The organism is Vibrio sp. (assembly GCF_038138445.1).
Taxonomy (GTDB): Bacteria; Pseudomonadota; Gammaproteobacteria; order Enterobacterales; family Vibrionaceae; genus Vibrio.
Genome location: NZ_JAYQDQ010000020.1, coordinates 1 through 53,127 on the forward strand (window position 1 = coordinate 1; position 53,127 = coordinate 53,127).

Annotated in this window: 49 protein-coding genes and 1 riboswitch; of the genes, 31 read left to right on the forward strand and 18 right to left on the reverse strand. The window is 42.7% G+C overall.

Annotation, left to right across the window (positions count from 1 at the left end; all coding sequences use genetic code 11):
• Both AAFM34_RS07715 and AAFM34_RS07720 read left to right on the forward strand, forming a co-directional pair.
• On the forward strand, positions 1–700 hold a 700-nt coding region (locus tag AAFM34_RS07715; RefSeq protein ID WP_341661580.1), incomplete at its 5' end, for a LysR family transcriptional regulator.
• Between the two features lie 237 nt (positions 701–937).
• The gene (locus AAFM34_RS07720) at positions 938–2,023 is read left to right on the forward strand and encodes a hypothetical protein (protein ID WP_341661582.1); all 1,086 of its coding nucleotides are present in this window, start codon (positions 938–940) and stop codon (positions 2,021–2,023) included.
• 60 nt (positions 2,024–2,083) lie between these two features.
• Here AAFM34_RS07720 and AAFM34_RS07725 read toward each other — a convergent pair whose 3' ends face one another.
• The 5 genes from AAFM34_RS07725 to torD all read right to left on the reverse strand — a co-directional run bounded on the left by AAFM34_RS07725 (position 2,084) and on the right by torD (position 6,090).
• Positions 2,084–2,395 (reverse strand): DUF2007 domain-containing protein, encoded by a 312-nt coding sequence (locus AAFM34_RS07725; protein WP_341661583.1) that lies wholly within the window; start codon positions 2,393–2,395, stop codon positions 2,084–2,086.
• A gap of 2 nt (positions 2,396–2,397) precedes the next feature.
• Positions 2,398–3,087 (reverse strand): TVP38/TMEM64 family protein, encoded by a 690-nt coding sequence (locus AAFM34_RS07730; protein ID WP_341661585.1) that lies wholly within the window; start codon positions 3,085–3,087, stop codon positions 2,398–2,400.
• A 122-nt stretch (positions 3,088–3,209) separates the two neighbouring features.
• Positions 3,210–3,803, reverse strand: coding sequence for a TfoX/Sxy family DNA transformation protein (locus AAFM34_RS07735; protein ID WP_341661587.1), 594 nt, complete (start codon positions 3,801–3,803; stop codon positions 3,210–3,212).
• Positions 3,804–3,993: 190 nt separating this feature from the next.
• Positions 3,994–4,080: riboswitch (cyclic di-GMP riboswitch) on the reverse strand.
• A 139-nt stretch (positions 4,081–4,219) separates the two neighbouring features.
• Positions 4,220–5,227 (reverse strand): HTH-type transcriptional repressor PurR, encoded by a 1,008-nt coding sequence (gene purR / locus AAFM34_RS07740; RefSeq protein WP_341661589.1) that lies wholly within the window; start codon positions 5,225–5,227, stop codon positions 4,220–4,222.
• A 215-nt stretch (positions 5,228–5,442) separates the two neighbouring features.
• The gene (gene torD, locus AAFM34_RS07745; RefSeq protein ID WP_341661591.1) at positions 5,443–6,090 is read right to left on the reverse strand and encodes a molecular chaperone TorD; all 648 of its coding nucleotides are present in this window, start codon (positions 6,088–6,090) and stop codon (positions 5,443–5,445) included.
• Between the two features lie 364 nt (positions 6,091–6,454).
• Here torD and torR point away from each other — a divergent pair, with 364 nt between their 5' ends.
• Positions 6,455–7,168, forward strand: a complete 714-nt coding sequence (gene torR, locus AAFM34_RS07750; protein ID WP_341661593.1) for a two-component system response regulator TorR — start codon at positions 6,455–6,457, stop codon at positions 7,166–7,168.
• Positions 7,169–7,211: 43 nt separating this feature from the next.
• Here the strand turns inward: torR and elyC are convergent, their stop codons facing one another.
• On the reverse strand, positions 7,212–8,030 hold the full coding sequence (gene elyC, locus AAFM34_RS07755) for an envelope biogenesis factor ElyC (protein WP_341661596.1): 819 nt from the start codon (positions 8,028–8,030) through the stop codon (positions 7,212–7,214).
• A gap of 114 nt (positions 8,031–8,144) precedes the next feature.
• Here elyC and cmoM point away from each other — a divergent pair, with 114 nt between their 5' ends.
• The 4 genes from cmoM to mukB are packed head-to-tail and all read left to right on the forward strand — an operon-like array spanning position 8,145 to position 15,423.
• Positions 8,145–8,939 (forward strand): tRNA uridine 5-oxyacetic acid(34) methyltransferase CmoM, encoded by a 795-nt coding sequence (gene cmoM, locus AAFM34_RS07760; protein WP_341661598.1) that lies wholly within the window; start codon positions 8,145–8,147, stop codon positions 8,937–8,939.
• A complete protein-coding gene (gene mukF, locus AAFM34_RS07765) occupies positions 8,932–10,269 on the forward strand; it encodes a chromosome partition protein MukF (RefSeq protein ID WP_341661601.1) in 1,338 nt (445 codons plus the stop codon). The genes cmoM and mukF overlap by 8 nt, the downstream gene beginning before the upstream one ends.
• A complete protein-coding gene (gene mukE / locus AAFM34_RS07770) occupies positions 10,250–10,972 on the forward strand; it encodes a chromosome partition protein MukE (protein ID WP_341661603.1) in 723 nt (240 codons plus the stop codon). The genes mukF and mukE overlap by 20 nt, the downstream gene beginning before the upstream one ends.
• Complete coding sequence (gene mukB / locus AAFM34_RS07775; RefSeq protein WP_341661605.1) at positions 10,969–15,423, forward strand: chromosome partition protein MukB; 4,455 nt, start codon at positions 10,969–10,971, stop codon at positions 15,421–15,423. Before mukE ends, mukB begins: the two co-directional genes overlap by 4 nt.
• 70 nt (positions 15,424–15,493) lie before the next feature.
• On the opposite strand, the gene AAFM34_RS07780 is transcribed toward mukB, so the two are convergent.
• The 6 genes from AAFM34_RS07780 to AAFM34_RS07805 all read right to left on the reverse strand — a co-directional run bounded on the left by AAFM34_RS07780 (position 15,494) and on the right by AAFM34_RS07805 (position 21,783).
• Complete coding sequence (locus AAFM34_RS07780) at positions 15,494–16,474, reverse strand: alpha-L-glutamate ligase-like protein (protein ID WP_341661607.1); 981 nt, start codon at positions 16,472–16,474, stop codon at positions 15,494–15,496.
• A gap of 3 nt (positions 16,475–16,477) precedes the next feature.
• On the reverse strand, positions 16,478–17,983 hold the full coding sequence (locus AAFM34_RS07785; RefSeq protein WP_341661610.1) for an inactive transglutaminase family protein: 1,506 nt from the start codon (positions 17,981–17,983) through the stop codon (positions 16,478–16,480).
• Positions 17,984–17,994: 11 nt separating this feature from the next.
• On the reverse strand, positions 17,995–18,738 hold the full coding sequence (locus AAFM34_RS07790; RefSeq protein WP_341661611.1) for an ATP-dependent zinc protease: 744 nt from the start codon (positions 18,736–18,738) through the stop codon (positions 17,995–17,997).
• Between the two features lie 210 nt (positions 18,739–18,948).
• A complete protein-coding gene (cmoB, locus tag AAFM34_RS07795; protein ID WP_341661613.1) occupies positions 18,949–19,923 on the reverse strand; it encodes a tRNA 5-methoxyuridine(34)/uridine 5-oxyacetic acid(34) synthase CmoB in 975 nt (324 codons plus the stop codon).
• A gap of 65 nt (positions 19,924–19,988) precedes the next feature.
• Positions 19,989–20,726 carry a carboxy-S-adenosyl-L-methionine synthase CmoA gene (gene cmoA / locus AAFM34_RS07800; RefSeq protein WP_341661615.1) on the reverse strand — a complete coding sequence of 246 codons (738 nt, stop codon included), beginning with the start codon at positions 20,724–20,726 and terminating at the stop codon, positions 19,989–19,991.
• Positions 20,727–20,916: 190 nt separating this feature from the next.
• Positions 20,917–21,783, reverse strand: a complete 867-nt coding sequence (locus AAFM34_RS07805) for a DUF72 domain-containing protein (protein WP_341661617.1) — start codon at positions 21,781–21,783, stop codon at positions 20,917–20,919.
• Positions 21,784–22,045: 262 nt separating this feature from the next.
• Between AAFM34_RS07805 and aspS the strand changes: the two genes are divergently transcribed.
• Complete coding sequence (gene aspS / locus AAFM34_RS07810) at positions 22,046–23,824, forward strand: aspartate--tRNA ligase (protein ID WP_341661619.1); 1,779 nt, start codon at positions 22,046–22,048, stop codon at positions 23,822–23,824.
• 61 nt (positions 23,825–23,885) lie between these two features.
• On the opposite strand, the gene AAFM34_RS07815 is transcribed toward aspS, so the two are convergent.
• Entirely contained in the window at positions 23,886–24,578 is a 693-nt protein-coding gene (locus tag AAFM34_RS07815) for a pseudouridine synthase (RefSeq protein WP_341661621.1), read from the reverse strand.
• A gap of 287 nt (positions 24,579–24,865) precedes the next feature.
• Here AAFM34_RS07815 and AAFM34_RS07820 point away from each other — a divergent pair, with 287 nt between their 5' ends.
• On the forward strand, positions 24,866–27,091 hold the full coding sequence (locus AAFM34_RS07820; RefSeq protein WP_341661623.1) for an NADP-dependent isocitrate dehydrogenase: 2,226 nt from the start codon (positions 24,866–24,868) through the stop codon (positions 27,089–27,091).
• Positions 27,092–27,182: 91 nt separating this feature from the next.
• Here AAFM34_RS07820 and cspD read toward each other — a convergent pair whose 3' ends face one another.
• Positions 27,183–27,404, reverse strand: coding sequence for a cold shock domain-containing protein CspD (cspD, locus tag AAFM34_RS07825; protein ID WP_114787146.1), 222 nt, complete (start codon positions 27,402–27,404; stop codon positions 27,183–27,185).
• 467 nt (positions 27,405–27,871) lie between these two features.
• Here cspD and clpS point away from each other — a divergent pair, with 467 nt between their 5' ends.
• Positions 27,872–28,192, forward strand: a complete 321-nt coding sequence (gene clpS / locus AAFM34_RS07830; RefSeq protein WP_114787147.1) for an ATP-dependent Clp protease adapter ClpS — start codon at positions 27,872–27,874, stop codon at positions 28,190–28,192.
• A gap of 41 nt (positions 28,193–28,233) precedes the next feature.
• Positions 28,234–30,507 (forward strand): ATP-dependent Clp protease ATP-binding subunit ClpA, encoded by a 2,274-nt coding sequence (clpA, locus tag AAFM34_RS07835; RefSeq protein ID WP_341661626.1) that lies wholly within the window; start codon positions 28,234–28,236, stop codon positions 30,505–30,507.
• A 98-nt stretch (positions 30,508–30,605) separates the two neighbouring features.
• Here clpA and AAFM34_RS07840 read toward each other — a convergent pair whose 3' ends face one another.
• On the reverse strand, positions 30,606–31,427 hold the full coding sequence (locus AAFM34_RS07840; RefSeq protein WP_341661628.1) for an NAD-dependent epimerase/dehydratase family protein: 822 nt from the start codon (positions 31,425–31,427) through the stop codon (positions 30,606–30,608).
• Between the two features lie 245 nt (positions 31,428–31,672).
• On the opposite strand from AAFM34_RS07840, the gene AAFM34_RS07845 reads away from it, so the two are divergent.
• Complete coding sequence (locus AAFM34_RS07845; protein ID WP_341661630.1) at positions 31,673–32,359, forward strand: transporter substrate-binding domain-containing protein; 687 nt, start codon at positions 31,673–31,675, stop codon at positions 32,357–32,359.
• Between the two features lies 1 nt (position 32,360).
• Here the strand turns inward: AAFM34_RS07845 and AAFM34_RS07850 are convergent, their stop codons facing one another.
• Positions 32,361–32,603, reverse strand: coding sequence for a TIGR02647 family protein (locus AAFM34_RS07850; protein ID WP_341661632.1), 243 nt, complete (start codon positions 32,601–32,603; stop codon positions 32,361–32,363).
• A gap of 289 nt (positions 32,604–32,892) precedes the next feature.
• On the opposite strand from AAFM34_RS07850, the gene focA reads away from it, so the two are divergent.
• Positions 32,893–33,735: a formate transporter FocA gene (focA, locus tag AAFM34_RS07855; RefSeq protein ID WP_341661671.1), complete on the forward strand. Its 843-nt coding sequence runs from the start codon at positions 32,893–32,895 to the stop codon at positions 33,733–33,735.
• A gap of 130 nt (positions 33,736–33,865) precedes the next feature.
• On the opposite strand, the gene AAFM34_RS07860 is transcribed toward focA, so the two are convergent.
• Positions 33,866–34,660: an ABC transporter permease gene (locus tag AAFM34_RS07860; protein WP_341661634.1), complete on the reverse strand. Its 795-nt coding sequence runs from the start codon at positions 34,658–34,660 to the stop codon at positions 33,866–33,868.
• Between the two features lie 423 nt (positions 34,661–35,083).
• Between AAFM34_RS07860 and torE the strand changes: the two genes are divergently transcribed.
• The 3 genes from torE to torA are packed head-to-tail and all read left to right on the forward strand — an operon-like array spanning position 35,084 to position 38,983.
• Complete coding sequence (gene torE / locus AAFM34_RS07865; protein WP_341661636.1) at positions 35,084–35,263, forward strand: trimethylamine N-oxide reductase system protein TorE; 180 nt, start codon at positions 35,084–35,086, stop codon at positions 35,261–35,263.
• Positions 35,264–35,311: 48 nt separating this feature from the next.
• The gene (torC, locus tag AAFM34_RS07870) at positions 35,312–36,496 is read left to right on the forward strand and encodes a pentaheme c-type cytochrome TorC (protein WP_341661638.1); all 1,185 of its coding nucleotides are present in this window, start codon (positions 35,312–35,314) and stop codon (positions 36,494–36,496) included.
• A gap of 24 nt (positions 36,497–36,520) precedes the next feature.
• A complete protein-coding gene (gene torA / locus AAFM34_RS07875) occupies positions 36,521–38,983 on the forward strand; it encodes a trimethylamine-N-oxide reductase TorA (protein ID WP_341661640.1) in 2,463 nt (820 codons plus the stop codon).
• A 45-nt stretch (positions 38,984–39,028) separates the two neighbouring features.
• Here torA and AAFM34_RS07880 read toward each other — a convergent pair whose 3' ends face one another.
• Positions 39,029–39,739, reverse strand: a complete 711-nt coding sequence (locus AAFM34_RS07880; protein WP_341661642.1) for a transporter substrate-binding domain-containing protein — start codon at positions 39,737–39,739, stop codon at positions 39,029–39,031.
• A 197-nt stretch (positions 39,740–39,936) separates the two neighbouring features.
• Between AAFM34_RS07880 and AAFM34_RS07885 the strand changes: the two genes are divergently transcribed.
• From AAFM34_RS07885 to ybgF, 15 genes are all read left to right on the forward strand, one after another.
• Positions 39,937–41,673, forward strand: a complete 1,737-nt coding sequence (locus AAFM34_RS07885; protein WP_341661644.1) for an alpha-galactosidase — start codon at positions 39,937–39,939, stop codon at positions 41,671–41,673.
• Between the two features lie 74 nt (positions 41,674–41,747).
• Positions 41,748–42,269, forward strand: a complete 522-nt coding sequence (gene ruvC, locus AAFM34_RS07890; RefSeq protein ID WP_114787156.1) for a crossover junction endodeoxyribonuclease RuvC — start codon at positions 41,748–41,750, stop codon at positions 42,267–42,269.
• An 86-nt stretch (positions 42,270–42,355) separates the two neighbouring features.
• Positions 42,356–42,973, forward strand: a complete 618-nt coding sequence (ruvA, locus tag AAFM34_RS07895; RefSeq protein ID WP_341661647.1) for a Holliday junction branch migration protein RuvA — start codon at positions 42,356–42,358, stop codon at positions 42,971–42,973.
• A gap of 20 nt (positions 42,974–42,993) precedes the next feature.
• Positions 42,994–43,998, forward strand: a complete 1,005-nt coding sequence (gene ruvB / locus AAFM34_RS07900) for a Holliday junction branch migration DNA helicase RuvB (protein ID WP_341661649.1) — start codon at positions 42,994–42,996, stop codon at positions 43,996–43,998.
• 456 nt (positions 43,999–44,454) lie between these two features.
• On the forward strand, positions 44,455–46,041 hold the full coding sequence (gene cydA, locus AAFM34_RS07905; protein WP_341661651.1) for a cytochrome ubiquinol oxidase subunit I: 1,587 nt from the start codon (positions 44,455–44,457) through the stop codon (positions 46,039–46,041).
• Between the two features lie 17 nt (positions 46,042–46,058).
• Complete coding sequence (gene cydB, locus AAFM34_RS07910; RefSeq protein ID WP_341661654.1) at positions 46,059–47,195, forward strand: cytochrome d ubiquinol oxidase subunit II; 1,137 nt, start codon at positions 46,059–46,061, stop codon at positions 47,193–47,195.
• Between the two features lie 12 nt (positions 47,196–47,207).
• Entirely contained in the window at positions 47,208–47,315 is a 108-nt protein-coding gene (gene cydX / locus AAFM34_RS07915; RefSeq protein WP_000270285.1) for a cytochrome bd-I oxidase subunit CydX, read from the forward strand.
• Entirely contained in the window at positions 47,308–47,610 is a 303-nt protein-coding gene (gene ybgE / locus AAFM34_RS07920; protein ID WP_341661657.1) for a cyd operon protein YbgE, read from the forward strand. Before cydX ends, ybgE begins: the two co-directional genes overlap by 8 nt.
• A gap of 152 nt (positions 47,611–47,762) precedes the next feature.
• A complete protein-coding gene (gene ybgC, locus AAFM34_RS07925) occupies positions 47,763–48,182 on the forward strand; it encodes a tol-pal system-associated acyl-CoA thioesterase (RefSeq protein WP_341661659.1) in 420 nt (139 codons plus the stop codon).
• On the forward strand, positions 48,172–48,870 hold the full coding sequence (gene tolQ, locus AAFM34_RS07930) for a protein TolQ (protein ID WP_341661661.1): 699 nt from the start codon (positions 48,172–48,174) through the stop codon (positions 48,868–48,870). Before ybgC ends, tolQ begins: the two co-directional genes overlap by 11 nt.
• Positions 48,871–48,874: 4 nt before the next feature.
• Positions 48,875–49,318 (forward strand): ExbD/TolR family protein, encoded by a 444-nt coding sequence (locus AAFM34_RS07935; protein WP_341661663.1) that lies wholly within the window; start codon positions 48,875–48,877, stop codon positions 49,316–49,318.
• A gap of 13 nt (positions 49,319–49,331) precedes the next feature.
• Positions 49,332–50,318, forward strand: coding sequence for a cell envelope integrity protein TolA (tolA, locus tag AAFM34_RS07940; protein ID WP_341661665.1), 987 nt, complete (start codon positions 49,332–49,334; stop codon positions 50,316–50,318).
• 33 nt (positions 50,319–50,351) lie between these two features.
• Positions 50,352–51,692 (forward strand): Tol-Pal system beta propeller repeat protein TolB, encoded by a 1,341-nt coding sequence (gene tolB / locus AAFM34_RS07945; protein ID WP_341661673.1) that lies wholly within the window; start codon positions 50,352–50,354, stop codon positions 51,690–51,692.
• A 36-nt stretch (positions 51,693–51,728) separates the two neighbouring features.
• A complete protein-coding gene (gene pal, locus AAFM34_RS07950) occupies positions 51,729–52,268 on the forward strand; it encodes a peptidoglycan-associated lipoprotein Pal (RefSeq protein WP_160926733.1) in 540 nt (179 codons plus the stop codon).
• Between the two features lie 15 nt (positions 52,269–52,283).
• Positions 52,284–53,054, forward strand: a complete 771-nt coding sequence (gene ybgF, locus AAFM34_RS07955) for a tol-pal system protein YbgF (protein ID WP_341661669.1) — start codon at positions 52,284–52,286, stop codon at positions 53,052–53,054.
• The last annotated feature ends 73 nt before the right edge of the window (positions 53,055–53,127 follow it).

Sequence of the window (53,127 nt, forward strand, 5' to 3'; positions counted from 1 at the left end):
AGCTCTTAAAAGATGGCTATGCACTGGCGGATTTATGAGGGGATCCCTCAGGACTCAGCATGGAAAAATCCTTTTAGAGCATGCTAAAAAGATGCTAAGTATGAATGAAAGCTTATTTGAGCAATTGAAAAGCGTAAACTTAGGTCGACGCCTTAATATAGCAGTAGAAGATGTATTTTGTCCGCGGGTGATTGAATGTGTTTTGAAGGAATTTGAAACTCTTGACTATCGTGAGCTTTCATTCACTAGCTTTAGCCTTGAACATAGCCCTCCAGTAGAAGAATATGATCTTATATTTACAACCGAAAGACTACCTAAAGGTCGTGGAACATCTCATCATCTAGACACAGTTAGTTATAGTATTGTCCGCTCTAGAAGTTGTTCTAGCACTCCAACAAGAGTCGTTTTTTCAAGTACTTTGACCAAATCTTATGTGAGAAGTATATTGATGGATCACCAAATCCCGTTAGATAACATTATCTATTGGCATACGACCAGCTCATCAACACTTCTGAATAGTGAGCTTGAACTTCCAGGAACTGTGGTTATTTGCCCCGACTGGTCTGTGACAAGCGATGGTTATGTAAAAACGCCCTTATCTCAGTTGATCAATATGTATGTATGGAGTGGCGACGACAGTGTCACAAAAATTCACTCATCAGAACTACCCATAAGAGTGCGTCAAATGTGTACACAATAATGTGTATAAGTCGAGCATGGTGCTAATAGATTACTATTATGTTCGCTGTTACTTAATGAAATTATAGATATAAATTCTCTATAGAGATCTTAATTCAAAATCTAGATTTAAGAATTATATTTCTTATCATCTATTATTATTTTGAAATGAAAAATAAATAAATGTTTAATTAATAAATGTTAGGGCGCACAGTTTTATCTTAAATATGTCTATATTATTTTCCATTTGAACCTCACTATGGGTATAAAAATGGAAGTTAACTCAAAATATTCCTTTCAAAATAATGATATGGGAAATGAAAGTAGGCAATCAGGACGATTGACTCCAGATATTGCTCGAGTATTTAATTGTTGCATAGATACTCGAGATCAAAATAGTGCTGATGATTGTTTAACTAATGCAGCCTCTGTCTCGCTCGAGCGCACCAAACCAGCTAAAACGATTCAAGTATTCACTCATAATAATGCAAATAGACAAATGAGCAAATTGATGTGTGACTCGATAGTGAATAACAGTACATCTGATATAATTTTTATATCAACTGAGGAGATGAAAAATCTCTCGGGTGCTATGAGAAGTTCCCTTAGTCAGTCACAGTATGTGATTGTTTATAATAGTGCCCAAAAAATGCTGACGGTGACTAAGCCTAAAGAGTTGCTATCTTTGATTACTAACCCTGCTTCAACAGCTCAGATAACACTGGTTAAAAAAGGCGTAACAGCACCTATTATTATCGATCGATTTACCTATAGGGATATGTTTAATAACCCGAATAAAGGCGGAACTATCACTATACAAAGCATTGGTGATATGAAAATAGCTATGGTAAATATTCACCTTGATTCACGAGACCAAGATGAAAGAAAAAAAGAAATAAATGACTTGTTATGCAAAATTAACAACAAACATACCGACATAGATCATATTATTATCGCTGGTGATTTTAATACTCGAAATAGAAAGCTACAGGGCCGTTTAATCAGAGCACTACAAGATGAAGCAAGTTTTAGATCTGAGTTGGGAGTACCTCTTAAATATGAAATTACACTGCCCGTTATATCTCCGCAGGAGAATACATACAAGTGGGAGGCCGGCTTGAACGTTGAAGCTAAGCCAGGCTCTAAAAGACAGAGAAATGGTGAAATGCAAACTGGCTATCTTGATGGTGTTGTCATTCTTACGCCAAAAAACGATGTCAAGAATAAGGCACTAGTTAACTGTAAAATTGTGCCGGAAGGTAATTCGATTGTCGGTCCCTCATTTGGCAGTGATCATCGCTCAGTTACTGCGAAGTTTGCAATAGAGCAAATGCGTTTGTCCTAGAACAGTATAGCGAGAACGTATAAAGCGCCTTTAAGGCGCTTTAAAAGCAAACAGGTCCGATCAATCTTGATTGGCCTCACCGCATTTCCAACACAACCCAAATTGCTCTTCATTAAGCTCCCCACACTGGTTACATTGCCATCTAATACTTGATGGGGTTTGTTGCTCGTATTGTTGGATTATATACCTCGCTTGCTCGCATTGACTGATATCTAGCAGCCAAATAAATGGGCATGTATTGTCATCGAAAGGGATTTCTCCTTGCAGTCCTACAATGCCATCTCCAATGATTCGGCAATTTATGCGTTGTGACTTTAGAAGTTCACAGACAATGTGAACTTCTGGGGTTGTTGGTGCTGAGTAAATCTTCAAAACTAACTTCCATTTTGGGCTTGTGTTGCTCCCTTAAATTTGCTCATCACCCATTTAGTTACAACAGGGAATAAACCTAGCAATGCGAACGATAGCAATACTGGTGCAGATACTATGCCAGATAAACTTTCTATTTGTGCCAACTGTGTACCCGCATTAAGGTAAACAGCGGTACCGGGTAACATGCCCAATTGGCTGACTAGGTAAAAGCGAGCCGTAGATATTGGTGTTAGCCCCATTAGAAGATTTATTAGGAAGAAAGGAAATACAGGTATTAGGCGAAGCGAAAATAAATAGAATGCCCCATCTCTAGCCATTCCGTCATTGATCGCTTTTAACTTGTCGCCAAACTTGGTTTGAACCCAATCTCGAAGTAGAAAACGACTGCTGAGAAAGGCGAGAGTGGCACCTATGGTGCTAGCAAAAGAAACAAGTAAAAGACTGGTCCAAAAGCCGAATAAAGCAGCACCAAGAAGCGTCACTACGGCAGCGCCTGGTATGGAAAAAGCAGTGATGGCAACGTAGGCTAGAAAATAACTAATTGCGGCTAATACAAAGTTGTTACTGATAAATTCAGATAGTGAGGCTTGCTGAGCTTTAGCGTTTTCTAAAGTGAGATATTGGCCAAAGTTGATGCCAAGAAAAACAATCAATCCGACTAGTAGAACTCCTAACACAAGTTTTTTATTCATAAAGACTTCCTAGGTGTGGGTAAAGGCATATGAAGATAAGAACAGTTGAAGAGCAGTAAAATTTCAAAAAGAAAATAAAAAAGCCAACCTCACTGGTTGGCTTAGTTTAAATTTTGTCGCGATTAGCTATTAAGAAGATTTTCTAACTCTGCTCTTCGAGTTGGGGGAATAACTGACCAATGTTTACCTTTTATTGCTCCCTCTAAAGCCCAGAGTAACTCGATTGAAACTTCCGCTGAATGCGTTGCTTGGATCGCCTTAAACGCCTTTACTGAGCCTGCTTGCTCCAAGTTTTCAACGCTATCAATTCCGGCTTTCTTTAACATGCGTTCTGTTGCAAGTCGAAGGTTAGGTAAATCTTTAAGCCGAGTTGGCCTAGCTTTAGCTTGGGAGGTCTTTTCTTTCTTAGCTACTTCCAAAGATCTATAGGCCAAAGAAAGCGCTCGCTCTTCACAAGATGCGATGTCATCAGTCAAAGCAAAGTATTTAGTTACGACGGGGAACCCACGTTTTTTATAAACGTAAGGAGCTAGGCCCTCAGTTTGGAATTGATTGGCTAGTTTATCATCGGCGCGGATGTGTAGCTTATCGTTAACGACTAATGCGAACATTGTGTCGTCTGCGAAGATGCCGAATCCGCCGAACATCGAGCGCGATTTTATCTGACCAAGCTGATCAAAAAGTCGCATCGATTCTTTAAGTATTGGTTTATCCATGCTGTTTTATCTCGGTGTATATATTATTATACGCCACCAAATTCAGGTCCGAGAGATTAGCAAAATAATGCAGGTAAAATGTTAAAAAAGGTGCCATACATTCGTTAGAACAAATACGTTTGGTTACCGAAATTTCAAATCACCAGTCCATGTATTGTTTTAAACAGTATGATTGTTTGCATTTTTGCCCATCGGCAACTCCGCTACCTTTCAGTTCCCTGAGTCAGGCCGGAAGCTTTGCGTCCCACTCTTTCGAGATGGTTTGCCCTGTTCGTGGCATTAGTCGAACACTTTAAGAATAAATAAGATTTGAGGTAAGTATCACATCACGATTGGATAAGTGTGACACCGCTCCAAATATTTTGTGTCAAAATGATAGGTTCGGCTAATAGTTTAACTTATCAGCCGATTTGTCTTCATTCACTTAAATCGTAAACCGTATCACGAATAACGATCTCTGGATGCATTTCGAAAACACGCTTTTCATGCTCTTTGTCTTTGATGCGCTCCAAAAGAATTTCAAACGCGTTTTTACCTACGCGACGTTTAGGTTGATGCACAGTAGTAAGTGGTGGAGAGAAGTATTCAGCGAGCTCTATATTGTCATAGCCAATAACTGAAATTTGCTCAGGTATTTGAATTCCTTTTTGCTGCAATCTGCTCATAAGGCCCAAAGCCATAGTGTCATTGAAACAAAAGACTGCGGTTGGTTTATCATCCATAGCGACAATTTTATCTGCTGCTAGTACAGCGGTATCGCATTCAAAGTTACCTTCGAGAATCCAATCTTCATTAATGTTTAGGTTAGCTTCCCCCATTGCTCGGCGAAACCCTTGTATACGTTCTTGGCACGCTGCTTTTTCAAAATGTCCGCTAAGGCAAGCAATATCTTTATGGCCTTTATCGATAAGGAACTTGGTTGCTAGATAGCCGCCTTCTTCGGAGTTATCGATTATTTTGTCAGCTTGAGAGCTTTCAGGGCCCCAGTCCATAACGACTTTAGGAATATCCTTTTGGCGGTCAAGCATTTCGCTGAGTTCTTCCGTTAAGTCGGAACACATTACCAGAATACCATCAACACGTTTTTCGGCGAGCATGCGTATGTAGTCACGTTGCTTTTCATATATCCCACCTGTATTACACAGTATGAGAGTGTAACCTTGGCGGTAGCAATAACTCTCGACACCATCGATCACTTCGGAAAAGAAAAGATTAGTAGACTGAGTGACGAGCATACCAATAGTGCGAGTACTGTTGCATTTTAGGCTTCTCGCAACAGCGCTTGGCGCATAGTTTAATTCAGTAACTGCCTCCATCACTTTCTCTTGTGTCGCTTCTGCAACAAAGCGAGTTTTATTTATTACGTGAGAAACTGTGGTTGTAGACACGCCAGCTAAGCGTGCCACGTCTTTTATAGTGGCCATAAGGTTCTGTCCTGTCGATGACTGCCGTGAACTTGCATCCAAAATGGTGTAAGTGGGCAGTAAGTATCAGAAACACAAAAACCGCCCTATTTAGCGGTTTATCTCTAGTTCTGTCAGTTTTTATCGTTTTCGCTCTCGATTTTATATCGCAAAGACTTCAAGGGCAAACAAAAACCCAATTCGTAGAGGGCCTACCATCACATATTTGTGCCTAACTACTCACCTTTTAGATAGCAATAGTCCTGCTTGATAAAGGCAAGCAGGATTTCTGTCACGGATGCATAAAAGCCAAAGTCATCAATTTTTTTACACCTATCGACAAATGAGGGTATCCAAGTTAGAAGGTGCCTATTAATAAATTGTGCTTGTTCTTGCATCGATGCTTCCAACTCTTTCGACTGCTTTAACTGGTTGGAACAAATAATGAGGTGGCCAAGAAAGTCTAACTCTACGGCAATGTGATCAGCGGGTTCATTAATGACTTTATTCACCTCAATTTGGTGTTGGAGCATTAAGTTTTCCATTTCTGTAGCAGGTTGATCATTGAGCAGTCCTGAATGACCAATATAGATAGATGCGTAGGGTAGTGCAGAATCTTTGTCAGATTTTAGAAACAGATTACAAAAATCAGCAGCAAGCTCAAGTTGAGCGTTGCTCCTGTCAAGCAGACGATTAAGTGCGTTAACTAATCTATTTACATGAGGCCTTAAATGCTGGTTTTCTCCCAGTCCTGCAAGAAAAGAGCGAATTTGGGGGGAATGGTACTCTTCAAGTACTTCAGCAGAAAGTTCTTTGGCGAGTAAACTTGATAACCACCAATAGATTTCAGCACGTTTCTCATTGAAGTCTTTGATGTCTTGCATTAGATAATATTCTCCAGAATTTAAATAAGCTGATCGCTTAGTTGCTACTTCTCAGTATTGGTATGTACTAATGTCGCTCGAAGGGTAATTGGTTAACAGAGTACAAATAAACAGGAATCACTCTGTTACTTCTTTTTGTAATTATCCATAAACCTGAAAATGGAGCGTAAGCGATGAGCTAAAAAACACGATGCTCACTCGTTGTTAAGGGTAAATCATAGATAAAATATCAATTTTGGTTCGTTTAGGTTGTTTTAAATCAAAAAAAGAGATTGTTTGTACCTATAACTGGCGTAAGTACTAGAATTGTAACAGATTATGAATAGAATACGAGCTAACAAGTTAGGTGTATGTAGTGGTGTAAATGGGTTATCACGTATTAATCGTCGAAGATGACGCAGTGACTCGTAGTAAATTAGTTGGCTACTTTCAGCATGAAGGCTATCAAGTATCTGAAGCTGAAGATGGTGAAGAAATGCGTGAGGCTATAAAAAAAAGTACTATTGACTTGGTGTTACTGGATATTAATTTACCAGGTGAAGATGGACTTTTACTGACCCGCGAACTTCGAAGCCAGTCAGATATAGGAATCATTTTAGTGACTGGGCGGACCGATAACATAGATAAGATCGTAGGGCTGGAAATGGGAGCTGACGACTATGTAACCAAACCTTTTGAATTGAGAGAGTTGGTTGTTCGAGTCAAGAATTTACTCTGGCGCATAGGCTTAGCTCGCCAATTGGGCAGTGAAGCAAAGCAAGCTATAGATAACAACAAGGTTGTTCGCTTTTCACACTGGACATTCGATGTATCAAGGCGAGCGTTAAGCAAAGAAGGTAAGCCAGTTAAATTGACTAAGGCAGAATATGAACTGCTAGTCGCGTTATCTTCCTACCCTAATCAGGTATTGAGCCGTAAAAAAATTCTCAATATGATCAGCCATAGAGTTGACGCGCCTAATGATCGTACTATCGATGTCCTTATTAGACGTATGAGAGCTAAAATGGAATGTGACCCCAAAAACCCTCAACTCTTTGTGACAGTTCATGGTGAAGGTTATATGTTTGCAGGAGACTAACTAAAAAGGGTATACCGAGAGAAACTCGGTATACTAAAGTATGCTATGCATCGCCATCTGAGACAGGGTTATCAGATGCAATTCCTGCCTTGTGGTCACTATTTGAAGCCCAATCACGCAGCGTTTGCCATATCAACCCAAGCGTTTCATGCCAATAAACTTCGGTTTGTTCAAGGTATACTGCTTTGGGTGCATATTTAGACCAAGCAAGGTCGATATTACGTTGAGCAAGATAGTTGGTTGGTGCAGGGTAGGGCTTTAATCCTGCAGAGTAAAACTCGTTTAGCGCTCTTTTCATATGGCTTGCTGAAGTGACAATCACGAGTTTTTTTAGTTTGACAAAGGCTGCAGCTTGCCGAGCCTCTTCCCACGTATCTCTCGCTGTTTCCAGCAAAATAATATCAGATTTGGCAACGCCTAAGGCTAGCGCTACTTTTGCCATCATCCGGGCATTGCTCACTTCTGACCCCCCTGCATACCCAGATAAAATTAATTTTGAACCAGGGTACATTCTCATGACCCTTATTCCTTCGGAAAGCCGCATTAAGCCGGTTCGGCTGAGCTCGGAGGTCGGAGGGATTTTATCGTCTACCACATGCCCACTGCCAAGAACCATAACGTAATCTATGGTTTCATCCACTGGAAAAAATGCTGTGTATTGACGTTCGAGAGGGAGAAGAAGCCTCGATGTAATAGGCTGAAAAGAGATTAGAAAAATACCTAAAAAGGAAAAGAGAACGACAAAACACCCCGTTTTTTGTTTTCGAGTAAACATAATGAGTATCAGGCCGATGATTCCAATGATCAGCATGGCTGGTAGAGGCATTAACAGTGATGACACCACTTTTTTAAGCTCAAACATACTTAAATAGTCCGAAAAAACACCAATTGGTTTTAATTTAAGAGAATCTTTCTTTATATCTGCTTTCTATGTGACAGAATAGCAGTATGACACGACATAATAACTTAACCCACTGTGACTGAAGATCGCAATTTCGACGATATCGCGCACAAATTTGCAAAAAATATCTACGGGTCCGATAAAGGTGAAATACGCCAAGTGATTGTTTGGGAAGAACTTGAACAATTACTTGCTGCAGTTAATGGTAGCAGGAAAAGCCTCCATGTGCTCGATGCTGGAGGAGGATTAGCGCAAATTTCTCAAAAGCTAGCGAAACTCGGACATCAAATCACTTTGTGTGATCTATCTTCGGAAATGTTGCAACTAGCTCGTCAGGATATTGAAAAAAACGGATTGCTTAAGCAGTATCGCTTGGTCCATTCACCCGTGCAGAGCATTGCTAAACATCTCAAAGAACCTATTGATGTTTTGATGTTCCATGCTGTGATGGAATGGTTAGTAGACCCAAAAGCAGCGCTGCAATACTTACTGAGAGAAGTTAAACCTGGTGGAGCTGCCTCTATCATGTTCTACAACCATCATGGACTGGTTTATAAAAATGTTGTGTGCGGCAATATCCCACACGTATTGGATGGTATGCCGCATCGAAAGAGGTTTAAGTTACAGCCACAGAAAGGGCTCAAGCCTGAGGACGTTTATCAGTGGATAGAGGAATCTGGTTTTGAGATTTGTGGTAAAGCCGGTATCCGCTGTTTTAGTGATTATATTGGAAACAGAGAATACATGGGAGATTTCCAACCACAAGATGTAGTGGCACTTGAAAGAAAGTTATGTCGTCAGGAGCCTTATCTATCAATGGGTCGCTACATACACGTATGGGCAAAAAAGAACAGGAACAATAATGGGTGAGATACTTGCCAGTACTGCTGAACAGCCAATTGATGAATTGGTTGGATGGGTAAAGCAGCACGACTTCTCATTAAACTTGACGACCGAGCGTTTAGCTTTCCTGATTGCAATCGCTGTGTTGAGTAATGAAAGATTTGACGAAGAGTTGGGTGAAGGTGAATTGCATGATGCTTTCGCAATTGTAACCCGTCTCTTTGAATCCACCGGTGAGGCGACAGCATTTAGAGCCAACAATGCGATTAATGACATGGTACAGCAGAGGTTAATGAGTCGTTTTACTAGCGAAATTAACGATGGCGCCAGTATTTATCGATTATCACCATTGGCGGTTGGAATTACTGACTACTATCTTCGCCATCGAGAGTTTTCTAAGCTGCGGCTTTCAATCCAGCTCTCTATGGTGGCTGATGAAATGTCAAAAGCGATTGAATCGGCACAAAAGGGTGGCACACCAGCTCATTGGAAGAAGAACGTATTTGGCGTCTTAAAATACTCTGTGGGTGAAATCTTTGATCAAATTGATCTCAACCAGCGAGTTATGGATGAGCAACAGCAGGCAGTCAAAATTCAAATTGCTGAGCTGCTCAATAAAGACTGGCGCGAAGCCATAAATAATTGTGAAGCTTTACTTTCCGAAACATCGAATACTTTGCGCGAGCTCCAAGATACGTTGCAGGCGGCCAGTGATGAACTGCAAACACAGATCCTAGACATTCAAGAGATTGTTTATGGGCAGGAATCGTTGCAGTTTATTGAAGAAGCACTATTTGGATTACAAATGAAGCTGGACCGAATAACCAGCTGGGGGCAACAAGCGATTGATTTGTGGATTGGCTATGACAGGCATGTGCATAAATTTATCAGGACTGCGATTGATATGGATAAAAATCGTGCCTTTAGCACGCGTTTGCGTCAATCAATCAAAGACTATGATGAATCCCCTTGGTTTCTTACTCATGCAGATGCCGAAAGGTTGGTTGACCTTAGGGACGAAGCCCTAGTACTAAGAGATGATGAAGTCACAGGCCAGGTTCCATTGGAAGTGGAATATGAAGAGTATCAGAAAGTAAATAATGATCTGTCTGAACGTATCAGTAGTATGCTAAAAGTTCACAAAGAGCAGGGTACACCAATCCACTTAGGTGATGTTTTACGAGAGTATTTAGCTCAGCATCCAAGAACCCATCATTTTGATTTAGCGCGTATTGTGATTGACCAAGCGGTACGGCTCGGGTATTCCGAGTCTGATTATCAGGCTGTTCAGCCTGATTGGCACGCGATTAACCAATATGGTGCAAAGGTACAAGCAAATGTTATCGACAGATACTAATGATTACATGCCAGAGAAACTGGCTAAAGCGATTTCAAATCCTTTATTTCCTATGTTAGATAGCATGTTGCGATCTGGCAGACATATATCAACAGATGATCTCGACAATCACGCCTTGTTGTCTGATTTTGAAGTTGAATTATCTTCGTTCTATCAGCGTTACAACACTGAGCTTATCAAAGCACCTGAAGGTTTTTTCTATCTTCGTCCTCGCTCCACTTCGCTTATCAACCGAAGCGTCTTGTCTGAGTTAGACATGTTGGTTGGCAAGGTGCTGTGTTTCTTATATCTAAGCCCTGAGCGATTGGCTCACGAAGGTATTTTTACTAACCAAGAGCTGTATGAAGAGCTGCTAGCTTTATCTGATGAAAAGAAACTCATGAAGCTAGTGACTAACAGAGCGACAGGCTCAGATCTGGATAAAGAGAAGCTGTTTGACAAGGTACGTACTTCTCTTCGTCGTCTAAGGCGCCTTGGTATGATCATCAATATTGGTGAAACAGGCAAATTCAGTATTAGTGAATCTGTTTTTCGCTTTGGTGCTGATGTCCGTGTGGGTGATGATATTCGTGAAGCCCAACTGCGTTTGATCCGAGATGGTGAAGCCGTGGTCCATACCAAAGAACCAAGTCAAGTGAGTTTGTTAACAGAAAAAAATGATGAGTCGTATCAATCGGACAATGTAGAAGAAGGTGATGCATGATTGAAAGAGGTAAATATCAATCTCTGACCATGGTCAATTGGAACGGCTTTTTTGCCAGAACATTTGATATCGACGGTTTGGTAACCACTTTGTCAGGTGGTAATGGGGCGGGTAAATCAACCACAATGGCTGCTTTTATTACCGCGCTCATTCCGGATCAAACTTTACTGCATTTTCGAAACACAACAGAAGCAGGCAGCAGCCAATCTTCTCGAGATAAGGGACTGTATGGCAAACTGCAGCCTGGAGCCTGCTACGCTGCTTTGGATGTGGTTAACTCACGTAATCAACGTTTACTTTTTGCTGTTAAGTTGCAGCAAGTGGCTGGCCGAGATAAGAAAGTTGATATCAAACCTTTTGTGATTCAAGGACTACCCAGTCACGTCAAGCCAACCGACATCTTGATTGAAAGTGTTTCCGATACCCAAGCTCGGGTGCGTCAAATTAATGAGATCAAGCAATGTATCGCTGACTACGAAGGTGTTCAGCTTAAAGTATTTAACTCGATTGTTGACTATCACGCTCAGATGTTCGAGTTTGGTGTTATCCCTAAAAAATTGCGCAACTCCGGTGACCGTTCGAAATTCTATCGATTGATTGAAGCGTCACTCTATGGTGGTATTTCTAGCGCAATTACACGCTCGCTGCGTGACTACTTGTTACCTCAAAATGGCGGGGTTAAAAAAGCCTTCCAAGATATGGAGTCGGCGCTTCGTGAAAATCGCATGACACTTGAGGCAATTAAAACAACTCAAACTGACCGTGATTTATTTAAGCACCTTATCACAGAATCAACTAACTATGTTGCCGCTGACTATATGCGTCATGCTAACGAGCGCCGCAGTAAATTAGAGCAAACACTCTCATTTCGTACAGAGCTTTTCGGTTCTCGAGAAACTTTAGTTGAGCAAAATAATTTACTTAACAGAGTCCAGCAAGAACTTGAACTTTTAGTTGAGACTGAATCTGGCTTAGAGCAAGACTATCAGGCAGCTTCTGATCATCTTCAACTGGTACAAAATGCACTTCGTCAGCAAGAGAAAATTGAGCGCTATCAAGAAGACTTGCTAGAGCTCAGTGAGCGTCTTGAAGAACAGATGATGGTGGTCGAGGAGGCTCAGGAACGTGTTCTTATCATCGAAGAACAAGCTTCAATTGCTGAAGAAGAAGTTGATAGCCTAAAGACCCAGCTTGCCGATTACCAACAAGCATTAGATGTTCAGCAGACACGAGCGCTCCAATATCAGCAAGCAGTGCAGGCTTTGGAAAAAGCTAAGTCGTTACTTGATGATGATGAGCTGACCGCAGATAGCGCTCATGCTGTAGTATCTCACCTCAAAGATCAAGAATCTGAAAACACCTCTTCTTTACTTGCTGTCAAACACAAGCTCGATATGTCATCTGCTGCGGTTGAGCAATTTGAATTAGCTCTGCAACTGGTCAGAAAAATCTTAGGTTCTGATGTAGAACGTAAAGATGCTTCTATGCTCGCTAAGCAGCTCATTAATCAAGCCAGAGATGCAGAACAAATCGTTAGTAATGAACAGCAATGGTACGCGCAGCATCGAGATTTAGAACGTCGGCTTAGTCAGCAACGACAGGCTAAGGAAGTGCTTGATACCTATCATAAACAGCACCATATCCAACTTATGGATGAATCCACGCTCGAGCAAGAACGTGAGGCAAAGTTGGCTCAAGTTGAGTCATTGGAACTTGAGTTGGAAACGCTACGCGAGAGTCGTACTGACAAGCGTCGTAGCGAGCAAGACTTGTCCATAGAGATTCAACGCCTCGAGGAGATTGCACCACCTTGGATTGCTGCCCATGATGCTTTAGAAAATATCAAAGAGCAAAGTGGCGCAGACTTATACGACAAGCAAGCTGTTATGTCGCATATGCAAATTGTGCTAGAGCAAGAAAAGCGTCAGACATTAGAGAAAGAGAAGCTGGGTGACCGCCGAGCTCAATTGGATAGTGAGATAGAAAGGCTAGCATCGCCAGGTGGCTCAAATGATCCGCGTCTGAAAGGGCTAGCGGATACACTAGGCGGTGTATTGTTATCAGAAATCTATGATGACATTACCATAGATGATGCACCTTATTTTAGTGCCATGTATGGCCCTTCACGACATGCGATTGTTGTGTCAGATCTGACGGATATTGAAGCAAAACTAGTTGAGTTAGATGATTGTCCTGAAGATCTTTATATCATCGAAGGTGATATAGACGCTTTTGATGACAGCTCTTTTGATGCAGAGGAGTTACAAGGCGCAGTATGTGTTCGCATGAACGATCGACAAATGCGTTATTCACGTTTTCCTGAAATTCCTTTATTTGGTCGAGCCGCTCGAGAGCAGCGTTTAGAACTATTGCGTGATGAACGAGAGGAAGTAGTCGAACAACATGCGAAAGCTGCATTTGACTCACAGAAATTGCAGCGTTTATATCAAACGTTTAACCAATTTGTGGCGCAGCATATTCAAGTAGCCTTTGAATCTGATCCAGAACAAGCTTTGGCTTTAGCTCGTGATAAGCGTAACCAAATTGTACGAGATTTGACAGATTTGGACGCGAAGGAGCAACAGCATAGAGCTCAGTTAGTATCGAGTAAACAAGCACTCACTTTGCTTGATAAGTTGGCACCTGTCATGGTGTTAATAGAAGATGAGTCTCTGGCATCTCGTTTTGAAGACCTTGAGGAGAAAATGACCCAACTGGTCGACGCCAAGAGCTTTTTGACAAGCCATGCCAAGTCTCTCGCTGAACTGCAAAAAATCTCATCTGCTCTTGAAGTTGATCCGGAAGAATTTGATGCTCTTGAAGCTGAGTATCGAGCACAAGACTCTCAGTTACAGGAGCTCAAAAAGCGCATTTTCGCTGTATCTGATCTTGTTGAGCGTCGTCATCATTTTGCCTATTCAGACTCCATCGAATTACTCGATAAAAGCAGTGAATTAAGTGAACAACTTAAGACTAAACTTGTGCAGGCAGAGCGGCAACGTACACGTTCCCGTGATGAGTTAAAGCAGTCACAGGGTCAAATGAACCAGTACCATCAAGTACTGGCATCGTTAAAAAGTTCTCATCAAGCCAAGCAAGAAACGGTACAAGAGTTTAAGCAAGAGCTTCAGGAGTTTGGTGTTCATGCAGACGAAGGTGCCAAGGAGCGTGCTATTCGTCGCCGTGATGAGTTGCAAGAACGTATGCACACCTCACGCAGCCGTAAGAGTGAACTGGAACGGACGATTACCTCAACTGAATTAGAAATGAAGGGGCTAGCAAAACGTCTCAAGAAAGTACAAAAGGACTATGTTGAGATTCGAACTTTCGTTGTGGCAGCAAAGGCTGGCTGGTGCTCAGTATTGCGTTTAGCTCGTGAAAATGATGTAGAGCGTCGATTGCATAAGCGTGAACTGGCCTATTTGTCGGCAGATGAACTTCGCTCTATGTCGGATAAATCACTTGGTGCTTTGCGTCTTGCTGTTGCTGATAATGAAGACTTACGTGATGCGCTTCGTTTGTCTGAAGATAACGCACGTCCAGAGCGTAAGGTGCTCTTTTATATCGCTGTTTATCAGCATTTACGAGAGCGTATTCGTCAAGACATCATTCGAACAGACGATCCAGTTGAAGCCATTGAAGAAATGGAAGTTGAGTTGGCACGATTAAGTGAAGAGTTAAGTCAGCGAGAAAATCGCTTAGCTATCAGCTCTGAATCGGTCGCGAGTATTATTAAAAAAACCATTCAGCGTGAGCAAAACCGTATTCGAATGCTCAACCAAGGGCTATCAAACATCGCGTTTGGACAAGTCAAAGGCGTACGTCTGAATGTGAAAATTCGTGAGAGCCACGAGGTTTTACTTAACGGTCTAGCGCAGCAGCAAGAGCAGCACAAGGACCTGTTTGAAACAACTCGACATACATTTTCTGAGGCAATGGCAAAGTTATTTCAGCGCGTTAACCCTCATATTGATATGGGGCAACGCAGCCCGCAAGTATTAGGCGAGGAGCTGCTAGATTACCGCAATTATCTAGAATTGAGTGTTGAAGTGTGCCGTGGTTCTGACGGTTGGTTACAAGCTGAATCCGGTGCTCTTTCTACTGGTGAAGCTATAGGTACGGGCCAATCTATCTTGCTTATGGTTGTTCAAAGCTGGGAAGAAGAATCAAGGCGTTTGCGAAGCAAAGATATTGTTCCATGTCGTTTACTATTCTTGGATGAAGCAGCGCGTTTGGACGCTAAATCTATTTCCACATTATTTGAGCTGTGTGATCGTTTGGATATGCAGTTGCTTATTGCTGCCCCAGAAAACATCAGCCCAGAAAAAGGGACGACCTATAAACTGGTTCGTAAGGTGTTCAAAGATCACGAGCATGTTCATGTCGTTGGTTTGCGTGGTTTCGCTCAACCCGATCAGGGGGAAGAAGCTGAAGAAGCGCTCGTGGAGTAAGGGTTCTATCCGAGTCAAAAAAAGCTGCTCAGTAGAGCAGCTTTTTTCGTTTTGCGCTTTATAAACTTAACTAGAACTGTGCGGCTGAGCCAAATTGTTTGGCTGCGTAGGCGACTCTCTCGCTAGCATCTGGGTAGACTCTAGGTGCCCCCAAGTTTTCTATATGGTGTAAGCGCGGGAGTAGACCAGCACCATTTGCAATTTGAATTGCGAGCCCAGGCCGAGCATTGAGTTCAAGAACCATTGGGCCTTCTTCTTTATCAAGCACCATATCCGTCCCCATATAACCAAGCCCCGTCATTTCCCAAGCACTAGATGCAAGAGTCAATAAACGTTCCCAATGTGGTACTTGTAACGTCGAAAGATCTTTATTTGTATCAGGATGGTGAGTGATAGGTTGATCGAATTGAACAGCTCTAATCGCTTTGCCTGTGGCAATATCAATTCCCACACCAACGGCACCTTGGTGAAGGTTTGCTTTGCCATCAGACGCTGCGGTCGAACATCTCATCATGGCCATCACTGGGTAGCCTTTAAATACGATGATACGAACATCTGGCACACCTTCGTAGCTAAAACCATTAAAACAGTCATCGAACTTAATCAGGTTTTCAACAACCGCAACATCGTTTTTTCCACCAAGTGAGAATAGACCAGCTAATGCGTTACTTATATGCCTTTCAACATCTTGTTTGTTGATAGAGGCACCAGAGGGCTTAGTGTAGACTCCATTTTGGTGAGACGTGACGACTAAGATACCTTTACCACCACTTCCCTGAGCTGGTTTAATAACAAAACCAGGCCAATCTTTAACCATGTTGTGGATGTGCTTAACTTCCGCTTGATGGCTGATCACACCGATCAGCTCAGGTGTTGTGGCCCCGTGCTGCTGGGCAATGATTTTAGTCTTAAGTTTGTCATCGACCAAAGGGTATTTAGAGCGATCATTGTACCGACCTATATAGCTATGGTTGCGTTGGTTCATCCCCATAATACCATTGGAGCGTAACTTATTAGGTGACGTAAACTGCGACGTTAATCGTGACAGCATAGTTTAGTCCTCCGCTAATGGTTTAAAGCGCCTTAGCTCGGTCAGGCGATACCCTGTGTATGTTCCAAGTAGCAAGATACCGGCTAATACAATCAGCTGAAGACCAATAAAGTTAAACGTCAGATGCTGAATGTATGAATTGGTCATAGCAAGGTACACAAGAGTCGCTGTGGCAAGCGAACCACCACCTTGTAGAATCACTTCCTTAGCGCCTTCTTCTTCCCAAAGAATCGACATGCGTTCAATGGTCCAAGATAGAATTATCATCGGGAAGAAGGTAATCGAGAGACCTTCGGTTAAACCAATCTTAAATGCGACAACCGTAAATACGGAAATAATCATAATTACGGTGATAATAACGGCGGATATTCGGGCAACAAGCAATAAGTTCAGTCTTGAAAGGTAGCTGCGTATAATTAGCCCTGTTCCGACGATCAATAAAAACCCGACGATCCCTGTCAGCAGTTGGGTTTGTACGAAAGCCACTGCAATCAAGACAGGCATGAAAGTCCCCGATGTTTTAAGGCCAATAATCACGCGCAGGAATACAACAATCAGTGCACCGATCGGAATAAGCATGATGGTCTTAAACATAGCTTGTTCTTCAAGCGGCAGACTGTGTATCGAGAAGTTAAGTAGGCCATCCGCTTCGACTTTATCCAATGTTGCTTGCTTTGGAGACACGTCTTGAGCAATCATCGAAAAATGAACTTGACTATTTTGCCCGCCGACGATGTCTAGCAGTGATACGTTGGACTCATCCCAGACCAATATGTTTTTATCAATGGGTTGAGTGGCATTTTTGGGATTGAATAGCACCCATTCACTACCATCCCACACTTGATTCACCAACTCGATAGTTTGACGACGGCGGCCATCTTCTAGCTCAATTACCCCAACGATTTTGCTTGGTATATTGGCATAGGCGAGGACTTTGTCGACGGCTGACACCTTGGACATTTTGTTAAGTAGCAGCCCTGCATTTTGACTATCTGAGTCATTAAGTATTTTAATAAGCTCTCGGGTGAAAGTGATATCGTCAGCTGAACTCTTGTTGGCCCGTTCTATAATTGATATTGCGGCTGCTTCTGTCGGGCCATCAAAGGTTGGTGAAATGATTTTTTTTGTAGGTGCTTGTGTTTTTACTTTTGCCTGAGGGTCAACAAGAAATTGAGCTTTATAGTAAATGGTTTGTGCACCTGCAGCTTGTCGTATCGACCATTCAGCACGGCGACCTAATTCAGACTTTACGTAAGATACACCATAACCAGATGATGAGGACGATTCGTTAATTAAAGTAAAGCCATTTTGTGTGTGAGGAATGGCCAACGAGGCTTTGACTGGTTTAGATTGAGCGTTAAATTCAACACGAGCTTCTATATCCCATATCTGGCGAGTTTCACCTGGAGTCCAAGGGACACCATATGTCTGGTGACGAAACATACTCAGAGCAATACCTGCCACTATGAGTAAGGCGACAGATATGTAAAAGGGGACTTTAGACGTCATAAGCTACCTTATTATTTTTGTTCAAATTCCGTTTGAATGTATTTTTTACTTACATCCACCACTGCAATGTCTCGGATGAAATCCCGACCTAGTAACACAGGATGGATCATTTGGGAGCGATCTGCCAAAGTAAACTGTGTCTTTTCGTGAATCTTGCCCAATCTAACCCACAATTCGACAACTGGGCGCTTTTCTAGTTGACAATTGGTTGCCTGACGTATCTTTGCAAAACGAATGATAGGGGCTTCAATCCAGTTACTCTCATCTAGTGGGGTTTTACCATCGGAGAGATGAAAACGTATCCAGTTTTTACCATTACGCTCAAACTCTTCAACATCGACGGCGTTGAGTGATGATGTGTATGAGCCAGTATCGATACGAGCATCAAATTTTTGTTCTACAGCACCTATGGTTACCTTTTCAATTTCGCCGAGCGTTAGTGCTTGTGTCGAGTGTGATTGAGCTTTTGTCGATGCTGATTTTATATTCTCTGTAGGGGGCTTGCCCGCTTGGCTTCTGGATTGCTGTCTAAACATACGTAATTCAGAGCTTAGTGAGTCAACTTTCGCCGTTAGACTGGAAATCTGGTTATCTTTATCTGTCATTTGCGCTTGAATTTGGTCAAATCTTTGCGCGGAATTGGTTTCAGAAGCATGAATAGCAGCCAAGGTTTCTTGGTGATATTGTTCGCTGTTGGTAAGAGTACAACCGGAAACAAGTGTTATAGCAATCACCGGAGCCAATTTGGTTAACATTGAAAATCCTAATAATTAGGTTGAAGTTTTTAATGATTAAAAGGTTAAGCCGCTTAGTTTCGCAGAATTAAACCATCACAATTGCACTGCAACGAGTTGTTAATTTTCTTATATGAAAGACTTACATTTATTAGACGATTCTAAATCTTTTTGATGTTTAGATTAAGGGGGAGACAGACTCAAAAGGTTAAGAGTCTGTCAAAAATTGTCTTAGAAAGGTTTTTTCGCGACAAGAGTAGCGCGACGAGGTGCTGGATGACCCTCTCTAGTTTTACTTGGGTCGTTGGGATCGAGATAATCAGGGAGCGAATTATGTGTCATCCATGAGGTAGTTCGCTGCTCGTCAGTCGTCGTAATATTCTCTTCAGCAATAATGACATCTTCAAAGCCGACTTGTTCCAACCAAACTTTGAGAGCTTTCGCTGAAGGGAAGAAGTATACATTACGCATTTGTGCGTAGCGGTCTGTTGGGACGAGCACAGAGGTTTCATCACCTTCAATAACCAGAGTTTCAAGTACCAACTCTCCTCCGGCAACAAGCTGGTCTTTGAGCTGGATGAGGTGATCAAGCGGTGAACGACGGTGGTAGAGAACACCCATGCTAAACACAGTATCGAAGGCCTCTAATTTGGGGAGCTGCTCGATTCCTAGTGGCAAAAGGTGAGCTCCCTGATGATCCCCCATGAGTTTGCGTATCGCCTCAAATTGGATCAGGAACAAATGAGAAGGGTCGATTCCTACGCATAGTCGGGCGCCTTCTCCGAGCATTCGCCACATATGATAGCCATTACCACAGCCCACATCGAGAACGTTGCGATTTTCTAATGGTGAGATATGAGGTAGAACCCGGTCCCACTTCCAGTCGCTTCGCCATTCCGTATCAATGTGAATATCATGTAGGTGATACGGGCCTTTACGCCATGGATGGAAAGTGCGCAGTAGATTTTCTAGCTTCTTAAGTTCACCTGTATCTAAAGGAGTATCATTAGACAGAGTGACTGAATTTTTTATATCGATTTGGTCAGGGGACCCAACTGGGATTTTATTAAGAGCCTTGAGCCAGCGACCAAAGTCACCATGCTCTGAATTCTGCCAATCTGTGAGCTGTTGTGGTAGGACATTAAGCCAAGGCTGAAGGCGAGTATCGGTTGCAATTAACTTATAGAAATTGGCAAAGTTAAACATAGTATTTCACTGATAATAGAGTTGAGTATGTTTGTGTAAATGTAAGGAGTAGATGCAATGTTTGACTATTTTATCGCAAACATTGAACCAAAATTAAAACACTGAAACCAAACATCGAAGCTACTAAAGCCAATCTTTGCGAAACGCTCTTTATGTGTGTTTTTGGAATCAGGGCGCATGATGTTTTCTATCGCACTGCGCTTTTGGCTAATTTCGAGTTCGCTGTAGCCATTGGCACGTTTAAAGTCGTGATGTAAGTCGACAAGGAGCTCATTGGATACAGTATCTTCAAAGACAAATTTCTCTGAAATAATCAATATTCCACCAGGGCGTAAACCCTTGTATATATTTTCCAGTAACGCATAGCGATCTTCAGCTGATAAAAACTGAAGCGTAAAGTTAAGTACGACTACTGAGGCATTATCGATTTCAATATCGCGAATATCGGCTTCTATGACATTTACAGGAGTATCACTGCGGTACGCGTTGATATGGAGTTTGCAGCGCTCAACCATTGCTGAAGAGTTGTCGACTGCAATAATTTGGCAGCCTTCCTGAGTGATGTTTCGACGCATGGATAACGTCGCTGCACCTAGTGAGCAGCCCAAATCATAAATATTCGAATAAGGTTTGACAAAGCGCTCTGCTAACATACCGATTGCTGAGATAATATTGCTATAGCCGGGTACAGAACGCTGAATCATATCAGGGAATACTTCGGCGACACGTTCATCAAAGGTAAAGTCCCCAATTTTATCGATTGGTGTCGAAAATATAGTATCAGGGTTACTCTTAGGGTTCATAACAGCTTCTCTCAACTAAAGGCTATCAGCCTTACCGTCCTATAGATTTAAAAAACGGCACATTTTATGTGAATTTTCGTCTCCTGTCATGTTTCAAGCGCTTTACGTCATGACTAGCTGACTTCAACACAAGCTAGATTATTGTCGAGTTAAGCAATTTTTTACTAATAACAGTGTATTGAGTCTACGGCTAAAACATTTGTATCTGTTTGTTTTCTCTATGGGCAGGGAAACTATTTAGGTCTGGCAGCGCTACTTGCTCTTGTAGTTGTCGATAAAGGTTTGCTGCCAGCTCAGGCGCAACGATATTATCTGCGGTGTGGATCATCAAATAAGGTTGTTTACCTTGGTTTACCCAGTCTGCAAGTTTTGATAGCCAAGGGACAAAAAAGTCATAGTTACTGCTTTCTAGTGGATGACCAATGAACCTGACCATAGGGTTGCTAGCTGTAGCGAGTGCGTGAACCGGAACCTTAGGCTTTTTCTTTTGTGCATCGATAATGGCGTCGTTATCGGGTTTTGCGGCAAACACAGGCCGACTATCCATTATGATTCGATCGTATTCTTGTTCTATGAGCCAAGCGTTAAGTGAGCGTTCCGCATCGCCTTTCAAGAAAAAAGCAGGATGTCTGACTTCTATGCCAATGGGAAATTCTTTAGGAAATAGGGCACAAAATTGTTTAAGTTGGCTCAAATGTTCGGGGCCAAAGGCCGCTGGCAACTGAACTGTCCATTGTCCAATTCGATGATGTAATGGTTCCATGATGGATATAAAATCACACAATTCCTCTTTGCAACCGCGCAACATCTGCTGATGTGTGATGTTTTTGGGTAACTTAAAGGTAAAGCGGAACTCATCATGTGTTGATGCGTGCCAGTTACGGATTGTTGCGGCATTAGGTGTCGCGTAAAACGTGGTATTGCCTTCTACCGTATGAAAGACGCTGGCGTATTTTTCTAATCGCTCATTGGGCTTTGTGCCACTGCCGTAAAAAGTTTGCTGCCAATTATTATGAGACCACATAGTGAGTCCGAGCCTGACTGGATAAGCATTCATATCTGTATTTCGAATAATGATTGATTAGAATTTTGCCGAATCACCCTGAATAAGGCTATAATCAGCGCCAATTTTTCGTATTGCTATTGTTTTAGCCCTCTATTGGTGTAAAAAGCACCAATAGATGATAAATCGCAATAAGTTGTGCGTTGAGTAGTCGATTTTAAGACACTTTCAGCGTATAAATGGAGCTTTGCACTGTCGGTAAAGTTATCACCGATGGGTAGTAATTAACATACTAAAAGAGATTGGGAAATTCATTATGCGTACCCATTACTGTGGTCACTTGAACAAGTCCCTCGCAGGACAAACTGTAGAACTTTGCGGTTGGGTTAATCGTCGCCGCGATTTAGGTGGACTAATTTTCATTGATATGCGAGATCGTGAAGGCATTGTTCAGGTAGTGGTGGATCCAGATATGGCAGATGCGTATGAAGTGGCCAATACACTTCGTAATGAGTTCTGTATCAATCTTACCGGTGAAGTTCGAGTCCGTCCGGATAGTCAGGTCAACAAAGACATGGCGACTGGGGAAGTCGAAGTTATTGCTAAAGGTTTAGAAATTATAAACCGCGCCGATGTTCTTCCTTTAGACTTCAATCAGAAAAATACAGAAGAGCAACGCCTTAAGTACCGTTACTTAGACTTACGTCGTCCAGAAATGAGTGACCGTATTAAGCTGCGAGCAAAAGCGTCTAGCTTCGTGCGTCGATTCTTAGATGAAAATGGTTTTCTTGACATTGAAACACCAGTACTCACCAAAGCGACCCCTGAAGGTGCTCGTGACTATTTAGTTCCAAGTCGTGTTCATAAAGGCAGCTTTTACGCGCTACCTCAATCTCCGCAGCTTTTTAAACAGTTGCTAATGATGTCTGGTTTTGATCGTTATTATCAGATCGTAAAGTGCTTCCGTGATGAAGACTTGCGTGCCGATCGCCAGCCAGAGTTTACTCAGATTGATATTGAAACCTCATTTATGACGGCAAATGAGGTTAGAGCCACGACAGAGAAAATGGTTCGTGATATGTGGCAGGAGCTGCTTGATGTTGATTTGGGTGATTTCCCAGTAATGCCTTTTGCTGAGGCAATGCGTCGCTTTGGTTCAGATAAGCCTGATTTGCGTAACCCGTTAGAGCTAGTTGACGTTGCTGACCTAGTTAAAGATGTTGAATTCAAAGTTTTCTCTGGTCCAGCTAATGATGAGAAAGGCCGTGTTGCTGTTATCCGAGTTCCAGGCGGTGCTTCGTTAACTCGTAAGCAAATTGACGGTTATGGTGAGTTTGTTGGAATCTATGGTGCCAAGGGCCTAGCGTGGATGAAGGTGAATGATCGCGCTGGAGGTATGGATGGTATTCAGTCACCTGTTGCTAAATTCTTGAACGAAGAAGTGATTGAAGGCATTTTAGATCGTACCCAAGCTCAATCTGGCGATATTATTTTATTTGGTGCAGACAAAGCGAACACAGTATCGGAAGCGATGGGAGCACTTCGCCTTAAATTGGGTAAAGACCTAGAACTTACCGATGAGTCAGCGTGGGCACCATTATGGGTTGTGGACTTCCCTATGTTTGAGGAAGACGATGAGGGTAACCTTCATGCCATGCATCACCCATTCACATCACCGCTGGGCGTCAATGCTCAGGAACTGAAAGCGAACCCTGCATCCGCTAACTCTAATGCTTACGACATGGTGATTAACGGCTATGAAGTGGGTGGTGGCTCTGTGCGGATTCATAACGCTGAAATGCAGGCGGCAGTATTTGATATTTTGGGTATTGAAGCTGAAGAGCAGCAGCAGAAGTTTGGTTTCTTACTGGATGCGCTTAAGTTTGGTACTCCGCCACATGCAGGTTTAGCTTTTGGCCTTGACCGCTTGGTCATGCTTTTGTGCGGAACTGAGAACATCCGTGATGTGATTGCATTTCCAAAGACAACGGCGGCAGCTTGTTTGTTAACTGATGCTCCAAGTCTGGCTAACCCTTCTGCATTGGAAGAGCTAGCGATTGCGGTGACGGTTGCCAAAGAGAAAAACGACGCTTAGTAAATACATTCCAATAGTTTTTACTGTAACAAATAAAAAGGCGCTTCGATGAAGCGCCTTTTTATATATGTACCTTTTTCCATTCCCCGGGCTTTAGATCGCCAAGGCTAAATTCTCCCATTGAATAGCGAATAAGGCGTAAAGTAGGATGGCCAATATGGGCTGTCATTCTTCTTACTTGGCGATTACGACCTTCAATTATGGTGATCGCTAGCCATGTAGTGGGGATATTGGCCCGAAAACGAACTGGAGGATTACGAGGCCAAACATCGGGCTGCGGGATGACTTCTATTTGTGCTGGAAGTGTCATTCCGTCTTTGAGTTCTACACCTTTACGCAGTTTGTCTAAGTCTTTTTCTTCAGGCTCGCCATCTACTTGTACCCAATAGGTTTTGGTAGATTTTGATTTCGGTTGGGTAAGCTTGGCTTGCAGTATGCCATCATTTGTTAGCACCATTAGTCCTTCACTGTCACGATCTAATCGACCCGCTGCGTATACCTCTTTGACTGAGATATAGTCGGCAAGTGTCTTCCTCCCTTGACCATCAGTAAATTGGCTAAGAGTATCAAAAGGCTTGTTAAAGAGAATAACCGTGCGATTTTTAGGAGTAACTGGTGGAGGATTACGTTTGGTTTTATTCTTGATAGAAGCTGAGTGTGGTTTGGTTTGCCAGTCTCTCTTTGAGTGTTTAAAACCCGATTTACCAGGGTGACGATTGGTTTTAGAAGACTCACGTTGAGAGCGTGATGACATGTTAACTACCTTGCAAAATTGTGAATGAAGTGTGGGTGAAAATTTTAAACTTAGCTGTTTTAAGCTATCATGTGCGCGCCCGAAGACAGGATTGAAACCGCAAAACGATAGACTATCGTGCCAATTTTGTTTAATTATAACGTATTGTTCTCACGGATCTTACGCTAAAACTAGACGTAAGGAAAAGACAAAAGAGACAACAAAGCCGTTTGTAAGTGACTTACATACGGATACATCAACCAAAGCCGTCTACTGACGCGCTTTGCAAGAACGGATAGGGAAATTTCATGCCTACAGAAAAACCTACAATTATTTACACTATCACAGACGAAGCACCAGCTTTAGCAACGTATTCATTATTGCCTATTATTCAGTCGTTTACTGCTTCTTCTGGTATTGAAGTTGAGACTCGTGATATCTCTCTTGCCGGTCGTATTCTTGCAAACTTTCCTAAGTATTTAACAGAGCAACAGCGTATTAACGATGCGTTGACTGAGCTTGGTGAACTGGCTAAAACGCCAGAGGCGAATATCATTAAACTGCCTAACATTTCCGCTTCTATCCCGCAGTTGCAAGCAGCAATCAAAGAGTTACAAGCGAAAGGTTACAGCTTGCCTAATTACCCAGAAGAGCCAAGTACGCAAGAAGAAAAAGACATTAAGGCGACGTACGACAAGATTAAAGGTAGTGCCGTAAACCCTGTGCTTCGTGAAGGTAATTCAGATCGCCGTGCACCTTTATCTGTCAAGAACTACGCGAAGAAAAACCCACATTCAATGGGTGCTTGGGCAAAAGACTCAAAGTCCCACGTTTCTAGTATGTCTGGGAACGATTTCTTTGGCAGTGAAAAGTCTCATACGGTGAATGGTGCAACGCAAGTTAAGATCGAATTTTCCTCTACGGATGGCCAGGTCAAAGAGCTGAAAGCACCTTTCGCGATACAAGATAAAGAAATTATCGATTGCTCTGTAATGAACAAGAAAGCTCTGGTTGAGTTTTTCGAAGCAGAAATCGAAGATGCCAAAAAACAGGGTGTTCTACTATCGTTGCACATGAAAGCAACTATGATGAAAGTATCTGATCCCGTTATTTTTGGTCATGCGGTTCGCGTATATTATAAAGAGGTATTTGCCAAATACGGTGACGTCTTTGAGCAATTGGGCGTTGACGTTAACAACGGTATTGGTGATGTTTATGCGAAAATAGCGTCCCTTCCAGTCGATCAAAAAGCAGAAATTGAAGCTGCACTTCAAGACGTTTATCGCACCCAGCCTCCGCTGGCTATGGTTGATTCTGACCGAGGAATCACTAACTTACATGTTCCTAGTGATATCATTGTTGATGCTTCCATGCCAGCTATGCTTCGTTCGTCTGGACAAATGTGGGGGCCAGATGGAAAGCAAAGCGATACTAAAGCTATGATCCCTGATCGCAGCTACGCAAGTATTTATCAAGCGGTTATCGATTTCTGTAAGGAAAATGGTGCCTTTGACCCAACCACAATGGGTAGTGTGCCTAATGTTGGCTTAATGGCTCAAAAAGCAGAAGAATACGGCTCGCATGATAAAACATTTATTCTTGACCAAGCAGGTACTATAAAAGTTGTTGATTCTGCGGGGACGGTTTTACTTGAACAAGCAGTGGAAGAAGGTGATATTTTCCGCATGTGTCAGGTAAAAGATGCGCCTATTCAAGATTGGGTAAAACTGGCGGTTACTCGCGCTCGTGCGACAGGATCACCAGCAGTATTCTGGCTAGATGAAAATCGAGCGCATGATGCTCAACTTATCAAGAAGGTGAACGCCTATCTACCGCAGCATGATATTTCTGGTCTGGACATCAAAATATTAGCGCCACTTGAAGCGTGTAAGTTTTCTCTGGAGCGCATTAAACTTGGCTTAGATACTATTTCTGTAACAGGTAACGTTCTACGTGATTACTTGACCGATCTATTCCCTATATTGGAACTAGGCACGTCGGCTAAAATGTTGTCTATTGTACCATTGATGAATGGCGGCGGCTTATTTGAAACGGGAGCTGGAGGTTCAGCGCCTAAGCATGTACAACAAGTTGAGAAAGAAAACCACTTAAGATGGGATTCATTGGGAGAGTTCTTAGCATTAGCAGCTTCTTTGGAGCACCTCAGTACAGTGACGGGCAATGCCAAAGCCAAGGTACTTGCGGACGCTCTCGATCTAGCAACGGGCGAGTTCCTGGATAATAATAAGTCACCATCGAGAAAAGTGGGTGAGTTAGACAACCGTGGTAGCCATTATTATCTTGCTACTTACTGGGCACAGGCGCTTGCTAAACAAACTTCTGACTCCTCATTAGCAGAAGAATTTACCCCAATAGCACAAGCTTTATCTTCAAAAGAAAGCGAGATTGTCGCTGAGTTAAATGGTGCTCAGGGCAAAGCGGGTGAATTGGGTGGCTATTATGCGCCAGAGTTTGATAAAGCTTCAAAACTCATGCGTCCAAGCAATACATTAAATACCATTATTAATGGCTAATATTGTTTTGTAAACATGAAACCGCCGAATTTATCGGCGGTTTTTTTGTATTTGGTACCTTAAGTACCAGATGGTGAAATCTAGCAGCGAATTATTTTACGGCTTGGGCTTCGACGGGAACCACTGAGCTTGCGTGGTATCCTTTTGGCCCTTCCTCCACTTCAAATGTTACTTGTTGGCCTGCTTTCAGTGTACGATACCCATCCATTTTGATAGTCGAATAATGGGCGAATACATCTCCATCTTCTCCTTCTGGACAGATAAAACCAAATCCTTTGGCGTTGTTAAACCATTTTACTGTACCTGTAGCCATGCTATACATCCCTCATGCATATTGTTAATAACGTTGTGTGATTACACGAACAATCCGTGTGTAAACATTACAGTGAATAACCATTCAGCCGCTGCTAAATTTCCAGTCACTATGAGACCAATGTAGTCAATGCTTGGGAGCAGTCAATAGCGAAAATTGCTTGGACTGTGCATATTTGTAAACAAGTCACCTTTATTGTCTCCATTATTGCAACTATTTTCACACTGCGACCAGCACTTTATAATAGAGATAGTGGTTTTTGGTTTCTTTTTAATCAATTAGATAGATAATTCAGCCAGATAGAAATCTTTTATTTGCAGCGATACAATTGCTGCATTAGTCTCTAAGTAAGGGCGTAAAATTTGCTTGGCTCAATTTGGCCTTACTATAGGAGCTAGATCTATATACTAAACGCATTGAAGTGTTAAAATTACATACAAGGGACGTTGTTTTAAACACGAAGAGTCATGAGCAAGCAATTTGAATGGGTTTCTCCAGACCATGATTTACTGGAGATAGAAAAGACCAAAGTGTCGCCGCCATCGCGATACAACGTCGTGTTGAATAACGATGACTACACGCCGATGGACTTTGTAATTGAAATCCTAGAGCGATTTTTTTCGATGGATATAGACAGGGCGACACAAGTAATGCTCAAAGTGCATTACGAAGGTAAAGCGATTTGTGGCACGTATACTGCAGAAGTCGCAGAAACAAAAGTAGCGCAAGTTACAATGTATTCTCAGGAAAACGAGCATCCCTTGCTTTGTACAATGGAGCAAGTGTAGAGCTTAACCAAGCAATTTAAGTTGCTGCTAAGGAGGTACTTATGTTGAATAAAGAGTTAGAGTCGAGTCTGAACGGCGCATTCTCTCGTGCCAGAGACAAACGACATGAGTTCATGACTGTCGAGCACCTCCTGCTAGCATTGTTAGAAAATGATGCAGCCAGAGAGGCTTTGCTGGCCTGTCAGGCGGATATTGACTCACTAAGGAATGAGTTAGATATCTTTATCGATCAAACAACACCACTCATACCAGAGAATGATGAAACAAGAGAAACCCAGCCTACATTGAGTTTTCAGCGTGTTTTGCAACGTGCGGTATTCCATGTACAGTCATCTGGGCGTAGCGAAGTGACCGGAGCCAATGTTCTCGTTGCTATTTTTAGTGAGCAAGAATCTCACGCGGCTTATTTGATGAAGAAGAACGACATTAGTCGCCTTGATATCGTCAACTTTATTTCTCATGGCATCACTAAAGCGTCTAGCTCAAGTGACGATTCATCCTCATCTGATTCGTATAGTAGTAACGAAAGTTCTGAGGAGTCGGGCTCTGAAGAACGTCTAGAAAGCTTTGCATCTAACCTCAATTTGCTGGCTAAGCAAGGCCAGATTGATCCTCTAATTGGCCGAGACAAAGAGCTTGAGAGAACCATTCAAGTTTTATGTCGTCGTCGTAAAAATAACCCTCTATTAGTCGGTGAGGCTGGTGTTGGTAAAACGGCGATTGCTGAAGGACTGGCATGGAGAATTGTCGAAGGGCAAGTTCCTGAAATCATAAAACAAAGCGTTATTTATTCTCTAGATATTGGCTCACTGCTTGCCGGTACCAAGTATCGAGGTGATTTCGAGAAACGTTTTAAAGCAATTCTAAAGCAGTTAGAAAAAGAAGATGATGCCATACTATTTATCGATGAAATTCATACAATCATCGGGGCGGGAGCTGCTTCAGGTGGCCAGGTAGATGCCGCTAACTTGATAAAACCTTTGCTGAGTAGTGGAAAACTTCGTTGTATTGGCTCAACAACTTATCAAGAATACAGTAATATTTTCGACAAAGAGCGAGCTCTTTCACGTCGTTTCCAAAAAATAGATATTGTTGAACCATCACTCGATGATACGACGAAAATCTTGATGGGGCTCAAGCCTAAATACGAAGCACACCATGAGGTTCGTTACACCAATAAGGCGCTTCGTGCCGCGGTAGAGCTTTCTGCAAAATACATTAATGAACGTCATCTACCTGACAAAGCCATTGATGTGATTGATGAGGCAGGTGCGCGTCATCGTCTAGCACCAGCAAGTCGTCGTAAAAAAACGGTTGGCGTTGCTGATATTGAAGCCATGGTTGCCAAAATGGCTCGAATTCCAGAGAAGTCAGTATCCTCTTCGGATAAAGAGATTCTGCAAAATCTTGATGACAAGATGAAAATGCTGGTCTTTGGTCAAGATGATGCCATTGATGTGTTGAGTGAGGCGATTAAGTTAACTCGTGCAGGTCTTGGTGCCGATAACAAACCAGTAGGGTCTTTCTTGTTCGCTGGGCCAACAGGGGTTGGTAAAACGGAAGTAACATTACAACTGTCTAAGTTAATGGGAATAGAGCTACTGCGCTTTGACATGTCTGAGTACGGTGAAAGGCACTCTGTTAGCCGATTAATTGGTGCACCTCCTGGTTATGTTGGTTACGATCAAGGTGGTTTATTGACGGATGCCGTTATCAAACATCCACACTCTGTTGTGCTACTAGATGAAATAGAAAAAGCACATCCGGATATTTTCAATCTCTTGTTACAGGTGATGGATAACGGTACGCTAACGGATAACAATGGCCGTAAAGCGGACTTCCGAAATGTGATTTTAGTAATGACAACCAATGCGGGTGTTCAGGAAACCGTTAAAAAATCGATTGGTCTTATCCAACAAGATCATAGTCATGATGCGATGTCAGAGATTAAAAAGGTCTTTACACCTGAGTTTCGTAACCGCTTGGACAATGTGATTTGGTTTAACAACTTAGATGAGAATGTCATTCATCAAGTGGTTGATAAGTTCATTGTTGAACTGCAAGCTCAGCTAGATGCAAGAGGTGTATCGCTTGAAGTTTCAGACAAAGCTCGCCATTGGCTAGCGCTTAAAGGTTATGATAAAGCGATGGGAGCAAGACCAATGGGTCGGGTTATCCAAGAACAGCTCAAAAAACCACTTGCGAATGAACTCTTGTTCGGTGCTTTAGTCGATGGTGGGACAGTGAAGGTCGACTTGAGAAAAGATCAGCTTAAATTTAAGTATATGAGCCAAAAAGAAGTCGCCGTTCATTAACATTACCAACAGTAAGATAAAGCCAGAGTGTTTGAACGCTCTGGCTTTTTTATCTCACTAGCAAAATCCTTTTCTTTTACAAAGCAACGAGTATGTTCTCAAACAAGTTCTAACGTGTGTTTATAGTGGAACTTATACCCTAATTCTTCTATGTGGGCTGAGGTGATACGCTTATCATCTTGATGGACGATAGGAGGTAATCGGTCCTTAGATTGAACGCTATCAAGAGCGGCTTGGTAAAACTCTGCCTTACTTACTGTGTTGGGTGTTGTGGCATTGACAACGGCGTTTGATGATAATGGAACCATGAAGCTGATCACGCCAATAGCATCAGTAAGGTGCAACATATTTGCCGGTGCACTTGAGCTAACTTGTCTCATTTTACCCACAAAGCGACTAGGGTGGCGCTCTGGACCCACAAGACCACTACACCGAATAATTGCGTATTTTATGCCTGAATCTATGACATGTTGCTCTGCTTGGAGCATAACTTTTGACTTTGGAGCGAAATCGCTGCTGTGTGAGGCGATAGATAGAGAGGCATCATCCTCGTCCATGGGCTTTGCAAGATCAGGATAAACGCCAGTCGAGCTAACCATAATAACTTTTTCTACATGTGCTGATTGGCATGCTTTAACCAGTTTATCCCAGCATTGAGTGTATTTTTTGCTCTCACCCGACCTAAATCCAGGCGGAAAGCAGCCAATTACAAGATGAGGTTGAACCTTTTTAATACTATCGGTGATAGTGTTTACATCATTCTTTAGGTCCAATAATACGCCTGTGAGTTGTAAACTGTTGATTTCGGTGACGCCAACTTCAGTAGTGCGACTAACCGTTACACTGTGGCCAATGGTTTGTAGGTAGTGAGCGAGTGGTTTACCAAGCCACCCACCACCAATAATTAATATGTCTTTCATACTTGTCTCGTCATAGTTTCGGCCCAGTTTGATTACTATCTAAGAGATCCAATAAATAATCAACCATAGTTTTATAGGCTCTACGTCTCATGGATGAGACATCGCTTCGCTGTGGCTAAACATCATTAACTCTATTATTAATAGATGTATAACTGGGTACACATTGTTGGGATTGGATGAAGTGGCTTTTGCTGTGTTGGTTTTGGTTCATACCTGTTCTAGTCTCGGCTAGCAACAAAGTATATATGACGTCTTTAGATTGGCCTCCTTACTCGGGGGAGAGTTTACGTGAAAATGGCTATTCTATTGCCATTGCTCGTGAGGCTTTCTCTGCTATGGGCTATGACCTAATCGTAGATTTCGAGCCTTGGGTGAGGGCGGTTTCATTAGCCACGAAATCAGAAAAATACATCGGATATTTCCCCGAGTATTTCTTTGATACCCAAGATTTTGTTTTTTCGGATTCTATTGGTAGCGGGCCACTGGGCTTAGTCGAAAATTCAAATTTCCCAGTAACATGGAGTAAATTAGTCGACCTAAAAACACTTCGTATCGGTGTCGTTCAAGGGTACGTCAATACTAAAGAGTTCGATGATATGGTTGCGAATGGAGAGCTCGATGTAGAGGCATCGAGTAATGATACTAAGAATATTCATAAGGTAGCGAAAAGACGTTTAGATGCTGCCGTAATAGATTCGAATGTGCTAGAGCATTTGATCAGTGAGGACTCTCAGGAAGCTTTCTTACGACAGAATTTGCAAATGAATACTAGGCTATTGGACAACAAACAAATCTATGTTGCTTTTCGTAACGAACCGAAAGGAATTGATCTGAAGACGATTTTCAATCAAGGCTTAGAAAAGATTGATATCGAGTCGATTATTCATCGGTTGAGCAAGCCAACCGATGCTGAGGGTAACATGGCTCAGTGAGCTAGATGATTTCGCTGGAGAGTACTCGGAGTACTTTATCTGCATGTTCCGCAACCTCAATGCCTTCGTCAGTGAGATAACCTCCGTCAGGTAGTGTACATAGCCCCTTATCAAAAAGTCTGCCCACTGCTGCCTGTATTTCGTCTGTTGCATCCTGATGTACTTTTATCCCTGTTGCTGCACTTCGAATATCGAATTGAAGTAGTAAGTTTAGTTCAGCCATTTTGTCTGCTGTGTATTTCATATTCGTCTTCTCCATATAGGCCACATAACAACCTTAATCTTTGTGCAGATGTCCGGCAATGGGGTATAGAAAGAAATGTTATCTGCCGCCTAATATTACAAACTCAACAAAGCAAGCATCAGAGGTATGTTGAGCGTGAGAAAATATTAATTCGCACTATGTTTTACCTTACCAGTAGGCGAGAATGGCATAAGCTAACATCTTGATATGAAAATTAGCTCTTGAAAATTGTGGCAATAACAGTGATCATCCGCGGCCATAAAACCACACAATATAAAATGTTTTTATGATGAATTTGAACCACTTTGATTCTTTGCTACCTCCACAAATGGCTGAACGCGCGGCGGAAATTGGTGTTGGTAAAGTAACCAAAGATCCTATTAAGTCTTTTCTTCTCGCCATTTCAGCCGGTATTCATATTGGCATCGCTTTTATCTTTTATACCGTAGTCACAACAGGAGCAGCTGATCTTCCATGGGGGATCACCAGACTCATTGGTGGATTAGCATTTAGCTTAGGTTTGATACTTGTTGTAGTAACAGGCGGAGAGCTGTTTACCAGCTCAGTTTTGACCCTAGTCGCTCGCGCCAGTGGCAAAATCAGCTGGAAAATGTTGTTTAAAAATTGGCTGATTGTTTATAGCGGTAACCTTGTAGGGGCCTTGCTTTTAGTTATATGCATGTTGCTCACCAAGCAATACATGTTTGATGGTGGCCAAGTTGGGCTCAATGCTATGGCCATTTCTCAGCATAAACTCCATCATGATTTTATATCAGCAGTTGCTTTAGGCATTATGTGCAATGTCTTAGTCTGTATCGCGGTTTGGATGACATTTAGTGGACGCACATTAACTGACAAAATTGCTGTGATGATATTGCCTGTTGCTATGTTTGTTTCTTCGGGATTTGAACATTGCATCGCAAATATGTTTCAGGTACCGATGGCAATCGGCATCAAATTCTTTGCACCTTCTGAGTTTTGGCAAATGACAGGAGTAAATCCGTCTGATTATGCTGACTTGAATATGGTGAATTTTGTCATGAATAATTTAATACCTGTCACTTTAGGCAATATCATAGGCGGAGGCATTTTTGTTGGCGTCTGGTACTGGGTGATTTATCTTAAAGACTAAGGCAGTGTTTAATTGTAAAGTGATATTTGAGTTTTTGTTACATAATCGAGGCGTATTGCTTTACTTAGAAACTTATCCTGAAAGCTATGACACGGTTATCCACAGATTCTGTGGATAACCTCGAGACTTATCATTGAGGTCTAAAAACAACTAATATTTTCCCTTCTTTGTTGATGCAGTTGCGAATGGTTAGGGTCAGCGTGAGACTCAAAGATATCGACAACACGACAAATATAGCGATCATAATCAAAAGCTGATATTTGATCGCGATAATAGGACTTGCCCCTCCCAAGATCTGTCCTGTCATCATCCCAGGTAATGTCACTAAGCCTGTCGTTGTCATTGAAGCTAGAGTTGGAGCTAATGACTTTTTCATAGCGTCACTGACAAAAGATTGTGTTGCAAATCGAGCGGAAGCTCCTAGTGCTATCGCTGCTTCGTATTCTCCTCTGCGTGAATCTATGGCTGTAAATAGGTTTTGTAACGCAACAATATTGCCGCTTAGTGAATTACCCAGCAACATTCCTGCTAGAGGTATTATGTATTGAGCATTAAAGAGGGGAACTGGCTTGATAATCACTACGCATAATACTGCCAGGATTGGTACTAAGCTGATAAGCAAACTGGTTGTTACTGGGTAGAGCAATTTTTTATAGGGTAAGTTGGCTTTACTGATGATAGCGCTTGCGCCTATTAAGGTCATAATAAGTAGCCATACTGTGTTTATTAATGCGTTGTTAATGTTAAACAAATACTCTAAATAGACCCCTACCATGAGTAGCTGGATTGTCATTCTGACAATACTAATGATGATATCTCGCTCAATATTGAGTCTGAAGTAACGGTTGATAGAAAGAGGGATTGCTAGGGTTGAAAAGAATAGAAGTAGGAGTGACCAAGGAATATCTATAACACCACTATTCATTTAAAACTCCTTACCTTAATTGGTATCCGTCACTGGAAGTGATGGCCAACTTAGATAGTTATTAGCGAAGATATTATCATCACTTTAGCTCCAAACTCTAGCGCAAAATCCTATCAAAGATAACTTGGTATTCAAACAGAAATAGCTTATTACAGCAATAATATCAGCCCCCTTACACTTAAACTATCAAAGTGTTTAACTCATTAATATCTCATCATAAATTCATTTATCTCTACATACCCTTGTTTAATAAGACACATATCTGGATGAGATCAATAAAGTGTCAATTATAGCATTATATGCAGGTTGAACTTCTTGAACCACACAAAAAGTATGGTCTAATATTTTTATCAATGGTTGAGAAATAGCAACATCATGATAATGAACTCAATCTAATAAAACGAGTGATATGCGAGCATGTTTATGAGCGAATTTAACGATACAGAGAGCGGTGAGAAACGTTCCCTCGAATGGAAAGCTTTCCTCTTCATCACGGTAGTCCTCTTTCCTGTTTTAAGTGTGGCTTTTGTTGGGGGGTACGGGTTCATCATATGGATGTTACAGGTATTTTTTCTTGGGCCTCCGGGATTACATGGCATGTAGTCAGACCCGTTTTTCCATATCTTTAGGCCTGATATTAGAGAGTAAATCATGAAAGCATTTTCTGTTAAGTTGTGGCGAACAATGATGCGTCCCGCAGTTCACATCAGTTTAGGTGTGTTAACTATGGGTGGTTTTATTGCTGGTGTTATTTTTTGGGGCGGCTTTAACACTGCTTTAGAGGCAACGAATACCGAAGAGTTTTGTGTCAGTTGCCATACCATGCGCGACAACGTTTATGTTGAGCTTCAAGATACTGTTCACTGGAAGAATCATTCTGGGGTAAGAGCAACTTGTCCCGATTGCCATGTTCCCCACAATTGGACAGACAAAATTGCAAGAAAAATGCAAGCATCCAAAGAAGTGTTTGCCCAAGTATTCGGCAACTATGATGAGCCGGGTGCCTTCGAAGAGCGACGCATTGAGTTAGCGAAGCATGAATGGGACCGTTTTTCAGCCAACAAGTCTTTAGAATGTAAAAACTGTCACAATTACCAATCGATGGACTTTGAGCAAATGTCACCGGCAGCGCGAATTCAGATGAAGCAGGCGGCTGAAAAAGATCAAAGTTGTGTTGACTGTCATAAAGGCATTGCTCATCAATTGCCAGCGGGTATGGAAAGCATTGGTGGAATAGTCGGCGAGCTTGAGCAGATGACATCTAGCACGGATTATTCGGTGGGTGAGTCGCTGGTGAGCGTGCGCCATTTGCCTGTGTATTTCGACCAGAAAGGAGCACAAGAAGCTGGCCTTCTTAATCCAGCCTCAGAGGTTAAGGTTCTCGAAGAAAAGGACACAATGATAAAAGTTGAAATTGATGGTTGGAGAAAAGCCAAGGGTTTTGGACGAGTAATTCAAGAAGATTTTGGCATGAATATAGCGGTGGGGTCACTAGTCAAAGAGGCGTCAACCAACGACAAGGTTGTTGTTAAGGGCGAGAAGAAGGTGGACGAACTCACTGGTTTGCCATGGGAGAAAGTTGCTGCAACGGTATGGATGAAGAAAGAGGCCATGCTCAATGATGTGACGCCTATCTGGGAAAAAGCCAGCCAAGCATATAAAACCAATTGCTCTGTTTGTCATACCCAACCGGATGAGGCTCATTTTGATGCCAACACATGGCCAGGTATGTTTAACGGTATGCTCGCTTTTGTCAATTTTGATACTGACAGTGAAGCTCTGGTATTGAAGTATCTGCAAAAGCACTCTTCAGATTTTGCTGAAAGCCACCACTAATGCGCATTGGATGGAGTTATTGAAATGGCTATTACACGTCGAAATTTTCTTAAAGGTGTCGCAACGACCAGTGCAGCATCAGTAATTGGCCCTAGTTTATTGGCATCGACTTCGGCAAGGTCAGCAGAAGTCGGTGGTACTTGGAAAGTCTCAGGATCTCACTGGGGAGCATTTAGAGCACGGATATATGCTGGAAAAGTTCAGGAAATTAAGCCACTAGAGAGTGATACCAACCCCACGGAGATGCTCAAGGGTATTAAAGGGGTAATCTACAATCCTTCTCGTATTCGTTACCCAATGGTACGGCTAGATTGGTTGAAGAAACATAAATACGGTGCAGAGACCCGAGGGGATAATCGCTTTGTTCGTGTGACATGGGATGAAGCTTTGGACCTATTTTATCGTGAGTTAGAAAGAGTTCAGAAAGACTACGGCCCTTGGGCGTTACATGCAGGGCAAACAGGTTGGCGTCAGACAGGCCAGTTTCATAGTTGTACTAGCCATATGCAGCGAGCTGTCGGTATGCATGGCAATTTTATCACTAAGGTTGGTGATTACTCGACAGGTGCGGGACAAACGATTTTGCCATATGTCCTTGGCTCAACGGAAGTCTATGCTCAAGGAACCTCTTGGTCAGAGATATTAGATAACTCTGATAACATCATTTTATGGGCCAATGATCCTGTTAAGAATTTGCAGGTAGGCTGGAACTGTGAAACTCACCAGTCATTTCCCTATTTGGAGCAACTCAAAGAAAAGGTTGCTAAAGGTGAAATTAAGGTTATTTCTGTTGATCCTGTGAAAAACAAAACTCAGCGTTTTTTGCAAAATTCACACTTATATATTAATCCGATGACTGATGTGGCATTTATGCTTGCGGTTTGTCATGTCCTGTACAATGAAGATTTGTATGACAAAAAGTTTATCGATACTTATTGCCTTGGTTTTGAGGACTTTATTAAGTATGTGCAGGGACAAAGTAAGGACAAGATCGAAAAAACGCCGCAGTGGGCTGCTGACATTTGTGGTATAAGTGCAGAAAAGATCCAAGAATTTGCCCGTATGCTTGTGAGTGGACGAACTCAGATCATGATGGGTTGGTGTATTCAACGTCAGGAACATGGTGAGCAGCCATATTGGGCTGCGGCCGTTGTCGCTGCGATGGTGGGGCAGGTTGGTCTACCCGGAGGCGGTATTTCCTACGGTCATCACTATTCTGGTATCGGTGTACCTTCTACAGGGTTTGCGGCTCCCGGTGGTTTCCCCAGAAACCTAGATCAAGGGATGAAGCCTAAGTGGGACAATAATGACTTCAATGGTTACAGCAAAACTATTCCTGTGGCTCGTTGGATTGATTGCCTTCTCGAACCTGGTAAGGAAATTCGCTACAACGGTAGTAAGGTTAAACTTCCTGCTTATAAAATGATGGTGATTTCTGGTAATAACCCTTGGCATCATCACCAAGATCGTAACCGAATGAAGAAGGCATTTAAACAACTTCAAACGGTAGTGACGATTGACTTTGCCTGGACTGCAACCTGCCGTTTTTCAGATATTGTATTGCCAGCTTGTACACAGTTTGAGCGTAATGATATTGATGTTTATGGGTCATATTCGGGCAAAGGTTTGATAGCCATGCATCGGTTGGTTGATCCTTTGTTCCAGTCAAAAACGGATTTTGATATTTTCACTGAACTAACTCGCCGCTTCGGGGGGCATAAAGAGTACACTAGAGGTATGGATGAAATGCAATGGGTCCGCTCATTGTATAATGACTGTCGCGAGGCCAATAAAGGTAAATTTGATCTCCCCGAATTTGATACGTTTTGGCAGCAAAGCGTACTTGATTTTGGAGAAGGCAAACCTTGGGTTCGCCATGCTGATTTCAGAGAAGATCCTGAGCTAAATGCTTTGGGAACCCCATCTGGCTTTATTGAAATTACCTCACGTAAGATTGGCCGTTATGGGTACGAAAAGTGCCAAGAACATCCAATGTGGTTTGAAAAAACCGAGCGTTCCCACGGTGGCCCGGGATCTGACAAATTTCCGTTCTGGCTTCAGTCTTGTCACCCAGATAAACGTCTCCATTCCCAAATGTGTGAGTCAGAAGAGTTTCGTTCAACCTATGCGGTTCAAGGTCGAGAGCCCGTCTATATTAATCCAGAAGACGCGAAGAAAAAGGGAATCAAAGAGGGTGATTTGGTACGCGTATTTAACGACCGTGGCCAATTGTTAGCTGGAGCCGTATTAAGTGATAGCTATGCACAGGGTGTGATCCGAATTGAAGAAGGTGCTTGGTATGGTCCACTTAATGAGAAAGAAGGGGCAATTTGTACTTACGGTGACCCGAATACATTGACACTCGATCTTGGCTCTTCAGAGTTAGCTCAGGCGACTTCTGCCAACACTTGTATTGTCAATTTTGAAAAATACACAGGTAAGGTGCCTCCTGTGACTTCATTCGGTGGCCCTACTGAAGTGGCTTAGCCGAATATGATCAAGTGCTGGCTGATGAGTCAGCACTTTGTCCCCTTAATCAGTTAGGCCATATTTGATTTTAATATCTTGGAGCCTAATTTCTGCGTTGTCTTTGAAGTATTGATTAAGTTTGGAGACAATCTCTTGAGCTTGAGGATGGTCCCTTCGAACCGCTGCGTGTAAGGGTGTTGAGTCGAGGTGGCTGCGACTAAAGTAAAATTTGCCTTTTGCTACTCTCATCTCCTGTACTGCCCATCTCCCCACCGCTTCGTCAGTGACTAACACATCTGCCCGCTGCGTTAATACTTGTCGCACACTGTTAGCCAAGTCGAGGGAGTTGATAGGGATCATATCTGGGTATTGGCGCAAGTTTCCCGCATAGGCATAGTCATTGATAAGAGCCACTCTCAATCCCTTTAAACTTTCTAGTGACTCATATTCAAACTTCGTATCGCTACGTGAAACAAATACCATCCGGTTGTGCATATAGCTGTCCGTTAACAGGTAATCTTTTTCCCTTTGCTCTGTTTTCCAGATAGCAATGATGACATCATTTTGTCCGCCCAGGGTCTCTTTCAGCACACGAGACCAAGGCTTTACTGTGTAGTCAAACTCAAGTTCTGCGGCATCCAGCGCGCCTATGACCAAATCATAGGCAATACCACTACCATAGGCAGAATTTACTATATAAGGAGGCCAAAGATCTTGCGAGACTCTAAGACGCTCTGCTTCTGCTAATACTGGTCGGCAGTATATTAGACTCATGATAATCAAAGCATATAGTTGTAGATTTTTAAATTTTCCCACTCTTTCACCTAGCTTGGTTTCTCGGCTGCCTACAAATAGTTTAGTCCAGTCTAGGTTCAGGATAAAAGCAGAACGGCTTAAACTGAAAAATAGACAGTAAAATTGGAGTAACCTAATTTAAATAAAAGAACATCAGAAACCTAAGGGGGATCTGTATGTCGTTTTCAGTGACATTGCAGAACGGCCATAGTCTGCGCGTAAGAGACATTAATCTGCATGCGCAAGTGAATAGAAACGAAGTGAAGTTCGTTTACCAAGGGTTAAGTAATGACCCTTGCAGTAGCGGCTATGTTTTGGCGATCACTGAATTTATGTTTGATCATGATGCGGTGTTGCTAGGTGATGGATTTCAAATGTCTAGTCAAACAACTGGAACTATGGATAATCCTGAGGATGTAGGGAGACATTCTGAGCAGTCTAGTCTTTATCGGCTATATTCCCCTTCATTACCAAAGCGATATTATAACTATTTACTGGTAGAAGAGGCATCAGGCTATACCTTGTTTGGCTTCACTTCTTGCTATCGCTTTGCTGGTTATTTTGAATTGGTAGAAGTTGAGCACAGCCACTGGGTTAAGATTTGTATCGATGGTGAAGAAACCCATCCTCAAGATTGGTCATCCAACCAATTGGAATCAGTAGTGATTTTAAAAGGAGATTCGTTGGCCGAACTCTATTCAGAATATGCGCATTTTATCTCTTGCCACCATACTCCGAAAAAAGGGATGAAAAACAATGCACCTATAGGCTGGTGTTCTTGGTATGCCTATTGGTCAGATATATCAGAGAAGGTCGTAGAAGATAACCTTAGACAATTAGAAGGGACCCTTGAAACTCTCGAGTATGTGATGATCGATGATGGCTATCAAGCTTTTATGGGAGACTGGCTCGTTCCATCCGACTCGTTTCCTTCTGGGATAAAATCATTGGCCGAGGAAATTAAGCGTTGTGGCAAAAAGCCAGCGTTGTGGCTAGCGCCGTTTATTGTTGAGGAAGAGTCTGAGGTTTTTCGTCATCATAAAGATTGGTTAGTTACTTATTCTGATGGCTCTTTGCTTAAAGCTGAAGAGGTAACTTATGGCGGCTGGCGCTGTACTCCTTGGTACATATTAGATGCCACTAATCCAGATGTTCAAGAACATCTCACCAATGTAATAACGACGATGCGTAAAGATTGGGGAATTGAACTGTTTAAGTTAGATGCCTTATATTGGGGAGCGCTGAAAGGTTGTCGACAGCAAGCTGGGATCACGGGAATCGAAGCCTATCGATTAGGGATGGAGGCCATTAATGAAGGTGCCGATAACTCGCTAATCTTGGGTTGCAATGCACCAATGTGGCCATCGCTTGGAATGGTTGATGCAATGCGGGTATCAGATGATGTAGAACGTGATGAAAAGCGGTTTATTCAGATCGCCCGAGAAGCTTTTTTCCGTAGCTGGCAACATAGAAAACTTTGGCAGATAGACCCAGATTGTGCGACCTTGATATCTCTCCACAATGCTCCGTTAGAGCAAACCCATGCTGAATTTCATCGTAATGCGCTACTCGCGTGTGGCGGTTTGTTAATGTCGGGTGACCCGTTACCCCAGTTGAATCATTTTGCAAAAAGTACCTTGTCACGACTTTTTGTCCGTCACAAACATAACCAAAACTCCGCACGATTTTCTTCGTTGTCTCTCGATCATGCTTATTTAAGGATGAATAACAAAAATGATTTGCATTGTCTATTTAACTTTCAAACTTGTAGGCAGACAGTGTGTTTGACGTCGACTAGGGCGGTGGATTGGTATGATTACTGGAGCGGTAAGAAGCTCAATATGCAACCCACGGATGTATTTGAGGTCGACGTAAACCCTCTGTCGAGTAAAGCTATTTTAACCAAACGATAAAGGTGAAGCCTCGCTAATATGGTCGTGCTGGGCTACTATACCGAGTGTTTTAACTAATAGGTCTTATTGATATTATGTCAATCATCTTGGGTATCGACCCAGGTTCTCGAATCACAGGTTATGGGGTGATTCGTCAAGTAGGGCGTCACCTGCATTATTTAGGTAGTGGTTGTATTCGTACTTCAGAAAAAGACTTACCGGGGCGTCTTAAACAAATTTATGCTGGTGTAACCGAAATCATTACCCAGTTTCAACCGGATGTTTTTGCCATAGAGCAAGTTTTTATGGCCAGAAATGCAGACTCTGCCTTGAAACTTGGTCAAGCACGAGGCAGTGCCATTGTTGCTGCAGTCAATGCTGAATTACCTGTATATGAATATGCAGCGCGTTTAATCAAGCAAGCTGTTGTCGGGACGGGTGGAGCAGATAAGGATCAAGTTCAGCACATGGTTCAGTCAATTCTTAAGTTGCCCGCCAAACCGCAAGCAGATGCAGCGGATGCACTCGGCGCAGCAATATGTCATGCCAATACCAACAAAACCTTGGTGGCTTTGGCAGGGCAGGCGGTGAGTGCTCGAAGAGGTCGATATCGTTAAGTCGGTAGTATTCAACAAAAAAGAACTGGATGTTTATCCAGTTCTTTATTATTCTGTCATAAATTCTCCAGTAAAGAGTATTGAGTGTGATTGGACGTTTGCGTGGAATTTTATTAGATAAGCAACCCCCAGAGCTATTAATTGAAGTCAATGGTATTGGCTATGAAGTACAAATGCCGATGAGCTGTTTCTATGAATTGCCAAACATAGGTGAAGAAGCGGTTATCTATACGCATTTTGTAGTGCGAGAAGATGCGCAACTACTCTATGGCTTTAATACAGTCAAAGAGCGCGCACTGTTTAGGGAAGTGATTAAAGCAAATGGTGTCGGACCCAAGCTTGGGTTGGGAATACTATCGGGTATGACAGCCAGTCAATTTGTATCCAGCGTAGAACGTGAGGATATCTCGACACTTGTTAAGCTGCCTGGCGTTGGTAAAAAGACCGCTGAACGTTTGGTTGTAGAGATGAAAGACAGGCTCAAAGGATGGGGAGCGGGAGATTTATTGACGCCTCACACAGATGCAGCGCCGATGGACGCCGTCGAACTTTCCAGCTCGACTAATGCGGAAGAAGAAGCAGTTAGCGCGCTGCTTGCATTAGGCTATAAACCGACTCAAGCTTCTAAGGTGATCTCTCAAGTGAAAACTCAAGATATGAGTAGTGAAGAGCTCATCCGCGAAGCTCTAAAATCTATGGTTTAGTATACGGTTAGGAACTCTTAATGATTGAAGCTGATCGCTTAATTGCCCCCGATAACACCGTCTATAAAGATGAAGATGTGATTGATAGGGCTATTCGCCCTAAAAAGCTGGCAGATTATCAAGGTCAGGACCATGTTCGTGATCAAATGGAAATTTTTATCAAAGCAGCCAACCTTAGGCACGAAGCTTTGGATCATTTGCTGATTTTCGGGCCTCCTGGGTTAGGAAAAACAACATTAGCAAATATTGTTGCCAATGAAATGGGTGTCAATATTCGTACAACCTCTGGCCCAGTTCTGGAAAAAGCTGGAGACCTAGCTGCATTACTGACCAACTTAGAAGAAAATGATGTTCTCTTTATCGATGAGATTCATAGATTAAGTCCAATGGTTGAGGAAGTCTTGTATCCAGCTATGGAAGACTATCAACTTGATATTATGATAGGTGAGGGGCCTGCTGCGCGGTCGATTAAAATTGATCTGCCGCCTTTCACTTTAATCGGAGCTACTACTCGAGCGGGCTCTCTAACTTCTCCTCTACGAGACCGCTTTGGTATTACTCAGCGATTAGAGTATTACAAGGTATCTGATTTGCAGCACATTGTTCGGCGCAGTGCGGATTGTCTTGGTTTATCAATGGAAAAAGAAGGCGCTCTTGAAGTCGCTCGTCGCGCTCGAGGAACCCCACGTATTGCCAACCGTTTACTTCGCCGTGTTCGAGACTATGCAGAAGTAAAAGGTAATGGCCATATTTGTGCAGATATAGCTGACAAAGCATTGAACATGCTCGATGTCGATGTACAAGGCTTTGACTACATGGACAGAAAATTGCTACTGGCCATCATGGAGAAATTTGCTGGTGGTCCTGTTGGGTTAGATAACATGGCAGCGGCAATCGGCGAAGAAAAAGACACCATCGAGGATGTGTTAGAACCTTACTTGATTCAACAAGGATACTTACAAAGAACGCCCAGAGGTCGCATCGCTACTGATAGAGCATATTTACATTTCGGTATTGAAAAATAAGTTTCCAGGGTCAGTCGTTTGGTGACTGGCTCGCCTTTCTTTGTGATAATTCTCACAATAATGGAATATTCATAATGTCAGAAAAGTAACTTAAAATTGTCAGATGTTAATCAGTTGTTTGTCATAAATATTATCTTCCTGCCTAAAATAACTGCAAGTTAACAAAAGCTCGTGTAAACTATTGATGTAGATCAAGTTGTTTGTTTTTTGAGCAAGAATGTCAAGCAAAACTTGATGTAAATCAAAGCTAAGCCTAAAAACAAACCTTTTGAAAGAGGTGGTTATTAGCAGTAGTATTAGCACAAGCTATACTAGCTAAAGCTTAACAATTAACTAACCGTTATGGTGCATTTTTGCAACAACATGCTGTTTTTTAGCAACATTGTTTCACTGGTCTCAATGTTTACTGTGCTGCATAAATGTAGAAAGTGTCAGTATAGACACATAGGAGCAAACATGATTGATGTCGTCGATCTGTCGCGGTTGCAGTTTGCGCTGACTGCGATGTATCACTTCCTCTTTGTACCATTGACTCTAGGTATGGTGTTCCTGTTAGCCATTATGGAATCTTTGTACGTAATGACGGACAAGCAAATCTATAAGGACATGACCAAGTTCTGGGGTAAGCTCTTTGGGATAAACTTTGTTCTGGGCGTTGCCACGGGTTTAACCATGGAGTTCCAGTTTGGTACTAACTGGTCATATTATTCTCACTACGTCGGCGATATTTTTGGGGCTCCGCTCGCCATTGAAGCTTTGGTGGCTTTCTTCCTTGAATCAACTTTTGTTGGCCTGTTCTTCTTTGGTTGGGACCGACTGACTAAACGCCAGCACCTTGTAGTGACGTGGTTAGTTGCGCTTGGATCAAACTTCTCCGCTCTTTGGATTCTAGTGGCCAACGGTTGGATGCAAAACCCAGTAGGCGCTGAATTTAACTTTGAAACCATGCGTATGGAAATGGTGAGCTTTGCTGAAGTGGTCCTTAACCCTGTCGCTCAAGTTAAGTTCGTTCACACGGTTGCTTCTGGCTACACCACAGGTGCAATGTTTGTGTTGGGTATTAGTGGTTACTACTTGCTTAAGGGACGTGATATTGCATTCGCTCGTCGCTCCTTTGCCATTGCTGCATCTTTTGGTATGGCCTCTATTTTATCAGTAATTGTGCTTGGTGATGAGTCTGGTTATGAGCTTGGTGAAGTTCAGAAAGTGAAATTAGCAGCAGTTGAAGCCGAGTGGCATACAGAGCCTACGCCAGCATCATTCACATTGTTTGGCATACCAAACCAAGAAACTATGCATACTGATTACGCAATTAAAATTCCTTATGTCATGGGGATCATTGCGACACGTTCTATCGATGAGCAAGTTACAGGACTTCGCGATTTAAGAGCAGAACACGTGGATAGGATCCGTAATGGTATGTATGCCTATGGTCTATTAGAAAAGCTGCGTGAAGGCGATAAATCGCAAGAAAATATGGCGGCGTTTGATGAAGTGAAAGGTGATTTGGGTTACGGCTTGTTACTTAAACGCTACACCGAAAATGTGGTAGATGCATCTGAAGAACAGATTCAAGCAGCAGCCGATGATTCGATACCAACAGTGTGGCCGCTATTTTGGTCGTTTAGAATCATGGTTGCGTGTGGCTTCATCATGCTATTCGTCTTTGGTGCCGCATTTGTGCAAACTTGCCGCCAGAAAATTGAACAGAAACCTTGGGTTCTAAAAGCAGCTTTGCTGAGTATTCCTCTACCTTGGATTGCTATTGAAGCAGGTTGGTTTGTTGCTGAATTTGGCCGTCAACCATGGGCTGTTGGGGAAATCCTTCCCGTGGATGTGGCAGCTTCTGCTTTGACCGCTGGAGAAATCTGGACGTCTTTGTTCGCAATTTTAGGCCTTTACACTGTGTTCTTGATTGCTGAAGTTTACCTCATGCTTAAATTTGCCCGTAAAGGCCCGAGCAGTTTAAAAACGGGGCGTTATCATTTTGAGCAGGATATCAATTCTGTTGAAGATAAAGTTAGCCGCCAAGTTGACGCGTAAAGCACGGAGAAAAACATATGTTTGATTATGAAATCTTACGACTTATCTGGTGGGTTTTGATCGGTGTTCTTCTGGTCGGCTTCGCAGTAACAGATGGCTTTGATATGGGTGTTGGCGCGCTGGTACCTGTGATTGGCAAAACAGACAGTGAAAGACGAGTAATGATTAACTCTATTGCTCCTCACTGGGAAGGTAACCAAGTCTGGCTTGTTACCGCTGGTGGTGCATTATTTGCGGCATGGCCATTAGTCTATGCCACCTCTTTTTCTGGTTTTTACCTTGCTATGATCCTTACGCTGGCGGCTTTGTGGCTCCGCCCACTGGGCTTGGCGTATCGCTCAAAAATTGAAGACGAGAAATGGCGTTCAACATGGGACGTCTGTATTTCAGTCAGTGGATTTGTCCCTCCAGTTATTTTCGGTGTGGCTTTTGGTAACCTGTTGCAAGGGGTTCCTTTTCAACTGACAGAGTTTTTAATGCCGACATACCACGGATCTTTCTTTGAATTGCTCAACCCATTTGCGCTACTTTGTGGCTTAGTCAGCTTGTTTATGATCATTATGCAAGGCGCAACTTGGCTGCAACTCAAAACAACTGATGCCGTACATGCTCGTTCACGCAGTGTTGCACAGATTATGGGTCTATTGACTGTTGCAGCATTTGTGGCTGCCGGTTTTTGGATTCAAAATATTGAAGGGTATGTGATTACCAGCGCCATTGATCACAGCGCAGCATCCAACCCATTAGCGAAAGAAGTCGTTCGTGAGGCTGGTGCGTGGCTGAACAATTTTGAGCAATATCCACTGATGTGGGCAGCGCCAATCTTAGGAGTGGTAATGTCTTTGGTCACTGTGATTGCTTCTCGCCTTGATCGTGGTGGTATTGCCTTCTTTGCATCAAGTGTGGGGAACGCGGGCATTATTTTCACTGCTGGCTTAGCTATGTTCCCATTCATTATGCCTTCTGACTTAATGCCGAACCACAGTTTAACCATGTGGGATGCGACCTCGTCTGAGCTGACACTCAACTTAATGACAGGTGTTGCCTTTATTATGGTGCCCGTGATCCTCGGCTATACCACGTGGACGTACTATAAAATGTTCGGGCGCCTGGATAATAAGTTTATCGAAGACAACAAAGATTCACTGTACTAAGGAGCAAAGACTATGTGGTATTTCGCGTGGATTTTGGGAGTATTACTGGCTTGTGCATTTGGCATCATTAATGCGCTTTGGCTAGAGCATACCGAAATGATGGATAAAGACAGTGAATAGTATATCTGAGCAAGTAGCCAGTCTGCATGCTCCGTTGGATAAAGCTCTGTTTAGAGCTTTATCTTTGATACTTGGTTTTTATCATGTAGCCCTCATTATGTGGGATCCAAAGTTATATGCCGATCAAATTGGTGGATTCAACGCAGTTGTTTCGCCACTGATGATTTGGGCCATGTGTTCGAGTATGGTGTTCGGCTTGAACTTCAAGCCAAGGAGTTTGTGCTGGCAAATTATGTTTAGTCCTTATTTTTCAATATCGATCCTTTTATACTTGACTATGGCTAGGCTTTTCTAACTTAGACAAGCGAGTTATTCAACAGATGGCATGACTGATATGATCAGTCGTGCTATTTTTGTTTCATGCGATGAAAATACGTCATTATTCCTTGCCTAACGGGTATCAGAGTAAGGTATAGTAGTGTTAATCATGCTGACCAAGAGAAAAACGTGGATATAACCCAGCCTGTATTCGAATTCCCCGTTACTGTCTATTATGAAGATACTGACGCAGGAGGCATGGTTTATCATGCTAATTATCTGAAATACTTTGAGCGTTGCCGCTCTGAATGGTTAGTTAATATTGGTGTGACACACACAAGCTTAAGGGAACAAAATATTATTTTTGTAGTCCGACATGTTGACTTGGACTTTTTGCAAGCTGCTCATCTAGAGGATCGCCTAATCGTTAAAGCCACTGTTGCAAATGCTCAGAAAGCCTCTGTTACTTTCTGTCAGGAGATCGTAAATCCTGCTGGAGATATATTGTGTAAAGCAATGGTTAAGGTAGCATGCATCGATAGTGAAAAAATGAAGCCGATAGCCTTCCCCAAAAAAATTATTATGGAGTTAACTCAAAGTGACCGCTGATATTTCAATGCTTGATTTATTTCTTCAAGCAGGCCTGCTAGTAAAAATAGTGATGCTGACGCTATTGGGCATGTCTATCGTTTCTTGGGCGATGATCATTAAACGCAGTAAAGTTTTGTCTCAAGCTGCAAAAGGTGCTGAAACTTTTGAGGACCAATTCTGGTCAGGTGCTGACCTTGCGGCTCTTTATCAAAATGCTAAAAAGCGCAAAGACGATATCAGTGGGACCGAGGAAATCTTTTACTCGGGCTTTACCGAATTTGCACGCTTAAGAAAAACTAATTCGGAGTCGCCTGACTTTATTATGGAAGGTACTGGCCGAGCCATGCGAGTCGCGGTTGCTCGTGAGGTGGATGAATTGGAGACGAATTTACCATTTCTAGCTACTGTGGGGTCTATCAGTCCTTACATCGGCTTATTTGGTACCGTATGGGGCATTATGCACGCCTTTATTGCCTTGGGCGAAGTGAAACAAGCGACCTTAGCAATGGTTGCGCCGGGTATTGCAGAGGCACTGGTCGCGACAGCGATGGGATTATTTGCCGCAATACCAGCAGTAATGGCCTATAACCGATTAAGCAATAAAGTCGGTAAGTTAGAGCATAGTTATGCCACTTTTTCTGAAGAGTTTCATAGCATCTTGCACCGCCAAGCTATGGCTGGTCGTGATTCTGCCAACAGGGGCTAATATCATGGCTGGATATCAACCTAAAAAACGTAAAATGACGGCAGAAATTAACGTTGTTCCTTACATTGACGTTATGTTGGTTCTGCTTATCATCTTTATGGTGACGTCCCCTTTTGTAACTCAAGGTGTTGATGTTGAGTTACCTAAAACCTCAACTGCTAAGCCTACTTCTGACCTTGCAGGTGACAGTGATGCAAGTTTTATCATTGTTGAAATCGATCGAGAAGGTAATCTTGGCGTAAGCGTTAACGATGAAGAGGTGACTCGCGGACTTTCGTTACAAGACGTGATTGTACGGATCAAGGCTGAGTTATCACTTAAGCCTGATTCGCCAGTGGCTGTTGGTGGTGATGCGGCGACCCCGTATGCAGAAGTTGTTTTGGTTTTAGATGAATTAAGTCGAGCGGGGATCCCTAAGGTTGGCTTACTCACTGAGATAAAGGAATAAGCGCGCTCTGGTTATGAAAGATAGTAAGCCGAAAAAAAAGAGTGGTTACGCTAAGTCGATAGTTATCTCGGTGTTGCTGCATGCATTGCTGGTTATGGCGCTGGTGTGGGGAACCGATTTTACTATGTCTAAACCAGAGCCATCAGGCAAAATGGTTGAGGCGGTGGTGATTGATCCCAGCCTTGTTCGTCAGCAAGCCCAACAAATACGAAGCCAACGAGAGGCCGCGGCGAAAAAAGAACAGCAACGCCTAGATAAATTGCGCCGCGAAAGCGAGCAATTGGAAAAAAATCGCAAAGCAGAAGAAGAGCGTATCCGCAAGCTGAAAGAGCAACAAGCTCGCGAGGCAAAGGCGGCTCGCGAAGCTGAGAAAGTAAGACAGCAAAAAGAAAAAGAACGTAAAGCGGAAGAACAGCGTGTTCGCCAAGAAAAGGAGCGGGCCACTAAGCTAGAGGCGGAGCGTAAAGCTAAAGAAGCGGCGGTCGCAAAAGCGGAGAAGGAACGTATCGCACGCGAAAAAGCGGCTCAGAAAGCAGAAAAAGAGCGGGTTGCCAAAGAAAAGGCAGCCAAAGAGGCGGCTGAGAAAGCGCGTAAGGAAAAACAGCGCCTTGAGCAAATAGAAAAAGAGCGCAAAGAGCAAGAAGCTGCGCTGGATAATATCTTCTCTGGTTTGGAGACTGAAGCGGAGCAAAATAGCGCAGCCCAATCTCAGTTTCTTGCGGATGAAAGGTCTAGGTTTAAAGAAAAATATAAACTTACTATTGAGCAAAACCTGCTAAAGGAAGATTCTTTTTTCGGTAAAGAGTGTTTGTTGAATATACGCCTCATACCAACGGGTGACTACAAAGCTATTGTTTCTTCCGCCAAAGTTATTGGAGGTGATTCAAGTCTTTGTCGAGCTGCGAAGTCAGCAATTGTTCAGGCAAAAGAGTTTGACTTTCCGAAAGAGGCTCAGTTACAACGAGAGTTCAGAGATTTCAACTTTAGATTCAAACTATAGGGAATTATAGTGAAAATTAATATCAAGCGCATTATGCTTCAATTGTTGAGCTTGTTAGTCTTGTTACAACCTATGTTGGCAAGTGCTAAGCTTGAAATCGTCATTACAGACGGTATTGACTCAGCTCGGCCAATCGCTATTGTACCGTTTAAATGGCAGGGGACATCGCCTTTACCACATGATGTTTCGGCGGTCATAGCTTCAGACCTACAGAGAAGTGGCAAGTTTAGCCCAGTCCCTACAGGTAAGATGCCACAAACACCATACAGTGATAGCGAAGTTGATTTCGAGAAATGGACAGGTTTAGGTGTAGACTCTCTATTGACTGGAACCATTACGCAAAATGCCGAAGGCGATTATGTTATCCAATATCAGTTGATTGATGTTGTTCGAGGGCAGTTAACCCAAGGACAAAGTAAGGCTCTGAGTTCAGATGGCCAGTTGGTAGTGTCAAAGGATCACATCCTGTTTAGTAAGCGTGCGACTGTGCCAGGTGAGAGATTACGAGAGTACGCACATCGTATTTCTGATTTAGTATACGAAGAGCTAACGGGTGAGCGGGGTGCATTTTTGACTCGTATCGCGTATGTGGTTGTTAATGACAAGGACAGCTATGCCTATCAGCTAAGAGTTGCTGACTATGATGGTTACAACGAGCGATTGGTATTACGTTCAAAACAGCCATTAATGTCACCAGCTTGGTCGCCAGACGGAAAACAGCTCGCTTATGTCAGTTTCCAAAATGGTCAAGCTGAAATATTTATTATGAATATTTACACGGGTAAACGTGAAAAGATAACCTCTTATCCTCGCCACAATGGTGCTCCACGCTTTTCTCCAGATGGTAATAAACTAGCGCTTGTACTGTCTAAAACGGGCAGCTTGCAGGTTTATACTCTGGATTTAAAAACTCGTAAGTTGACCCAAATTACACGCGGCAGATCAAATAATACTGAACCTTTTTGGCATCCTGATGGTAAATCATTGATCTTTACCTCAGATCGGGGTGGTAAACCACAAGTATATAAAGTAGATTTGGCGAGTGGTTCAACGAACCGTTTGACTTGGCAGGGACGTCAGAATCTGGGTGGGCAGATCACACCAGATGGGCGGTTCTTGGTAATGGTCAATCGTACCAACACCGGTTTCCATTTAGCTAAACAGGATTTGGAAACAGGATCTGTTCAGGTTCTAACCAAAACTTTGCTAGATGAATCACCGAGCATCTCACCAAATGGTGGTATGGTAATTTACAGTTCCATCTATAAAGAAACTAACGTGCTTTCGATGGTCTCGATCGATGGACGCTTTAAAGCTCGATTACCAGCAACAAATGGTCGTGTGCGTGCTCCGGCATGGTCACCATATTTGTAGCCAGTAATATGTATCAAAACGAAGGAAAATATAACAATGCAACTAAACAAAGTTCTTAAAGGGCTATTAATTGCGCTGCCAGTACTTGCAGTTACAGCATGTAGTTCAAGCGATGACGCAGCAAACTCTACTGGCTCTGAAACGAACCAATCAACTTCTGGCTCAGCAAATGGTGTTGATACCACAGTGGTTTCGCCAATTGGTGAAAATGGTCAACTTTCTGAAGAAGAGCTAAAAGAGCAGGCGCTTCGTGAGTCTCAAACTATCTACTTTGCGTTTGACAACTCTACTATTGCTAGTGACTACGAAGAAATGTTGGCTGCTCACGCTTCTTACTTAAGCAAGAACCCATCAATGAAAGTGACAGTAGAAGGTCATGCGGATGAGCGTGGCACTCCAGAATACAACATTGCACTTGGTGAGCGCCGTGCCAATGCGGTTGCTAAATACCTACAAGCTCTAGGTGTTCAAGCTGATCAGATCTCTATCGTTAGCTACGGTGAAGAGAAGCCTCTTCTAATGGGTCAATCTGAAGATGTATACGCTAAAAACCGCCGTGCGGTTCTAGTATACTAATCAAGGATAATCCATATGTTCAGTAACCTTAAGCGCGTCATTACGCTTATGTTGCTGGCAAGTACAGCGAGCCCTGTGTTCGCTGTACCAGCTCCAGTATCAGACGTAAGTGGCAATACTACTTTGGCCTCTTCTTCTGCCGGTTCGGCAAACGAAACAGAGGTTCAACGTCTTGAGCGCTTGCTCGAAAATCGTAATCGTATGCAACTGCAAATGCAGCAGCAGCTTGACGATATGGCACTGGAGATTAATGATCTTCGTGGTCAGCTTGAAAAAAATAGCTTCGATATGCAGCAAATGCTTGAAAGACAGCGCGAGCTTTTTATCGAGCTTGATAAACTTCGGGGACAAGTGAGCTCGGCACCTGTTGCTGAAGCCGCCAAAGAAACTGCTGCTCCCAAGGGTAAGTTCAGCACCAATGTTGATGAGCAAACTGCTTATCAAAACGCTGTCGATCTTATCTTAAAGAAGCGTGATTACGCTGGTGCTATAGCGGCGTTTCAACAATTTCAAAAAGATTATCCTGATTCTACTTTTTCTCCTAATGCGCACTATTGGTTAGGGCAGCTTTATTTTGCTAAGAAGCAAGATAAAGAAGCCGTTAAGAGTTTTGCTGCTGTGGTTGCGTATCCTAAGTCCAATAAACGGGCCGATGCTTTAGTTAAGCTTGGGGATATATCAAAGCGCAATGACAATACAGCGCAGGCGATTAAGTATTATCAGCAGGTTATTGATGAATACCCTAGCAGTGCATCTGCTAAGCTTGCCGAAGAGCGAATCAAATAGAGAATAGGGGCGTATATCGCTAATGCCGATCAGTTAAACATTAATCGGCAGATCAATTGAATGATCCCATCAG

Coding starts and splice junctions, on each gene's coding strand:
- cmoB (WP_341661613.1), bottom strand. CDS start 19,923: ATGTTTAACTTTGCCAATTTCTATAAGTTAATTGCAACCGATACTCGC.
- AAFM34_RS07845 (WP_341661630.1), top strand. CDS start 31,673: ATGACGTCTTTAGATTGGCCTCCTTACTCGGGGGAGAGTTTACGTGAA.
- aspS (WP_341661619.1), top strand. CDS start 22,046: ATGCGTACCCATTACTGTGGTCACTTGAACAAGTCCCTCGCAGGACAA.
- mukE (WP_341661603.1), top strand. CDS start 10,250: ATGTTATCGACAGATACTAATGATTACATGCCAGAGAAACTGGCTAAA.
- focA (WP_341661671.1), top strand. CDS start 32,893: ATGAATTTGAACCACTTTGATTCTTTGCTACCTCCACAAATGGCTGAA.
- torC (WP_341661638.1), top strand. CDS start 35,312: ATGAAAGCATTTTCTGTTAAGTTGTGGCGAACAATGATGCGTCCCGCA.
- AAFM34_RS07785 (WP_341661610.1), bottom strand. CDS start 17,983: ATGACGTCTAAAGTCCCCTTTTACATATCTGTCGCCTTACTCATAGTG.
- clpS (WP_114787147.1), top strand. CDS start 27,872: ATGAGCAAGCAATTTGAATGGGTTTCTCCAGACCATGATTTACTGGAG.
- AAFM34_RS07885 (WP_341661644.1), top strand. CDS start 39,937: ATGTCGTTTTCAGTGACATTGCAGAACGGCCATAGTCTGCGCGTAAGA.
- torR (WP_341661593.1), top strand. CDS start 6,455: ATGGGTTATCACGTATTAATCGTCGAAGATGACGCAGTGACTCGTAGT.
- ruvC (WP_114787156.1), top strand. CDS start 41,748: ATGTCAATCATCTTGGGTATCGACCCAGGTTCTCGAATCACAGGTTAT.
- elyC (WP_341661596.1), bottom strand. CDS start 8,030: ATGTTTGAGCTTAAAAAAGTGGTGTCATCACTGTTAATGCCTCTACCA.
- cspD (WP_114787146.1), bottom strand. CDS start 27,404: ATGGCTACAGGTACAGTAAAATGGTTTAACAACGCCAAAGGATTTGGT.
- ruvB (WP_341661649.1), top strand. CDS start 42,994: ATGATTGAAGCTGATCGCTTAATTGCCCCCGATAACACCGTCTATAAA.
- AAFM34_RS07780 (WP_341661607.1), bottom strand. CDS start 16,474: ATGCTGTCACGATTAACGTCGCAGTTTACGTCACCTAATAAGTTACGC.
- AAFM34_RS07840 (WP_341661628.1), bottom strand. CDS start 31,427: ATGAAAGACATATTAATTATTGGTGGTGGGTGGCTTGGTAAACCACTC.
- AAFM34_RS07735 (WP_341661587.1), bottom strand. CDS start 3,803: ATGGATAAACCAATACTTAAAGAATCGATGCGACTTTTTGATCAGCTT.
- purR (WP_341661589.1), bottom strand. CDS start 5,227: ATGGCCACTATAAAAGACGTGGCACGCTTAGCTGGCGTGTCTACAACC.
- mukB (WP_341661605.1), top strand. CDS start 10,969: ATGATTGAAAGAGGTAAATATCAATCTCTGACCATGGTCAATTGGAAC.
- AAFM34_RS07815 (WP_341661621.1), bottom strand. CDS start 24,578: ATGTCATCACGCTCTCAACGTGAGTCTTCTAAAACCAATCGTCACCCT.
- torE (WP_341661636.1), top strand. CDS start 35,084: ATGAGCGAATTTAACGATACAGAGAGCGGTGAGAAACGTTCCCTCGAA.
- cydB (WP_341661654.1), top strand. CDS start 46,059: ATGTTTGATTATGAAATCTTACGACTTATCTGGTGGGTTTTGATCGGT.
- AAFM34_RS07730 (WP_341661585.1), bottom strand. CDS start 3,087: ATGAATAAAAAACTTGTGTTAGGAGTTCTACTAGTCGGATTGATTGTT.
- AAFM34_RS07850 (WP_341661632.1), bottom strand. CDS start 32,603: ATGAAATACACAGCAGACAAAATGGCTGAACTAAACTTACTACTTCAA.
- cydA (WP_341661651.1), top strand. CDS start 44,455: ATGATTGATGTCGTCGATCTGTCGCGGTTGCAGTTTGCGCTGACTGCG.
- clpA (WP_341661626.1), top strand. CDS start 28,234: ATGTTGAATAAAGAGTTAGAGTCGAGTCTGAACGGCGCATTCTCTCGT.
- pal (WP_160926733.1), top strand. CDS start 51,729: ATGCAACTAAACAAAGTTCTTAAAGGGCTATTAATTGCGCTGCCAGTA.
- AAFM34_RS07935 (WP_341661663.1), top strand. CDS start 48,875: ATGGCTGGATATCAACCTAAAAAACGTAAAATGACGGCAGAAATTAAC.
- tolB (WP_341661673.1), top strand. CDS start 50,352: ATGCTTCAATTGTTGAGCTTGTTAGTCTTGTTACAACCTATGTTGGCA.
- cmoA (WP_341661615.1), bottom strand. CDS start 20,726: ATGAACCCTAAGAGTAACCCTGATACTATATTTTCGACACCAATCGAT.
- AAFM34_RS07820 (WP_341661623.1), top strand. CDS start 24,866: ATGCCTACAGAAAAACCTACAATTATTTACACTATCACAGACGAAGCA.
- tolA (WP_341661665.1), top strand. CDS start 49,332: ATGAAAGATAGTAAGCCGAAAAAAAAGAGTGGTTACGCTAAGTCGATA.
- torD (WP_341661591.1), bottom strand. CDS start 6,090: ATGCAAGACATCAAAGACTTCAATGAGAAACGTGCTGAAATCTATTGG.
- torA (WP_341661640.1), top strand. CDS start 36,521: ATGGCTATTACACGTCGAAATTTTCTTAAAGGTGTCGCAACGACCAGT.
- AAFM34_RS07790 (WP_341661611.1), bottom strand. CDS start 18,738: ATGTTAACCAAATTGGCTCCGGTGATTGCTATAACACTTGTTTCCGGT.
- AAFM34_RS07720 (WP_341661582.1), top strand. CDS start 938: ATGGGTATAAAAATGGAAGTTAACTCAAAATATTCCTTTCAAAATAAT.
- mukF (WP_341661601.1), top strand. CDS start 8,932: ATGGGTGAGATACTTGCCAGTACTGCTGAACAGCCAATTGATGAATTG.
- AAFM34_RS07880 (WP_341661642.1), bottom strand. CDS start 39,739: ATGAGTCTAATATACTGCCGACCAGTATTAGCAGAAGCAGAGCGTCTT.
- AAFM34_RS07805 (WP_341661617.1), bottom strand. CDS start 21,783: ATGAATGCTTATCCAGTCAGGCTCGGACTCACTATGTGGTCTCATAAT.
- ybgF (WP_341661669.1), top strand. CDS start 52,284: ATGTTCAGTAACCTTAAGCGCGTCATTACGCTTATGTTGCTGGCAAGT.
- AAFM34_RS07860 (WP_341661634.1), bottom strand. CDS start 34,660: ATGAATAGTGGTGTTATAGATATTCCTTGGTCACTCCTACTTCTATTC.
- cydX (WP_000270285.1), top strand. CDS start 47,208: ATGTGGTATTTCGCGTGGATTTTGGGAGTATTACTGGCTTGTGCATTT.